The sequence below is a fragment of the Martinezella sp. CNPSo 3959 genome, assembly GCF_057784355.1.
The window spans coordinates 115,344-171,043 of record NZ_JBXSOV010000012.1; the positions used below are offsets into that span (position 1 = coordinate 115,344).

A 55,700-nucleotide genomic window follows, 5' to 3' on the forward strand; every position below is an offset into this window, starting at 1 on the left:
GATCGTGGTCTTTGCGCAGGAGCTGATTCCCGGCCGTGTCGGGCTGATCGGCGGCATCTTCTTCGGCTTCGCCTTCGGCGCGGGTGGATTGGGGGCCGCGGCTCTCGGAGATTTTGCCGACACGCATGGCATCCCCTTCGTCTATACGCTCTGCTCGTATCTGCCGTTGTTGGGATTATTCACGATCTTCCTGCCACGAATTCCACGACATTGATCGAAGTGGGCGGGCAAGCAGCCCGCCTCTTTTCTGAAGCACTTATGCGCAAGCCGCTTGTCAGGCGTAGCGGCTGACGGCGAGATCGGTGGCGTCGATATCAGGCTTGCGGCCACTGACGAGATCGCTGATGACGCGCGCCGAGCCCGAACTCATGGTCCATCCAAGCGTGCCGTGGCCGGTATTGAGGTAAAGCCCCTTGATCTTCGTCGGTCCGATGACCGGAGTCCCATCCGGCGTCATCGGTCGCAGGCCCGACCAGAAGGAGGCCTTTGCGACATCGCCGCCGGGGAAGAGATCGGTGACGGAATGCTCGAGCGTCCGGCGGCGGGCAAGCCCGAGATCGTTGGTATAGCCGGAGATTTCCGCCATGCCGCCGACGCGGATGCGATCGCCAAGCCGGGTGATGGCGATCTTGTAGGTTTCGTCCATGACGGTCGATTCCGGTGCCCGCGAGGCATCGGTGATCGGGATCGTCAGCGAGTAACCCTTGACCGGATAGACGGACAGGCTGATGCCGAGCGGCTTCAGCAAAAGCGGCGAATAGCTGCCGAGCGCGACAACGATCGCATCGGCATCCACACGTCCAAGATTCGTCATCACGCCACGTACCTGGCTGCCTTCGACGTCGAGCCCCTTGATCGTCGTGCCATATTGGAACTTCACGCCGAGCTCGATCGCCTTCGCCGCAAGCGCATTGGTGAATTTAAAGCAGTCGCCGGTCTCGTCCTTCGGCGTCAGCAGGCCACCGACGATCTTGCCGCGAACGTGCCTGAGCGCCGGTTCGACGCCGACGCAGCCATCGGGATCGAGCACCTCATAGGGGATGCCGTCGGCTGCCAGGGCCTTGACGTCCTTGGCCGATGCATCGAGCTGCGCTTGCGTGCGGAAAAGCTGCAGCGTGCCCTGCATGCGTTCGTCATAGGCAATGCCCGTCTCTTCACGAAGCGCAGCCAGCGAAATGCGGCTGTAATCGGCAAGGCGCAGCATCCGGCTTTTGTTGATCGCATAGCGCTCCGACGTGCAGTTGGAGAGCATCTTGACCAGCCATGAGAGCATTGCGCCATCGACCTTCGGGCGCAGGATGAGGGGCGCATGGTGCATGAACAGCCACTTGATCGCCTTCATCGGAATGCCGGGGGCCGCCCAGGGCGAGCAGTAGCCGAAGGAGACTTCGCCGGCATTGGCAAAACTCGTCTCCAGCGCCGGTCCCTGCTGCCGGTCGATGACCGTGACTTCATGGCCGGCCTTGGCAAGCTGATAGGCTGACGTCACGCCGATGATGCCGGCACCCAGAACGACGACTTTCATGATGTCCTCAGAGACTTTAGAGATGGGAAGGTCAGCGATATTGACGGTGGAAGCGATGGCCGAGACTGGTCAGGATTTCGTAGGAAATCAAGCCGGCGTCGCGCGCAAGATCATCCACGGTCTGATGATCTCCAAGAACTTCCACCATGCTACCGAAAGAGAGCGCGCCTTCAGGTAAGGCGCTGATATCGATTGTCGTGCTGTCCATCGACACGCGGCCGACGATCGGCAGGCGGACGCCGTTGTAATAGACCGCGCCGCGATCGCTGAGGCTGCGCGGCAAGCCATCGGCATAGCCGGCGGCGATCGTCGCGAGTCGGGTCCGGCCCTTCGTCACATGCACGCCGCCATAGCCGACCCGAGCGCCTTCCAAAACGGTTCGCGTCTGCACGACTGCGACATCGAGCCGAACGACGGCCTCCATGGGGTTGGCAACGCCACCGGTCGGAGCGCCGCCATAAAGGGCAATCCCCGGGCGCGCCAATACGCCGTGGAAATCTCCGCCGAGGAAGATGCCGCCGGAATTTGCGAAGGAGACCTGATATTGCGCGAATTCCGCTGCAACGCGACGCATTTCGGCGAGCTGATCGGCATTTTGTTCGCTGTCGGCCTCATCTGCGGAGGCAAGATGGCTCATGATGAACAGGATATCGATGTCGTCGGATGACTGCAGGTGCGCCGCGACCGCGCCACGATCTTCCGGCGGAATGCCAAGGCGCGACATGCCGGTATCGAATTGCAGAACTGCCGTCAGCCGGCGCTGCAGGGATCGCGCAGTGTCGGACCACTGCCGCAACTGATCGAGCGAATTGATGACAGGCACGATGCCGCCATCGGCGCAGGTAGCCTCGTTGCCGGGCAACAGGCCGTTCAGTACAAAAATCGTCGCATCGCCAGAGAGTTGCGGCCGCAGCCGCAATGCCTCGATGAAATGGGCTACGAAGAAATGCCGGCACCCGCGTCCATAGAGCGCTTTCGAGACTTGATTGGCACCGAGTCCATAGGAATCGGCCTTGACGACGGCAGCTGTTTTCGCCGGCGCGACGATGGTGGATAACTTGTCGTAATTCCGGCATAGCGCGGCCAGATCGATCGTCAGATAGCCACATGCTCCACTATCCATCGCCAACTTTGGCGTCCGAGAATCCACAATACCGCCGTCCATGTCCGCTCTCGCTTCTTTCAAGGCAGATTATTGAAAGGATCGTGAAATTGCCTATCAAATAGTGATTGATAATTGTGTAGTTGCATCAATATTGAAACGATCTGCGAATTTTTGAAAGAATCCACATGGCTGCTCTCGACGCTATCGATCGCAATATTCTCCGTCTGCTTCGGCTCGATGCCCGCGTCAGCAACGCCAAGCTGGCAAGTGAGGTGGGACTATCGCCATCGGCCTGCCTGCGGCGCATCAAATTGATGGAGCAGGCGGGGGTAATCCGCGGTTATACGGCGCTGGTGGACACCTCCCAGGCGGAGGCATCGATCGCCGTTATCATCAACATCACGCTCGAGCGGCAGACGGAAGAGCATCTCGATCGCTTCGAGGCGGCGGTGCGCAAACATCCCGAGATCAAGGAATGCTTTTTGATGACGGGCGGCTCCGACTATCTGCTGCGTGTCGAGGTCGCCAATCCTGGCGACTTCGAACGTATCCATAAGGATATTCTGTCGACCATGCCGGGAGTGCTGCGAATCCATTCGAGCTTCTCGATCCGCAACGTGCTTGCGACGCGGCCGAAGGGGCTGCGTTGAATCGACCGAAACTGCTTCGGCACCGGGCGCGGCGTTACTCCGCCGTGTCGTGGGCTTGATCCCAGCCGATGCCTGCGGCGGCATCTACCTCGCAGATCAAGCCGCTCGGCTCGTAACGGACTTGGACCTTGCCGCTCAATTCAGCTGCCAGCAGGCTTTCGATCAAGCGGGAGCCGAAGCCCTTGCGGGTCGGAGGCTTTACGATTGGCCCTCCTGATTCCTGCCAACGCAGCTTGAGCCGGTCGGTCTCACCCGTTTCCACGGACCAGGTGATCGCAACGCGGCCATCCGCCACTGAAAGCGCACCGTATTTGGCGGCATTCGTCGCAAGCTCATGCAGTGCGAGCGATATGGAAACAACGGCCCGCGGCGCAAGCTGGATGGCAGGGCCGGAGATTTCGAACCGGTCTTTCGGATAGGGCGACAATGCCTGGGCTATGATTTCAGTCAATTCGGCCTGCTCCCATTTGCCATGGATCAGCAAATCGTGAGCGCGCGCCATTGAGGAGAGCCTTGCCTCGAAGGTCTCGACGGATGCCTTGTCGACGTCATCTCTTCCCAATGTCTGGCGTGCAATGGCCATGACGGTTGCGAGCACATTCTTGACACGATGATTGAGCTCGCCCACCAGCACCGTCTGAAGGCGCTCGGCCTCCTTCTTGGCGCTGATGTCATGAGCAGTCTTCGACGCCCCCACGATCCTGCCATAGACGTCATAGATCGGCGAAACGCTGAGGAGAACATCAACAAGCTCGCCGTTCTTGTTGCGTCGCTTGGTTTCGTAAGGCTCTACCTTTTGGCCCGAACGGATCCGCGCCAGAATCGCCGGCTCTTCGTTACTGCGGTCCTCCGGAACGAGCATCATCACTGACTGGCCGATGGCCTCTTCGGCTGATTGTCCATAAAGCCTTTCCGCACCGCTATTCCAGCTTGTGATGATCATGTTGAGATCGATGCTGAGGATGGCGTCGTCCGATGAGGCGACGATAGCCGCCAGCTGCCGCTCTACCTCCTGTGCACGCTTGCGTTCACTGATGTCGGTGACGATCGCGGCGGTCCGCTGGATGCGTCCTGAGCTGTCTTTCAAACCGGAAACGGAGTTTGCAACCCAGACGAGGCTACCATCCTTGCGAACATAGCGCTTTTCGATCTCGAAGCTTTCGCCCGTCGTCATCATTGCCTCGAACAGGCGGATAGTCTCATGCAAATCGTCCGGATAGGTAATGTCGTACGTCCGCAGGCCGAGGAGCTCGCTTTCGGAGTAGCCGACAATCTTGCAGAAACGCTCGTTCACCCGGACGAAACGGCCATCGAGTTCGCACTGGGCAAACCCTGTCGTCGATTGCGAGATGACGGCGCGAAACAGCTCTTCACTTTCACGCGCCGCCTGCTCGGTACGAACTCGTTCCGTCGTTTCGTTGACGATGCAGAAGACACCGAGCGCCCGGCCGTCCGCATCACGGACGGGCGAATAGGAAATGTCGAAATAAACCGTTTCGGGATATCCGTAGCGCTCGATGTAGAAGGGCCGGTCCTTGGCGACGACTGCCATGCCATCATGAAGAACGGAGCGAAGAAGCGGTTCGAGGTCGCTCCAGAGTTCGGCCCAGTTTTCTCGCGCAGGCCGGCCGAGTGCGCGAGGATGTTTGTCGCCTATCGTCGGCGCATAGGCGTCATTGTAAAGTGCAATAAAGTCCTCGCCCCAGAACATAACGATCTGAGCTTGGGCGGGGAGCATGATATCGACAGCAGCTGTAAGGCATGCGGGCCATTCCGACCTAGGCCCAAGACTAGTGGCTGCCCAATCGAAGCCGGAGATAAGGTCAGCCATTTCGTTCGTTTGTCTAGCCAGTTCGGGCACGATGTTCAGAATGCATCCTCTCGTTAGCGACTGCAGTTCGCAAGAACTTCCGGGTCTCCCCGATGCTTGCGAATTCATAGCATATTCTCCCTCAAAAAGTGCAGGGAGAAAACTGCTGATTTCGATGTATTTTAAGTGAGATAAGTGAATGTCCGCTGCGAATATCTGGGGTATTCAAAGGGAGCGCCATAAGCTCCCGTCTTGGCTAGGCGCCAATTTGACGCTCGCTTCGAGTTGGCTACCAGAAATTCGGGAGATCGGATCATTTTCGCGCTCTTTCTGGGAGTTGTCTCAGGCTGCCCGCAGCAGCATGCCGAAGAGGTCGCGCGGATCGTCTGGATCGGCGATGATATCGAGCTTTTGGAAATAGTCCGTGCCGGCCAGCTTTTCGCGGACATAGCGCAGAGCGGAAAAATCCTCGATCGCGAAGCCGACGCTATCGAAGAGCGTGATCTGCCTGTCACTGCTACGGCCCGGTGCCCGGCCGCTGACGACCTGCCAGAGTTCGGTGACCGGATAGTCCGCGCCCATCTGCTGGATTTCGCCCTCGATGCGGGTCTGCGGCGGATATTCGACAAAAGTGTCGGAGCGCAGCAGGATGTCGCGGTGGAGCTCTGTCTTGCCGGGGCAATCACCACCGATGGCATTGATGTGGACGCCGGCGCCGACCATGTTGTCTGTCAGAATGGTCGCGAATTGCTTGTCGGCCGTGCACGTCGTGATGATATCGGCGCCTTCGATGGCAGCCTGAGCCGAGGTGCAGGGCACCAGACGCAGGCCTGTTCTGGCGAGATTGCGGACGGTCTTTTCGGTTGCTCTCGGATCAATGTCGTAGAGGCGAACTTCCTCGATGCCGAGGACCGCCTTCATTGCCAGCGCCTGGAATTCCGCCTGTGCGCCATTGCCGATCAAGGTAAGGCGCCGCGAATTGGCCGGTGCCAGATGTTTGGCCGCCATCGCCGAGGTGGCAGCGGTGCGCAGCGCCGTCAGCAGCGTCATTTCCGTCAGAAGCACCGGATATCCGGTCGAGACTTCTGCAAGCAGGCCGAAGGCAGTCACGGTTTGCAGTCCCTGCGCCATGTTCTTCGGATGGCCGTTGACATATTTGAAGCTGTAGACGGCGCCATCCGAGGTGGGCATCAATTCGATGACGCCATCATGCGAATGGGAAGCGACGCGGGGCGTCTTGTCGAAGAGGTCCCAGCGGCGGAAATCCGCTTCGATAGCGTCCGTGAGTTCGATGAGCACGGTTTCGATGCCGATGTGATGGACGAGCCGCATCATGTTCTCGACGCTGACGAAGGGAATGAAAGCTTTTTCCGATGGGAGCGGGGCGGACATTCTCGTATCCTCGATGAAAATCATTTCCCTAGGGTACCAAGCGGATCGATTGACTGAAATCGCAAAACTGTGTCAGTTCTGGTATGAGTTTATACAAATTGCCCAGGATTTTTGACGGATTAGACAAAGTCAGGATCATATGATGACGCTTGCCAAATATATTCCCGATGATCTCGACCGGCGTATCATCGCTCATCTGCGTGCCGACGGGCGGGCTTCGCTCTCCAAACTGTCTGATGTTCTGGGCGTCGCGCGTGGCACGGTGCAGAATAGGCTGGACCGGCTGATAGAGACCGGCACGCTGCTCGGCTTCACCGTAAGGGTCCGGGAAGACTATGAGGAGCAGACCGTGCATGCCGTCATGATGATCGAAGTCGTGGGGAAATCGACGACACAGGTCATCCGCAAGCTGCGCGGCCTGCCGGAAATCTATTCGCTGCATACGACGAACGGCAATTGGGATCTCGTCGCCAATATCCGCGCGACCAGCCTGTCCGACTTCGACCGTGTCTTGCGCGAGGTGCGGATGATCGATGGTGTTGCGAACAGCGAGACCAGCCTGTTGCTGAGCAGTCTATGATAGCTCGCGTTCAAAGCCACTGATCGCGGGGGGGGGGACGGTCTAGGTAGGCTCATTTGTGGAGTGCTTACTCCAGGCATCGTAATTTGCCGGACTCCATCGGGACTTAGCGAACCTCGTACACCCTTCAGCGCTATTTCAGAGTCCGTGAATGTCCATGTTCCATATACAACTAACGCTCGGATGGTTTGCCGCTTTGGCTCTCCAGTCGATAGCGATGTCCCGGATAAACCAGCCGCGCCGTGGACACGATGCCGCGCGCCGACCATGTGCGCCTCCAGATCGTCAGGCAGGGTTCGGTCTTCAGGATCGTCAGCAGCTTGCATTCCCAGGCTTGCGGCATGACGGCTTCGACGACATGTTCTGAGCCGCTGAGCGGGGCAACGGCCGAAAGGTAGGCATTCGGTGTCATGTCGGTAAAATCCTGTTGCAGGTAATCGGGCGCGGCCTCCGGATGGACATGCCGGTCCTCGATCTGGACCGGCACTCCGTTCTCGCTATGCACGATCAGCGAATGGAAAACCGGCGATCCGATGCCGAGTTCCAGCGCATCGGCTACGTCAGGCGAGGCGGCCTCCTGGGCCAGCACGATCACGGTTGCCTGATGAGAGTGGCCGCGTTCGGCGATTTCCTCGGCGATGTTGCGGACCTCGAACAGTGCCGATGCGCCCTTGCGCTCGGCGACGAAGGAGCCGACGCCCTGGATGCGGACGAGTTCGCCTTCATTGGCAAGTTCCCGCAGCGCACGATTGGCCGTCATCTTACTGACGCCAAGCTCGACCACCAATTCGTTTTCGGAGGGAACGCGATATTTCGGCGGCCACTCACCGCTATGAATGCGGTCGAGTATCATCTGCTTGACGCCGGCATAGAGAGGTGCGGTATCATTTTCCGCCAGTTCGCGTTTCATCTCGCCGGAACGCTTCATTGCCTATTCCCTTTGCATCGCGTGAATCTGCCTCGAAAACAACTTTCCCACTTGCATATCATAAATTATCTCATATGGTACCCTATACAACCTCGCAATCAATCCTAAAAATTAATAGGGAAAGCGGGCAAGCCGGCGAAGATCGGTAGGAAGTGCTGCAAAGCCTGTTTCAACCTCAGAGGAGCTCAATACGATGAAATTCAGTGCAATTCTCTTGTCAGGCGTCGTAGCTGCCGCCGCTTTCGCCGCACCTGCATTCGCCAAGGACTGGAAGACGGCAACGATCACACTGGAAGGTGCCTACGCGCCGTGGAACATGACGAACGCCGACGGCACGCTCGGCGGGTTCGAGCCGGAGCTTGCCAAGGTTCTGTGCGAACGCGCCAAGATCGATTGCAAACTCGTCGCTTCCGACTGGGACGGCATGATCCCGGCGTTGAACGCCGGCAAGTTCGACGTCATCATGGATGCGCTGTCGATCACCGATGAACGCAAGCAGGTCATCGGCTTCACCATCCCTTACGCTGCTACGCCCGCCGCTTTTGCGACCGCCAAGGATAGCCCGCTTGCGAATGCCGCCGGCACCGGCACCACGATCAAGATGACTCCCGGCCAGACCGGCGTCAAAGAAATCGACGTGTTGAAGGAAGCCTTCAAGGGCAAGACGATCGGCATCCAGGCTGCAACCGTTTATGCCAAGTTCGTCTATGACAATTTCGGCTCGATCGCTACGATCCGCGAATACAAGACCGGCGCCGACCGCGATCTCGATCTGCAGAACGGCCGTATCGATCTCGGCTTCGATGACGCCGTCTACTTCGCGAACGCCTTTGCCAGCGCCAATGATTCGCTCGCCTTCACCGGCCCGGAAATCGCCGGCTCCATCTGGGGCGAAGGCGAAGGCCTCGGCATCCGCCAGGCCGATACCGATCTGCGCGACAAGTTCAATGAGGCGATCAAGTCTGCGCTTGCCGACGGTACCATCAAGACCCTGTCGATGAAGTGGTTCAAGGTCGACGTCAGCCCGAATTGATGAGCGCGGCCCTTGGGTCGTTTTCATCGGTCTCCGGCTTTGCGGCCGGAGACCATATGATATCCTGACGCCTGAAACTGCCACGGACGGGGATTGGATCTATGGCAAGCTTGCAATTGCTGGGCTTCGGCTCGAACGGGTGGGGCGCGCTGCTGCTTGTTGCCGCCTTGATGACGCTTGCCGTCACGGCAACCGCCTTGGCCATCGGCGCCGTTCTGGGCGCGGTCATAGCCTTCGCGAAACTCTCCGGAAGCCTGGTGCTGAAGACGCTCGGCAATATCTACACGACAGTCTTTCGCGGCGTTCCCGAGCTTCTGATCATCTATCTGATCTATTTCGGCGGCTCGTCAGCGGTAACGTCCATCGGCAAATGGCTCGGCTATGACGGCTTTCTCGGCCTGCCGTCCTTTGCCGCGGGTGCTCTTGCCGTCGGCATCATTTCCGGCGCCTATCAGGCCGAGGTTTTCCGCGGCGCCTATCTTGCCATTTCCAAGGGCGAGCTTGAGGCCGCGTCTGCTATAGGCATGCATCGCGGTCTGCGCCTGCGCCGCATCATCATTCCGCAGGTCTTCCGCTTTGCCATTCCCGGGCTCGGCAATGTGTGGCAGCTCAGCCTCAAGGATTCCGCTTTGATTTCGGTGACCGGCCTTGCGGAGCTGATGCGTACCAGCCAGGTCGCAGCCGGCTCTACCCGTCAATATTTCCTCTTCTTCATCGCCGGCGGCATTCTCTATCTGGTCCTGACCAGCCTGTCGGACCGCATCTTCAACAAGGCCGAACGTCACGCCAATCGCAGCATGCCGGCTGCGACGATTGGCCAGGCTTGAGGAGGACGGCATGGATTTCGGTTTTCTTTCGAGCACGATGGTCACGCTGCTGAAGGCGGTACCGATGACGCTGCTGCTCTTCTCCCTGTCGATCCTCTGTGGCGGCCTTCTCGCTCTCGTCATCGTCGCCATGCGCGTCAGCGGCAATCCGATCCTGTCCGGCTTTGCCAAGGGCTATATTTTCGTGTTTCGCGGCTCGCCGCTGCTGATCCAGATGTTCCTGGTCTTCTATGGCTTGGCGCAATTCTCGATCATCCGCTATTCGTTCCTCTGGCCGTTCCTGCGCGAGCCCGTCGTTTGCGCGATCCTGTCGCTGGCGCTTTGCACTGCCGGCTATTCGGCCGAGATCTTTCGCGGCGGCATCCGTGCCGTTTCGCCGCAGGAGATCGAGGCGGCACGTTCGATCGGAATGTCCGGCTTCCTGCTCGTGCGCCGCATCATCGCGCCGATCGCCTTTAGGCATGCGCTGCCGGCCTATTCGACCGAGATCGTGCTGATGATGAAGTCGACGGCGCTCGCGAGCCTCGTCACGGTCTGGGAGGTCACAGGCGTTGCCCAGCGGCTGATTTCGCAGACCTATCGCACGATGGAAGTCTTTATCTGTGCGGCGATCATCTACCTCGTGCTGAATTTCATCATTCTGCAGGCTATGGCCTTGCTGGAATATTCTCTGTCCCGCCATCGCCGCGCGATACCGCCGGCGCTGAAGGCCTAAAGCTTACTGGAGCAGGCAAATCATGCCAGGTGTCACCCGACTTTCCGTCCGCAACATCCGCAAGAGCTTCGGTACGCACGAGGTCTTGCGCGGCATTTCCCTCGATGCTCAGGATGGCGATGTAATTTCGCTGCTCGGCGCTTCCGGCTCGGGCAAATCGACTTTCCTTCGCTGCATCAACCTCCTCGAAATCGCCACGGATGGCGAGATCTGGGTGGATGGCGAGCAGATCCGCATGATCCACAAGAATGGCAAGAGCTACCCAGCGAGCCATAAGCAGGTGGATCATATCCGCTCCGAACTCGGCATGGTCTTCCAGAGCTTCAATCTCTGGTCCCACATGACGATCCTGCAGAATGTCATCGAGGGGCCGGTGCATGTCCTGAAGCGTCCTCGCGCTGAATGCATTGCCGAGGCCGAAGTGCTGCTGGAGAAGGTCGGCATTGCCGACAAGCGTCATGCCTATCCCGCGCATCTCTCCGGCGGCCAGCAGCAGCGCGCGGCGATTGCCCGCGCGCTTGCCATGAAACCGAAGCTCATGCTGTTCGACGAGCCGACCTCGGCGCTCGATCCCGAGCTTGTCGGCGAAGTGCTGCGCGTCATGCGCTCGCTTGCTGAAGAAGGCACGACGATGCTGGTTGTCACCCACGAAATGAGCTTCGCTCGCAATGTCTCCAACCGCGTCGTCTTCATGAAGGAAGGGCTTGTCGAAAGCACCGGCACGCCGGATGAGATGTTCGGCGGCGGCGCCTCGCCGGCCTTCCGCCAGTTCATCGGTCATTTCGGAAACGGACAATGACCGTCACCATCGATGGACCGCTATCCTGGCGCGACATCGCCCGCGTCGGCGGCGGTGAACGCCTATCTCTCTCCGATGCTGCCTGGAAACGCGTTGCTCAGGCAAGCCGCATCGTCGAGCGTATCGTGGAAACGGGCGTGCGCGCTTATGGCGTCAACACTGGCGTCGGTGCACTCTCCGACACGGTTGTTGATCGTGATTCACAGAGCCGGCTGTCGCGCAACATCATTCTCAGCCACGCCTGCGGCGTCGGTCCGCTTCTGCCAGCCCGCGAGGTGCGCTCGATCATATCAGCGCAGATCGCCAATTTCGCCCACGGCCATTCCGGCGTGCGGCCAGAGATCGTCAGGCATCTGGCCGCGTTTCTCGAACATGACTGCATTCCGGAAGTCCCGTCCAAAGGCTCAGCCGGCTATCTCACGCACAATGCCCATACGGCACTCGTCCTGATCGGCGAGGGGAGGGCTGTCGTGAAGGGCAAGTCGATGAGTGGTGCCGAGGCGCTCGCGGTAATCGGTCTGAACCCCTTGGTGCTTGGTGCCAAAGAGGGCTTAAGCCTCGTCAATGGGACGGCCTGCGCCACGGGATTGTCGGCGCTTGCCGTCTCCCGTGCCGAGCACCTGCTCGATTGGGCCGATGCCATCGCCGCGCTGACCTTGGAAGCCGTTGGCTGCCAGATGGCGGCTTTTGATGAGAAGGTACTGGCGCTGCGCCCATCGGCTGGCATCGCCAAGGTCGGGCGCAGCTTGCGCAACCGCCTGCATGGCAGCGGTCTCGTTGCGGCTGCCCTCGGCCGGCGGACGCAGGATGCGCTGAGTCTGAGATCGGTCCCCCACGCCCATGGCGCGGCCTGGGATGTCTTCGAACAGACGGCTGCTATCGTCGATCAGGAACTCGCCTCGGTAACGGATAATCCGGCTGTTTCAGGCACGCCGGAGCAGCCGGTTGTCTCTTCCGAGGCGCATGCTGTGGCGCCCGCTCTTGGGCAGGCAGCCGATAGTCTGGCGATTGCGATCGCCCAAATTGCTGCGATGAGCGAGCGGCGGACGGATCGGCTTGTCAATCCGCTGGTCAGCGGCCTGCCGCCGTTTCTTGCTAGCGACGCCGGCAGCCACTCCGGTTTCATGATCGCGCAATACACGGCCGCGGCGCTGAGCAACGACAACCGGCGGCTCGCCGCACCAGCATCGCTCGATGGCGGCCTGACCTCCGGCCTGCAGGAAGACTTCATGGCTCATCCGACCGCGGCGGCCAACAAGCTGCTCGCTATCCTCGACAATGCCGAATATATCCTGGCCATCGAGCTGATGGCGGCGGCGCAGGCACATGATTTCCTCGTTTCGAAGGGTGCCAGAGCGCCGGGAACGGAGCGTATCCACGCAGCTGTCCGTTCATGCGTGCCCGTTTATGGCGACGATCGTCCCTTGAATGCGGATATGGAAGCCTTGCGGGCCATGATCGCCAAGACCGCGCCGCCTGCGGAAAACCAAACTGGAGCATGAAATGATTGCGGAATTCGACGTTGCCGTCGTCGGCCTCGGCGCGATGGGAAGTGCAGCCTTGTCTTTCGCCGTGGCACGCGGTGCAAAGGCGATCGGGATCGAGGCGCATTTTCCCGCCCATGCGCTCAGCTCCTCGCATGGCGACAGCCGCCTGATCCGCCTCGGCTACTTCGAAGATCCGTCCTATGTTCCCTTGCTGAAGCGTGCCTATCAAAACTGGCGCTCGCTGGAGGCAAGGCTGCGAGCCGAAATCCTGACGGTGACAGGTGTCCTGCAGATCGGCACGCCCGACAGCAAGATCGTGAGCGGCACGCGCGCTTCCTGCGACATGCACGGCCTGGCGCATGAGATACTCGATCGCGACGCCATGAAACGTCGCTTTCCGGCCTTCGCATTGGACGACGGGGAGGTCGGCGTGCTCGATCCTCAGGGCGGCTATGTCAGGCCTGAAGCGGCGATCATGGGCTATTTGAAGCTTGCGGCGGAGGATGGTGCGGTTCTGCATTTCGGAGAGCGCGTCATCGCAATCGAGCCAGACGATACGAGCGTGACCGTCATTTCCACAACCGGGCGATATCGTGCCCGCAAGGTGATCGTCGCAACCGGCGCTTGGATTGCCGAGCTTGTGCCGCAGCTAAAGGCGCATGCCCAGCCCATCCGCCAGGTGGTTGCCTGGTATCAGCCGAGGGATGGCTTCGTTGCCGAGCCGCAGCGCATGCCATGCTTCCTGCGCGATGAAGGAGCGGAAGGTTCCTATTTCGGCTTCCCTGCCATCGGTGTCGATGGTGTGAAGATCGGCCGCCATGCGCATTTCCACGAGCCGATCGACCCGACCCTTCCCAATCCGCCGGTCAATGATATCGACACCGATCTGCTCGACAGCTTCGCCCGCAAGCGCTTGCCGGAGGCAGCGTCGTTTCGTGTGCGGGCAACGACCTGCCGCTACACGATGCTGCCGAGCGAGGATTTTCTCATCGATAGGGTGCCTGGACAGCCGAATGTGGTTGTCTCGTCGGCCTGTTCCGGCCATGGCTTCAAGTTTACGAGCGTCGTCGGCGAAATCCTTGCGGATTTGGCGCTGGAAGGCGGAAGCACATTGCCGACCGCCCTGTTTTCCTTCGAGAAGCATTTTCGCGGTCTGGGAGCATAGGCCACCAATCGCGCGGGCAATTCAACCGATCGTCATTCGGCGCAGCACGTCCGATCTGAAATAGAAATGCTGGACGAGCGCGCCGAATATATGAAGGACGACGACGATCCAGAGCAGGGACTTGATTGGTCCGCCATGAACGAATGCCGCCGTATCGATTCCCAGATAGTAGGCGGCCATACCCGATAACGGCATTGCAAAGATCAGCACATAGAGCAGGACATGTATCAGCTGCGCGAGGTAGTGCAGGAAGGCAGGCTGGCCATCCGGCGTAGCGGGAACGTCGGACGAAAATCTGACTGCAAGGCGCAGGACGGCGAGCAACAGGACAGCAATGCCGGCATAGGCGTGAATATTGGCGCTGGAGATGTCGGCTGGCGTCGGCACCTGGCCGTGGCGAATAAGACGCCGCCATGCATTCATCCCATCCGGAAACAAGAGATTGAAGAAGATCAGCAGCGCCATGAGCCAATGAAGGACGCGTTGCGGAATGGAATAGGCGGATCTTGCAGACATCGTGCCTCCTTAGATTGGAATTATTCTAAAGGTAGGGCATGATTCTAACGGGAACCTGAACGTGCCGATCCCATAGGCTTTCATTGCCTATTCACATCAAGCCGGGGTTCGATCTCTTTTTTGCCTCTAGGCTCGGGCAGCGAAGCCAGCTGCTACGATCCCGCATAAGGATAGGCGGCGGCCTCGTTCATGAAGCCGCCGCTCGGATTGCTTTACTTGCCGGCGTCCTTGGCTGCCTTTTCGATCACGGCGGCCACCTTTTCCGGCTGCGAAGCGAAGACGGCGTGGCTTGCCTTGATTTCGGTCACGTCGCTACCGGCGCGCTTTGCCATGTCGCGCTCCAGCTCGGGATTGATGGAACGGTCGTTGGTCGCGACGACGGCCCAGCTCTTCTTCGCCTTCCAGGCAGGGTCGCCGACCTTGGCGGTGAAGGCGGCTTTCGAGGCAAAGACCTGAGATTTTGCCATGAAATCGGCCTCGTCCTTCGGCAGGTCGGCTGCAAAGTCGGCGGCGAAAGTAGCAGGATCGAGATAAAGATATTGGCCGTCCTTGGTTTCGCGGATGTTCATGCTGCCTGCAGGCTTCGAGCTTGCAAGGCTGATCAGGCTTTCGCCCTTGTCCGGCTGAAATGCGGCGACATAGACGAGGCCTGCGACATCCGGGCGATTGCCCGCTTCCGTGATGACCATGCCGCCATAGCTGTGACCGACGAGCAGACTCGGTCCGTTCTGGAGGTCGAGCACGCGATTGGTGGCGGCAACATCATCGGCAAGCGAGGTGATCGGTTCCTGCACGACGGTGACGTTGAAGCCGTCCTTTTCAAGGATGTCGGCGGTCTTGCGCCACCCCGAGCCGTCGGCCAGCGCGCCGTGGACGATGACGATATTCTTGATCTCGGCGGCCTGCACCGCGAAGGCAAAAGTGGTTGCAGCAAAGCTAAGGGCGGCGATGGAGAGAAAACGGGTCTTCATGGTTGTAACTCCTGTCAGTTGAGGTTCATGCTTGGGGTGAAGGGGAATTTCAGCCGAAGGTGAAGGCGTAGGCCTGCACCCCGGGATCGAGGAAGCGGATTTCGAAGTTGCGCGCAGTGACGTCACCGGACTGGCGGACGAGCTGGTAGAGCTTGGTTGCGGTCACGGTGCCGTTGCCGTTGGCATCGATATCGGAGCCGTGGTCGGCGCCGGGCGCCTTTCCGTCCACGGTCACCTGGAAGCGGACCGGTTTTCCGTCTGCCGACGGTCCGAGGACGAGGTGCAGATCGCGGGCACTGAAGCGATAGCTGATGCCGCCGCCTGCCTTGTCCAGCGACGCCTGCTCAGACCCGACTGTCCAGGTGCCGGTTAGTCCCCATTGGTTGAGGCCGGGATTGGCAACCGAATAGTCGGCGGCGGTGTCCGCCTTCAGACCTTCAGGCGAGACGAAACCCGTCGCCTGGCCGTAGCCGACATAAGTCTCGCCGGAGCGGATGTGGCCAAGGTCGGGGCTTGCTTCCGCACCCTTCGCATTGGGGACGACCGGGCTGCTTTGAGCCATATCACTGCCGGCTTCCCGTAGGAGGTCCTGAATTGCCTGCTCGGTCTGGCGATAATTGCCTTCGCCGAAGTGCTGGTAGCGGATCTGCCCCTTGGCGTCGATCAGATAATGGGCAGGCCAGTAATTGTTCTCGAAGGCGCGCCAGATGCGGTAATCATTATCGATCGCGACGGGATAGCCGATCTTGAAGTCGGCGATCGCCTTCTTGACGTTGTCGATGTTCTTTTCGAAGGCGAATTCCGGAGCGTGGACGCCGATGACGACGAGACCCTGATCCTTATATTTTTCCGCCCAGGCACGAACATAGGGGATAGTGCGGATGCAGTTGATGCAGGAATAGGTCCAGAAGTCGACGAGGACGACCTTGCCGCGAAGCCCGGCCGTCGTCAGCGGCTCAGAGTTCAGCCAGGTGACGGCCCCGTCGAGCGAGGGGGCGGGGCCTTCGATCGGAAGACTGCTGTGGAACGGACGTGCCGCGTCGGTGACAACCTTCATGGCGCCGTTGCTGGCAACCTCGGCCTCCGGGACGGAGGTCTTGGGGTGCAGCTTCTCGAGCAAAGCCTGTTCGAAGGAGCCGGTGCTTGCATAGGAGAGGCGGGCGAGCAGGCCGGTATCGAGGCCGAGCGCGATGGCGGCAACGCCGGCGAGAACCGCTGCGCCTGCGACCTGGCGGATGCGTTCGCTGACGCCGAGGGACTGCTTCATGCGGGCAAAGATCTTGCCACCGGCAAAGAGGGCAATGGCAAGCGAGGTTGCGGCGCCGGCGCCATAGGCAAGCAGCAGGAATGTCGTCTGCAGATTGGCGCCCTTCAAGGCCGCGCCTGTCAGGACCAGCCCGAGGATCGGACCGGCGCAGGGAGCCCAGAGCAGGCCGGTCGCAATGCCGAGGACGAAGGAGCTTCTGATACTCGAGGTCGCGCGACCGTTGCCGGCAGCGTTCAGGAGGTTGTTGCCGAGATCGACCGCCGGCCGGGAGAGCGCGCTGGCGATGCGCGGTGAAATCAGGCTCAGGCCGAAGAGGCCGAGCAGAACGATCGCTGCGAGGCGTCCATATTCATTGGCGCGGATCGCCCAGGCACCGCCGACTGCGGCAAGGGTCGCGACAACTGCAAAGGTGAGCGCCATGCCAGCCAGCATAGGCAGCGTGCTCCTGACGAAGGGCTGTCCGGCGCGGGCAAAGACGAAGGGGAGGATAGGCAGGATGCACGGACTGAGGATCGTCAGCGCACCGCCGAGATAGGCTATGATGAGAAGCGTCATCGTCTTGTTCCTTTAGAAGCGATTGACCGGCTGCGAACGGCGAGGCGCCGTGCTCAGCAATGACGCTATCTGCCGTCGGCGACGTATCTCGAATGTGTCTGATTGGGCGGCAGAATGTACCGAAACGTCGATGTCTCCGGCTGCGATACATTGCGATACAAACTGGATGATGCGGCCTGATTATGCAGTGAACCCGGCCGCTTGCCGAGGCGTTGCAGCCAAGGGCCGCGAATTGTATCAGACTGTATCCTGGCGGCCGGAAGCTACATAGACTTTCAAAACGAGGCCATCGACGACACATCGGCGATACAAGCGGTTGGCTTTCTTGTGGTCACGATCCAATTCACAGGAGAGACAGATGTCTGAGGAAATCAACCACACCCGCCGCCGCTTCTTCGGCATGGCCGCCATCGCCGTTGCCGCCGCTGAATTCGGTCTGCCTGCAATCGCCGGTGCCCAAGAAACAAAGGCTTCCGCATTGACCGTGCCCGCCGTTAAGGCCGGCACCCACACCTCTTTCGACGCGCTGAAGCAGATCAATGCGGGCGTGCTCAATGTCGGTTACGCCGAAGCCGGTCCGGCCGATGGTCCTGTCGTCCTGCTGTTGCATGGCTGGCCCTATGACATCTACAGCTTCGTCGATGTCGCACCGTTGCTTGCTGGTGCCGGCTATCGCGTCATCATTCCCTATCTGCGCGGCTATGGCACCACCACCTTCCTTTCGAAGGACACGCTGCGCAACGGCCAGCAGGCAGCGCTCGCCGCCGACATGATCGACCTTCTCGATGCGCTGAAGATCGGTAAGGTCGTCGTTGCCGGTTACGACTGGGGCGGCCGCACCGCCGATATCATGGCGGCACTCTGGCCGGAACGCTGCAAGGCGCTGGTTTCGGTCAGCGGCTATCTCATCGGCAGCCAGGAGGTCAACCGCAAGCCGCTGCCGCCGAAGGCGGAGCTTGCCTGGTGGTACCAGTTCTATTTCGCCACCGAGCGCGGCCGTCTCGGCTACCAGGAAAATCGCCACGATTTCGCAAAGCTGATCTGGCACACTGCCTCGCCGCAATGGGCCTTTGACGACGCCACTTTCGATCGGTCGGCTGCCGCATTCGACAATACCGACCATGTCGATATCGTCATCCACAATTACCGCTGGCGTCTCGGTCTCCTCGAAGGTGAGGCAAAGTTCGATGCGTATGAAAAGAAGCTCGCCGCCGGGCCAGTGATTTCGATCCCGACCATCACCATGGAGGGCGACGCCAACGGCGCGCCGCATCCGGAGCCGTCGGCCTATCGCAGCAAGTTCTCGGGCAAGTACGAGCACCGCACCATCACAGGCGGCATTGGGCACAATCTGCCTCAGGAAGCCCCGCAGGCTTTCGCCCAGGCTGTGATAGATGTTGATCGTTTCTAGTTCGGCGATAGTGTGCGGGAGGGCGCCGGCGCAAGCTGGCGCCCTAGCAGTTCGCGTCACAGAGGATGAATATTCGTAGCTCGATGCTTACGATAACGAGTGGGAAATCGAAATGGATCATGTCGACCATATCCTGATCGTGGATGACGATCGGGAAATCCGTGAGCTGGTATCGAGCTATCTGAAGAAGAATGGCTTGCGGGCAACAACGGCCGCCGATGGCCGGCAGATGCGCAGCTTTCTCGAGGCCAATTCGGTCGACCTGATCGTGCTCGACGTGATGATGCCAGGCGACGACGGCCTCGTGCTGTGTCGCGAGCTTCGCGCCGGCAAGCACAAGGCGACGCCTATTCTCATGCTGACGGCGCGTAGCGACGAGATGGACCGCATTCTCGGCCTGGAGATGGGCGCGGACGATTATCTGGCCAAGCCTTTTGCCGCCCGCGAGCTGCTTGCACGCATCAAGGCGGTTTTGCGCCGCACCCGCATGCTGCCGCCCAACCTGCAGATCAGCGAAGTCGGCCAATTGCTGGTGTTCGGCGAGTGGCAGCTCGATACGGTCGGCCGCCATTTGCTCGACAAGGACGGCACGGAGATCACGCTCAGCGGCGCCGAATACCGCCTGCTGCGAGTCTTCATCGACCACCCGCAGCGAGTGCTCAATCGAGACCAATTGCTGAACCTGACGCAAGGCCGCGACGCCGATCTCTTCGATCGCTCCATCGACCTGCTTGTCAGCCGTCTCCGCCAGCGGTTGGGGGATGATGCGCGGGAGCCGATGTATATCAAGACGGTTCGCAGCGAAGGCTATGTCTTCTCCGTGCCGGTGGAAATTGCGGAGCTGCGCCCATGACTGTGGTCGAGCTTTCAGGTCACCGGTCATGGTGGCCTAGCACCCTGCGTGCACGCATTTCGCTGATCCTGCTGGCGGGGCTCGCGATCGCCTACGGCCTGTCTTTCAGTGTGCTCTATATCGAGCGCTACATGTCGGCAAAGGCCGTCATGCTCGGCACGCTGGAAAACGACGTTGCGACCTCGATCGCGGTGCTCGACCGGTTGCCGGCCGATGAGAGAGCGAATTTCGTCGATTGGCTCAGCCGCGGCAATTACAACTTCGAATTAGGCAATGGCCTGCCCGGCGTGCCTGATACGTCTGCGCATGGCGCTGAGATCGCCGCCAAGATAGAGGATGCGGTCGGCCATCGCTTTCCGATCCACATGGAAGCAATACCGGGGCCGATCTCGCGGCTGCAGGCGCATCTCAAGCTGAGCGATGGTAGCCCGCTGACCATCGATGTTACGCCAAAAGGTGTCATGCCGATGGCGGCCTGGCTGCCTTATGTATTCGTCGTCCAGATGCTGTTGATCGTCCTTTGTATCTGGTTTGCCGTCCGGCAGGCCACGCGTCCGCTCGCCGAGTTTGCCGCTGCGGCCGATGCGCTCGATCCCAACAACAAGAGTCCGGCCTTGAGCGACAGAGGGCCGAGCGAAGTGGCGCACGCCGCAAGAGCCTTCAATGCCATGCGGGATCGAATTGCGCATTATCTCGAAGAGCGCGTGCAGATCCTCGCGGCGATCTCGCACGATCTGCAGACGCCGATCACCCGCATGCGCCTGCGCGCCGATATCGCCGATGATTCGCCCGAGAAGACCAAGCTCTTGCAGGATCTCGGTGAGATCGAGCGTCTGGTGCAGGATGGGATCGCCTATGCGCGCAGCGCCCATGGCAATGGCGAGAAGAGCGCACGCATAGATCTGGCCTCCTTCATCGAAAGCATCAGCTACGACTATCAGGATACCGGCAAATCCGTAGAGATTCTCGGTCTCATTCACGGAACTGCGACGACGAAGCCGCATGCGCTACGCCGCATCCTCACCAACTTCATCGACAACGCCCTGAAATTCGCCGGTGCGGCGGAAATCGCCGTGGAGCGCCGGGACACGGGCCAGATTGCGATTACCGTCCTCGATCGCGGTCCCGGCATTCCGCAGGACCAGATAGAGGCGGCCATGCAGCCCTTCTTCCGGCTGGAGCAGTCGCGCAACCGCAACACCGGCGGCACAGGGCTTGGTCTGGCGATTGCCCAGCAACTCGCCCAGACGCTCGGGGGCTCCGTCAGGCTCTATAACCGCGAAGGCGGTGGCCTGGCGGCCGAAGTCGTTATTTCCTGATTGGCCCCCAAAAGATTTTCGGGCGATTTGTAAGCATTTGTATCCGGCCCGTTTGGCTCTACGCTTTGTAACACTTCCGGCGATTCCGGAAACATGCCGGATACGTCGATCCATCAAAAACAACTCCGTCAACAGACGTTGCCCTCACAACATAGCAGACGGGCAACGCAGCAACGGAGTGTTCCATGACCAAGATCGACAAGGTTCTTTACACCGCCAAGACCCACACCATCGGCGGCCGCGACGGCTCCGCCCGCAGCGATGATAGCCAGCTCGACGTCAAGCTTTCGCCTCCCGGCAGCGCCCATGCCGGCACCAATCCCGAACAGCTCTTTGCAGCCGGCTGGTCGGCCTGCTTCATCGGCGCAATGGGCCTTGCCGCGGGCAAGCGCAAGGTCAAGCTCCCAGCCGACCTCGCCGTCGATGCCGAAGTGGATCTGGGCATGACGGAAGGCGCTTACTTCCTGCAGGCGCGCCTGACCGTCAGCATGCCCGGCATCGAGCCCGAGCTGGCACGCGCGCTGGTCGAGGAAGCCCACCAGACCTGCCCTTATTCGAAGGCGACTCGCGGCAACATCAATGTCGAGCTGAAGCTCGCCTGAGAATCACCCAAGCGTTGATCTAGCGCGCCGCTCCGGAAGGTGCGGCGCGCCGAATCGTTAATTTTTCCGCGTCGAATAATCAGCACGGCAGTCTCTGCTTTGCGCCTGGAGAATCTCATGAGACCAATCATTCTTCTCCTTGCAGGAGCTGCGATTTTCGCCGCTCCATGCGTCTACGATCCCGGCTCGAACGAGCCTTCGGCGCTTGCGAGCATCGCCGTTTTATGGGGCGGTTCGGGCTCCAATGGAGCCCCGTATTAACCATTTGTTAACCATATCGACGGTACACAGGATCAACGATTTATTCACATAGATGACCAAAGTGCTAACAGACGCTCGTTCGATCCGTATCAAGGGCCGCTCATTTCTTGCGGTCATGCTTTCGCCGGATCTTCCGCTGGACCAGTGGTTGATCAGGCTTGACGACCTCGCAGCCCGTTCGGCCGGCTTCTTTCTGGGGCGGCCGGTCGTGCTCGACATCACCGACCTGCCGATCGACAAGGCGCAGCTCAAGGAGCTGATATCAGAGCTTTCGGCCCGCAATGTCAGCATCATGGGCATCGAGGGCGGTCGCCCGTCGATCGCCGGCCCCGGCATGCCGCCGATCCTGAAGGGTGGGCGTCCAGCTGCCGATTTCGAAGTCTCCGAGGCCGAGCCGGTCGTGGAGCGTCGCAACAGCGAGCCCAAGGCGCCGCCGCCGGAAGTCCGGCCGGTCACGCAGTCGCTGATCATCCGCGAGCCGGTGCGTTCGGGGCAGTCGGTGATCTTTCCGGAAGGCGATGTCACGGTCATCGGTTCGGTGGCGTCGGGCGCGGAAGTCATCGCGGGTGGATCAGTCCACATCTACGGCGCCCTTCGCGGCCGCGCCATGGCGGGATCGATCGGCAATGCCTCGGCGCGAATCTTCTGCCGCAAGCTCGAGGCCGAGCTTTTGGCGATCGATGGCATCTACAAGATGGCGGAAGACATATCACCTGGCCTCAGGGGACAAGCCGTCCAGCTTTGGCTGGATGGTGAAACGATCATGGCCGAAAAACTAATCTGAGCCGAAGCCGGCCAAAACAGGAGAGCAAGATGGGCAAGGTAATCGTCGTCACATCAGGCAAGGGCGGAGTTGGAAAGACGACTTCGACGGCCGCATTGGGGGCGGCTCTCGCACAGAGAAACGAAAAGGTCGTCGTGGTCGATTTCGACGTCGGCCTGCGCAATCTCGATCTGGTCATGGGCGCGGAACGCCGCGTGGTCTATGATCTCGTCAACGTCATTCACGGCGATGCCAAGCTGCCACAGGCGCTGATCCGCGACAAGCGGCTGGAGACGCTCTTCCTCCTGCCGGCTTCTCAGACCCGCGACAAGGACAATCTGACGCCCGAGGGTGTCGAGCGCGTCATCAACGAGCTCAAGAACTATTTCGATTGGGTCATCTGCGACAGCCCGGCCGGTATCGAGCGCGGCGCCACCCTTGCCATGCGCCATGCCGACGTCGCCGTCGTCGTCACCAACCCGGAAGTCTCCTCTGTGCGCGATTCCGACCGCATCATCGGCCTGCTCGACTCCAAGACGCTGAAGGCCGAGCGCGGCGAGCGCATGGAAAAGCATCTGCTGCTGACCCGCTTCGACGCCGGCCGCGCCGAACGCGGCGACATGCTGAAGGTCGATGACGTTTTGGAAATCCTCTCCATTCCGCTGCTCGGCATCATTCCGGAAAGCACCGACGTTCTGCGCGCCTCCAACCTCGGCTCGCCGGTCACGCTTGCCGATGCGCGCTGTGCCCCGTCGCTTGCCTATTTCGACGCCGCACGCCGTCTTGCCGGCGAGCAGGTGCCGATCACCATCCCCGGCGAAAAGCGGGGTATCTTCGGCAAGATCTTCGCAAGGAGGGCCGCATGAGCATTTTCGGATTGTTCCGCAAGCAGAGATCTGCACCGATGGCGCGCGAGCGTCTGCAGATCCTTCTTGCCCACGAACGCGCCTCTGTGGGCTCGGATCTCGTATCCGTGCTGAGGGAGGAAATCCTCGCCGTCATCGCCAAGCATGTACAGGTCGATCGCGACAAGGTGCAGGTTAAGATGGATCGCGACAAGGATGTCTCTATGCTGGAGATCGACGTCGAGATCCCGCGTGATGCGACCTTGAAGGCTGCCTGACGAGGGATCAACGCCCGTCAAATGTGCGAATTCTGTCACATGGCTCTCTCGTGTGGCAGAATTGCTAAAATTTTTGCAGCCGGCTCTTGCAAAGGGTGCGATTCGCGATTATCTGCGGGTCATCACCTGTATCGATGGCCTGCCGTGTTGACATTTCTGTGTCGAGCCGGCGTTTGCTGTCCGGGTTAAAAAGCAAGGGCGCTCCCCAGAAATGGGTAGAGCGCCCTTTGCTTTTGTCGTGCTCGCGGCGCTTTTCTTGTTCCATGCGATATGCCAGTTTGCGGCGATGACACGGGGAGGCGGCTGGCTTGGGCGGATTGAATTATCGATGGAAGGCGGTCGTGAGATGGCTGCTCGCCGGCATCCTGGCTGCGGCCTGCGCCGTCTCCGCTCGCGCGGCGGACGGGACGATCTTTCTGACATTCGATGATGGGCCCTTGCCTGGAACGAAGAACATTCTTTCCGTGCTAAGTCAGGAAAATGTCCCCGCCGCCATGTTCATGGTCGGCCAGCATGTCGAAACCATTCCCGCCGGGCGCGATCTCCTGGCAGAGGCCAAGGCCATGCCGATGGTAACCCTCGGCAATCACAGCTACAGCCACGCCAATAATCGTTACCGACGATACTATTCCAACACCCAGGCCGTGGTTGCCGACATGCTTCATGCCAATGAAGTGCTCGGTCTGACGCCGATCGTGAATGCGCGACTGCCCGGCAGGGACGTCTTCCGGCTTCCGACCGTATCGAGGGAGGATCTATCCATCAATGTCGCCCAATGGGAACGCGAATGGCTGGATTACGAACTCGTCGCCGAAGCTGGCTTTTATCTCTTCGGCTGGGATTTCGAGTGGGTACACAGCGACGACGGCAAGCCGGTTCAATCGGTGGACCATCTTGTCAATGAGATCGATCATCTTTTCCAGTACGGTCGTTTCACGCAGCGGGGCAAAATGATCCTGCTCATGCATGACGAGATGTTTCAGGACCAGTTCAACGGCCGCGAAAATCTGCAGTCGCTGATCCGCAAGCTCAGGGATCGTGGCTACGCTTTCGGCGACATCCGGAATTACGCGCCCTCGAAACAGTAAAAACCATAACTCCGGCTAGCCTTGTCGTGCCGCGGCCCCGGCTGCGACCGTCAGGATGAAGTCGTCGAGTTCCTGTTCCAGGCTTTCGATCGGCAGACCGACAAACCGTCCTTCCAGGCTGATGCTGACGACGCCATGCACGGCCCCGAACAGCGTTCTCGCGCGGATGGCGCGCGCCGTCTCCGACATGTTCGGCTGCAACTCCGCGAGCGGCTCGGCAATGACGCCCATCAGGAACATATGCTCTTCCAGGTGCCATTCGGGGCTAGGGCGGTCATCCGGGGGCCGATGGTCGAACAGCGCCTTCCATAGATTGCGATGGGTGACCGCAAAGCGCAGATAACCGCGCGCGAGATTGCGCAGCCGGTCCGCTGGCGTGTGATCCCGAACCTCCGTCAGCGCCAGCGATGCCTCAAGCGCCTTCAGCGTTGCCGAATTGACGTGAATGACAAGATCGTCGAGATCGGCGAAGACCGTATAGAGGCCGCCAAGGGCGCAGCCTACATCCTGCGTGACATCGCGCGCCCTCAGGTTTGAGAGCCCGTCGGCAGCGATGCGATTGCGCGCCGCCTCGATCAGCCTGAGCTTCAGGTCCTCGCGCTTTTCCAGGGTTTTTCTCGCCATTAACTATTCCAATTCGATTTTTTGAACGTTGTTCAAAATTATTCTTGAACAACGTTCATGGTTCTGGCATACATTGTTTCGTGAACATCGTTCATAAACGGGAGACGACAAATGTTCAATTCAATTCTGACGCTCATTCGCGGTCGGGCCTATGATGCGGAACAGGCGTTCATCGATCGCAATGCGGTACCCTTGCTGGCGCAGCAGATCCGCGAGGCGGCCAGTGCCATCCAGTCCGCACGGCGGGCCGTGGCAATTGCCGTCGCGCAGAATGAGCAGGAAAAGAACCGGCACGCAGCGATCATCGGCCGCATTGCGGACCTGGAAACGCGCGCCGTCGCTGCCCTGCAGAAGGGAAGTGACGAACTTGCGCGGGAGGCGGCCGAGGCGATCGCCCAGCTCGAAGTCGAACGGGATGCTTCTGAGAAAGCCCAGGCGCAATTCACTCAGACGATCGGCAAACTCAAGGCAACCGTTCGCACATCGGAAGCGCGGCTGCAGGAACTGCAACGCGGCGAGCGCCTGGCGCGCGCCACCGAGCAGACGCAGAAGCTCAATGCCGCCTGCGACGACAATTCCGGCCTGGCAACGCTCGATGACGCCGAGGAGACGCTCGCCCGTCTCGAGGCCTATCAGAGCCGCTGCGAGATCGCAGCCTCGGCCATGAAGGAAATGGATGCCGCGAGCCGGCAGGCCCATATCATCGAAAAGCTCGCCAATGCCGGCTGCGGCGCACCGCTCGGCCCTTCCGCCGACGACGTGCTTGCCCGCCTGCGCCAACGCTTGAATTCAGCAGCCTGAAACGAAGACATCAAACAAATCAGATAATTGAGAGGATACGATCATGAACGACAGCTTCCAGAAACATTCCCAGGCTTGGGTCAGCTTCTCCTACATTTCTTTTGCCGCCGCCGCCTTTATGCTCCTCGTCGGCCTCTACATGATGCCGATCGATCTCTGGGGCAAAGGCTATCTCGCCATGGGCATCCTGATGCTGGTGCAGACGGCGGTCAACGTCACCAAGACCGTTCGTGACAACAGCGAGGCTGACAAGCTGATCCGCAAGGTAGAAGATGCCCGCACGGAAAAGCTTCTGGTTAAGTTCAATCGTGACGGTCAGGACTAATCTTTATTAACGACGCCACAGAGTTGTATCCGCGCTCAACCTTTGCGTAACAACTCTATGGCGTCCTGTTGGCCGAATGAGGGATACGCCATGCAAACGCACCTGATGAGATCGAGGAAGTTCGCGCCGCTGTTCTGGACGCAATTCCTGACTGCATTCAATGATAATTTCTTAAAGCAGACCCTGGTTTTCGTCATTCTCGCGCAGATGGCGACAAAGGGTGCCGCCCTAGTCACACTTGCCGGCGGCATCTTCATCGTGCCGTTCCTGCTCCTGTCGGCGATTGCCGGTGAGCTTGCCGACAAATACGATAAGGCCAGGATGGCGGAGCTTTTGAAGCGCTGCGAGCTCCTGGTGGCGGCCATCTCGGTGGTCGGCATCGCTTTCTCCTCCATCTGGATCCTGATGCTCGCGCTCTTCGGCTTCGGCGTCATTTCCTCGCTCTTCGGGCCGATCAAATACGGCATCCTACCGGATCACCTGGCAAACCGGGACCTCCCCAAAGCCAACGCCTGGATCGAGGGCGGCACCTTCATCGCCATCCTCACCGGCACCATGATTGCGGCCGTCGCCTTCCGCGAGGGCGAGAATGTCTGGATCTTCGGGCCGATGATGATGGGGCTTTCCATCCTCTGCTGGTTTGCCGCCCGCATGATTCCTGCGACCGGCTCCAAGGCACCCGATCTCGTCGTCGACACCAATGTCGTGCGCTCCAGCTACAGGCTGGTCAACGAGCTTCGCGCCGATAGCCGCATCTGGCGGGCGTCGCTGATGAACTGCTGGTTCTGGTTCGTGGGCGCCTTCATCATGTCGATGCTGCCGGTCATGGTCACCGATATTCTCGGCGGCTCGGAAATTGTCGTTCCCGCTTATCTCGCGATCTTCGCTATATCTGTTGCCATCGGCTCTGCCATTGCGGGGTGGATGGCTGCCGGCCGCATTGTGCTTTTGCCGGCGCCCATCGGCATGCTGATCGTCGCCCTCTTCGGCCTCGATCTCGGCTGGAACCTATGGGGTTTGCAGTCGACCAGCCATGCCGAAACCATTCTTGCCTTCTTCGCCGGACCGAAAACGATCCGTGTCGCCATCGATCTGGCCGGTATGGCGATCGGCGGTGCTTTCCTGGCCGTTCCAACCTTCTCTGCCATGCAGAGCTGGGCCAATGAGGATCGCCGCGCCCGCGTCATTGGCGCATCGAATGTGCTCTCCGCGCTCTTTATTGCTGTGGGCTTGGCGCTTGTGGCCGTGCTTCAAGCCGTGGGTCTGTCGATCCCGGTCATCATTCTCAGCATCTCCGTGCTCAATATCGCGATTGCCTGGCTCATGCTGAAAATGCTGCCGACCAACGCCTTCCGCGATCTAATCTCCATCATCTTCCGCGCCTTCATGCGGCTTGAAGTGGAAGGTCTTGAAAACATACGCAAGGCAGGCCCCGCGCCGATCATCGCGCTCAACCATGTCAGTCTGCTGGACGGTGCCCTTGCGCTTGCCATCACCGAGGAAGAGCCTGTCTTCGCCATCGACTATGCCTTCGCCAAGAAGTGGTGGATGCGGCCGCTTTTGAAGATGTGCAAGTTCCTGCCGCTCGACCCGACCAAGCCGATGGCGACGCGCTCGCTGATCAAGGTCATCCAGGATGGCAGCCCGGTCGGCATCTTCCCCGAGGGGCGCCTGACCGTCACCGGCACGCTGATGAAGGTCTATGACGGTGCTGCCATGGTCGCCGACAAGACCGGCGCGATGATTGTTCCCGTTCGTATCGACGGTCTGGAAAAGAGCTACGCCTCCTACCTGACGTCGAGCCACGTTCGCCGCCGTCTCTTCCCCAAGGTCAAGGTGACGATCCTCGAGCCGGTCAAGCTCGATGTTCCCGCCGAGCTCAAGGGCAGGAAGCGCCGTATCGCCGCTGGTGCTGCGCTCTACCAGATCATGTCGACGCTGATGTTCCGCACCGCCGATACCGACAACACAGTGCTTGGCCGTGTCATCGAAAGCGCCCATGAATATGGCGGCAAGAAACTTGCCGTCGAGGATCCAATCGCCGGCAAGCTCTCCTATGCCAAGCTGCTGACCGGTGCCGCGGTGCTGGGCGCGAAGTTCAAGAAGATGTTCCCGAACGAGAAGACGCTCGGCGTCATGCTGCCGAACGCCAACGGCACGGCTGCGACCGTGCTCGGTGTGATGTCGGCGGGCAAGGTTCCGGCCATGCTGAACTTCACGGCGGGGGCGGCCAACATCCTGTCTGCCTGCCGGACGGCGGAGGTCAAGCATGTGCTCTGCTCGCGCGCCTTCATCACGCAGGCCAAACTCGGCCCGGTGGTCGAGGAGCTCGAAAAGCATGTGGCCTTTGTCTGGTTGGATGAACTGCGCACGCAGATCACCTTCTTCGACAAGATCGTCGGCCTCATGCGCAAGTATCGGCCGTTGGTGAGGCGCAATGCCGACGATCCGGCCGTCATCCTCTTCACCTCCGGTTCGGAAGGGGCGCCGAAGGGCGTGGTGCTGACGCACCGCAATGTCCTCTCGAATGCCGCCCAGGCCGCCTCGCGCATCGACTTCCACCCCGGCGACAAGGTGTTCAACGTCCTGCCGATGTTCCACTCCTTCGGCCTGACGGCAGGCACGATCCTGCCGCTGGTCTCGGGCGTGCCGGTGTTTTTCTATCCCTCGCCGCTGCACTATCGTATCGTGCCGGAGCTGATCTACGTCTCCAACGCCACCATCGTCTTCGGCACGGATACGTTCCTGAACGGCTATGCCCGCACCGCCCATCCTTACGACCTGAGGTCGATCCGCTACATCTTCTCGGGCGCCGAGCCCGTGAAGGCATCGACCCGCGAGGTCTATATGGAGAAGTTCGGCCTGCGCATCCTGGAAGGCTATGGCGTGACCGAGGCAGCGCCGGTGATCTCGCTGAACACGCCGATGTATAACCGCACCGGAACGGTCGGCAAAATCATGCCGGGCATGGAATGGAAGCTCGAGCCGGTTCCCGGCATCGATGAGGGCGGCCGCCTTCTCATCCGTGGCGCCAACGTCATGGCCGGCTACCTGCGCGCCGACAATCCCGGCGTTCTCGAGCCGCTGCCGGAGGGTTGGCACGATACCGGCGACATCGTCACCATCGATGAGGATGGTTTCGTCAAGATCCGCGGCCGAGCCAAGCGCTTCGCCAAGATCGGCGGCGAAATGATCTCGCTTGCCGCGGTGGAGACGCTTGCCGCACAGCTCTGGCCTGGTGCCCTCAGCGTCGTCTCGTCCGTACCCGATGCCAAGAAGGGCGAGCGCCTCGTGCTCCTGACCGATGCGCCGGGTGCGACTAGAAGCGATTTCCTGGCCTTCGCCAAATCGAAGGGTGCCACAGAAATGATGGTTCCGGCCGAAGTGACCGTCGGCAAGGTGCCGGTTCTCGGTTCCGGCAAGGTCGATTTCGTCACGGCACGCGCGATGGCTTTGGAAGCTCAAGCGCAGTCACAGGCAGCGTAGGCTCCCATCTCGAAATAGTGGAGCGGCCGATGGTTTCAGCCTTCGGCCGCTTTTTTGTCGCCGGCGGCTCATGGCAGAGTGCGCCGTTTCAGGCGGCGATGGGAAGGATGATCTGAAACGTCGTGCCGTCCTTGCTGCTCTCAAGCAATTCGATGCTGCCTCCGTGGGAAGCGAGCATCGCTCTGACGATGCCAAGCCCCATGCCCGTGCCGCCATCGTCCCGGCGCGTCGAGAAGAAGGGTTCGAAGATGCGATCCCGATTGCCATTGGCAATGCCGCGACCATTGTCGCGAATTTGGATCGATATCCCCCGCCCTTCGCCGCTTGCCTTAATTGCAAGCTTTGTCGCGCCGTTCTGAACGGCATTTTCCGCCAGATTGGCGAAAATAATGCCGGCTGCCTCGCCGGGTAATGCCAGCATCTCGTCGGCGCTGCTTTCGTCGATAATCGCCAATTGGCGAAATTGCATCTCCAACTGGGCGATGACATCGCGCAGGCTGCTGGAGCCCTGTTGGGATGGAAGCTCGGCCTTTGCCAGCTCCCGTAGTCGCGACAATAGCCGATCCAGCCGTTCGGTGTCGGCGATGATGTTTCCGAGGAAGTGGCTGCGCTGCTCGTGGCTCATCGGATTTTGGTCGTCATCATCACGTAGCAGTTCCGCCGCTCCCTTGATCGAGGTGAGGGGCGATTTCAGCTCGTGCGAGACATGGGTGGCAAAGGAGCGCACATAATCGGAATGATCGACCAGCTTGCCGGCGAGATCGAGAAAGCTCTGTGAAAGGGTCGCGACCTCACGCGTGCCGTAGATTTCGAGCGGCCGGATCGCGGAGCGTCCGCCGCGGGCGATCTCTTCGGTTCGGGCAATAAGAGCATTGATCGGCGTAGTCAGGGTGCGCGTCAGCACATAGGCGACGATGAGGGTGAGGATCAGAACGGCGGCAAGTGTCGCAATCTCCGCTGGCGCCATGGCGCCGGAGGCGGCGCGCACGACCCGAAACCAGATGATCGTGAGCATCGGCAGCATCATCACGGTCAGAAGCACCGCGTAGACGATGAGGGCGAGCGGCGGCCGCCATTTCGACTTCACCCGCGGCGTACGCATCAAGCGTTTCCTTCTGTAGCCGATGTAAGTTTGAAGCCGATGCCGTGCACCGTGGCGATGATGCCCTTGCCGCCAACGGCCGAAAGCTTGGCGCGGAGATTGCGGATATGGCTGTCTATGGTGCGGTCGGCGACCTGCATGTCAGTGCCATACGCCGCTTCCATCAGCTGATCGCGGCTGAAGACGATCCCGGGACGCGACAGCAGTGTATCGAGGATCGAGAATTCGAGCGCCGTCAAGGTGAGCGGTATATCGGCGAAACTGGCGGTGCGGCCACCGCGATTGAGCCGCAGAGATCCTAAGGACACCGAGCCATTGGTCACATCCGGCTCCGACCCATGGCCGCTTCGCTTCAAGATAGTGCGGACCCGGGCAACCAGCTCGCGCGGGCTGAAGGGTTTGGTGACATAATCGTCGCCGCCGATTTCCAGGCCGAGGATCCTGTCGATTTCTTCGTCGCGCGCCGACAAGAAGAGGATCGGAAGGTTCGATGCCTTGCGAATGCGGCGGCAGACTTCCAGCCCATCCATGTCGGGCATGCCGACATCGAGGACGATCAGATCGAGACCGCCTTTGTGAAAGGCCATCATGGCCTCGGTGCCGTTGCGCGCGGTGGTCGTCTTCATGCCGGCGCGGTCGAGCGCGAAGCAGATCACGTCGCGAATATTCGGTTCGTCGTCGGCGACGAGGATGCGCGGTGCCATGTAGTGCCTGTTCTGGTTATTCTGCTCTGTGTCTTCGTTTCGGCCTCATCTGACAAGGGTCGCATCATTTTTGAGGTAAGCATCGAGGCTGGCATCGCGATAGGTCCAGCTTCGCCAATCGTGCGAGCGTCTGACATGCTGCCATAACAGTACTTCGCGCACCTTGCGAGCATTCACGTCGGCAGGCAGCGATACCAGATAGGCGTCGAGCGCCGGAATGGCGGCAGGGCCGAGCGTCGAGAGATAATCGAGATCGAGAACGACGCCTTCGCCCGATATCTCGCGGCTATGGGCAACGTTGAAGCGGGCGATGAAGGCGGGAATGCCGGCGAATGCGGCAGCATAGAGTGTGAGAACCAGCATCGCGGAGCTTAACGCGATCAGCCACTCGTTGGAGCGACGAAGCAGGATGCGCAGGAGGATGAGGAAGAGACCGACTGCGACCAAGCCCATCCAGACGCCGGCCGCAACGCGCAGCTCCGTCAGCGAATAGACTTCGACATAGAGATCGAGCCGCAGAATGGAGGAGAGGCAGAGCATGATGTTCTGCGCGATCCAGAGATGCACCAGGCCGCGAAGCAGGGAACTTCTGTCGCCCGGCCCGCCGCGCCGCATGGCGGCAAGCACGAAGACGGCGGCAAGGATTGCTGTCAGTATCAGCGGATAGGCGCCGCGATGGGCGTATTCGGCATGGCTCATGCCATCGGGCAGGCTGGCGCCACCCCAGAGATAGGTGAGATCGAGCAGCGTCTGCACGGCAAACAGTGCGTTGAAGACCAGCAGCGAGCGCAGCAATGCGGCATGGCCGAACAGTCCATCTTCAATCCTGGTGGTGACCGCGGCGACCCCTTCGCGATGGTGACGGCGGCGCCTCAGGCGTGGATGAAGCAGCGTGGAGAGGAAGATTGCGACGACGAGCCAGAAACCGATGCGCCACATGCTCAGCAGTTGCAGCAGGAAAGTGAGGTCGATGCTGCGCAGCGTCTTTTCGATCAGCGGATTGGCCATAGCGAAAAGAGCAAGAAAGCCGGCGGCAAACGCGAGCGGCATGATCCAGCCGCGCAGATGATGTCGGACACCGTCCGGCGCTGGCTTCTGTAGCCGCTGCAGCCAGCGATAGCTCGCCTGGCGGAAGGGCCGCAGCGGCAGATCCAGCAGGAAACGGAGCAGCGCCAATGGTAAGCGCGTCGATTGCCGCGGGAGCAATCTGCCGACACCCAGCGATATCAAGCAAAGCCCAATCAGGCTGGTGATGATGCCCATCCAGGATGCGGTCTCGACAAGCGGCGCCGACGCAACAAGGCAAAGGATCGCAAAGGCAGCAATCTTTGGAATCGATTGCCTTCTTCTGGGGGAAATCATCAGGCCGGCGGCGACGGCATTGGCGAAGAGAAAGAGATTAACACCCGGCGCCTCGTCGAAGAGAAGAATGTCGGCCAGGGCGATAAGGGAAATGAATGTGAGGAGTTTGCGATAGGGACTGCTTGTAGCGTTTGCGGGGAGGGCAAGTGCATCGGATAGGCTCATCGGTATCGGCTCCGTGAGGGATGTTCGGCCAAGGCGAAGGGTATGATCCTGGCTTCCTGAACCGGCGGATCGGCTGGCGGCTGACGATCGTCCTCCAGCCACCAGCCTTCCTTGAGAAGACTGCGTGGTAGGCGGGCGGGTGGAATTGCGATTGTCTCGGGCGTGTTGTTCATGGCGCGACGATGGCGTCCGCCTTTGCAGAATTTGTGCAGAAGCTGAGGAGCTCTTCAGGAAAATTCGGCAAGTCGGAACGTTCAGATCATCGCGCTTGTATGAGATCTGAAAAGAGTTGCCGCCGACGAGGCCATACTGGACGAGGCAAATTTAGCGTTGCGTGAAATATGTCTCAAAATGAGGCAGTCACCTGTGGAGTTTAATCCTGTGTTTCCCAGCTTCCAGTCCGCCTATGGATTGCCGGTGTGAAAATCGATTTCTTGACCCGGCTGTCGTACTCACCCCTGACGACAGCCGGGAATCTCGGAAGCGGCCTTCAGCCGCGACCGGGATTCTCGTCAGAAAAAGGAAGGCACCACATTTGCGATGAGACGCAGACAGACCTGAAGATGGGGTAGGGCTGATCGAAAGACCGGCTAATATGGATGCCAAATTACTGCATCATCGCCTTGCCGCATGCGCGCTTTGATTGTAGCTTTCCCTGACGGTCGTTGAGCGAAGGGTGGAGATTGCATGGTCATCACGCAGGGCAATTCATCCTCGTCACCCCATCGCGAAACCCTGCAGGCGCTCGGCTTTGATCCCGGACTCCGCCGCAAGTTTGAAGCCGGTATCGAATCCGGCCTGCTGCGCGATCTGCATGTCGTGCTTGCCGCACGTTCCGGGCGTGTATGCTTGGAATATTATGGCGTTGGTCCTGACGAAAATTGGGGAGATCCGCTCGGGGATGTCGCCTTCGATGCAGATACGCTGCACGATCTTCGTTCGATCACCAAGAGCATTGCCGGCCTTATTTATGGCATTGCGCTCGATAGGGGATTGGTGCCGCCACCGGATGCATCCCTCTATGAGCAGTTCCCGGAATATGGCGATCTCGCCCAAGATCCTGCTCGCGCCAAGATCGCCATTGCCCACGCGCTGACGATGACGCTGGGGATGGAGTGGGACGAGGATCGTCCCTATACCGATCCGCTGAACAGCGAAATTGCGATGGAGAATGCGCCGGAGCGATATCGTTTTGTTTTGGAGCGTCCGATTGTCGCCGATCCCGGGACGCGTTGGATTTATTCCGGCGGCAGCGTCGCGCTTGTAGGCGCGATCATCGAGCGCGGCACGGGCAGGCGTCTGCCCGATTTCGCGCGAGAGGTTCTTTTTGAGCCGCTGGGGATTGCCAAATTCCATTGGAACGCCGGACGTGACGGTGTGGCGTCGCCGGCATCCGGGTTGCGCCTGACTGCCCCCGATTTGCTGAAGATCGGCATGCTTTTCCTCCAGAAGGGCGTGTGGAACGGCCAAAGGATCGTCTCGGAGGACTGGATCGTGCAATCCCTCGCGCCGGCGATTTCGACCGGGGATGGCTTGAGCTATGGCAGATTGTGGTTCTCAGGCGATGCGCCGGTGCCGGCGTTTGACGGTCAGCGGTCGTGGTATGCGGGCTTCGGCAATGGCGGGCAAAGGCTCTGGCTGATGCCCGATGCGGATATCGCCGCTGTCATCTATTCCGGCAAGTATAATTCCTGGGATGCCTGGATTACGCCCACCCGCGTCTGGCGCGAGATCATCCTTGCCAATCTGCTGAAAGCATGAAGATGGCGCCTTCAAAAGCCGAGTTTCCCACACTCGTCACCGAGCGGCTGCGGCTGCGCGAAGCAAGCATGAACGACCGCGATGATTTCCATGCGCTGATTTCAATTCCGGAGGTCACACGGTTCTCGAATTGGGTGGATGCGCCGAAAATAGCGCAGATCGAGCGCTCTTTACGATGGATGATCAAAATCTTTCCCAAGGGAACGGGTTGTTCATGGATCATCGAGGATCGGGTTTCCGGTCGTTTGCTCGGTGCCATCCGTTTCAACAGTATCGACCGGCGCGCCAAATGTGCCGAGTTGGGATATGAATTGCATCCCTCGGCCTGGGGCAAAGGGTTGATGAGCGAAGCGGCACGCGCCGTCGTCCGATGCGGCTTCGACGCTTTTTCTCTCAATCGCATCGAAGCCTGGACATTGCCGGGAAACACCGCATCCGACCGGGTTCTGGAAAAGGCGGGCTTTCAATATGAGGGCACGCTGCGGCAGAAGGCGAGATTCAAAGAGGCCTTCCACGATTTTCGTATGTTCGGCTGCCTGGCTGGCGACCGGTAAAACTAGCCTCTAGTCGGTCTCCTGGCCGGTTTCGTCAGTCGGTCTTGCATTATCAATCAATCCGCCTCAGCCAGCCTCGATAATGAACGACGGGGCCGATGAGCGGCAGGGCAATCGGAACATCGAAGTGGAAGCGGTCGTCCTCCGCCCATTCATGAGCGACGCTTTGGGGCGCCAGAAAGAGCGGTAGTGGAATGCGCAGGAACGACCAGTGCCGCATCTCCATGCTGAGACCGTTGCCACGGATGGGAAGATCGAATGCAAATCGGAAGGGGCCGAAGCGTTCGACGAGGCGGCCATTCTCTTTGCTCAAATGGCTGAGGAAGCGCCGGCCGGAAAAATCCCGGGTCCATTCTTCGATGCCGTTGTTTTCCTCGAAGGACACATGCACCGCGTGCTTTCCGGCTGCGGGAAAGCCGAATATTTTTGCGACCAGCCGGGCAAGGGGCGAGCGCCCGCGGGTGACGACAGCCTCTCCTTTGGCGCCGCCGTCGCCGAAGACATGGTGCATCGCACGTACCGGCTCGGAAAGATGCGCGAAAGCAGGACCCATGACACGCTGATAGAGCGGCGTATAGGGTGCTTCCGTCGTTTCCTCGGTGATTGCCAGATCGCGAAACAAGCTCCGGAAATCCTCAAGCGACAGGAGCCGGCCGGCGTGACGGGCGCCGGGCGAAAGGCGGCCGCCGCGCAAGGCACGCGCCAGCAATTGCGCGGGAAGCGTTGGAATTTCCACGCCGTCGCCATTTTCGGCAATCAGGGTCCAGCGGCGAGCCTTCATGGCGCCGTGCTTCATGCCCTTGATCTCGATCGTCACAGCCGAGCGCGCCGTGCCGAGCTTCGCTGTCAGACCCTGCAGCGGCAGCAGGAAGCGGCTGATCTTCCTGAGCGATGTCAGCCAACCCCAGGCAACCGGCCAGGACAGCAGCCAGAGTGCCAAAGTCTGAAAGACGAATTCCGGCCCCGCCCGGAAGATGACACTGGGCCGCTCGGCAAAGCTTTCGACCAGCAGGTCGTGATCCGGCACGTCGGCCAGTGCCACCAACCGGTGCAGAGGGCGGCGGCCGGCAATGGCATAAATTTCGCGCTTCAGCATGTGCCAGCCCATCGCGTCTTGCCAGCGTCGGCCGCGCCAGAGCCGCACCGGCCTGCCGACATAACTCAGGATCGCCGATGCGACCGAGGCGCCTGCGGTCGCGCGGTTGGAGGCGCTGATCGACATTTCTATCGAACGAACCTCCTCCATGTCCTTTGCAAGGTCCGCCGCCACAGCGCCGGAGAGCGCCGGCACGCTCGATGCACCCGAGATGATGGTGACGCCGGCAGCCTTTGCCCGTTCATCGAGGCAGCTGATCGCGCCGACGAAATAGCGCGCGTCGGCGAGATCGATGTAATGGATGCCGGCCTCTATGCAGGCTCGCGGAACTCTGTCATCGCTTTGCTGGAAGGGACCAGCCGCGTCGATCAGCAGAAAGGGCCTGTGCTCGCTGAGGATCGCGGAGATATCGCCATTTCGATCGGCTTGCAGGGCAATTGCATGGGGTAGTCGAGCGGCGAGCGCTTTCGCGGCTTCGAGATTGCGTCCGGCGACCAGCACCTCGAAACCGTCGCTGGCAAGGCGCCGCGACAGTCGCGCGCCGAACTCGCCATAACCGCCGAGAACGAGGATTCTTTTCAAAGGATGCGGCTCGCCTGCTCTGGCGTCGGCAGCCAGCACGTTTCCCGTTTGCCGAAGATGCGGTAGCGATTGCGGGCAAGCCAGAGGTAGATCGGATCGCGCAGCATGCGAGGTACGATGCGCAGCACGGAGATCGCCTTCCAGGGCCAGCCGAGGCCGGCATAAATGGCCAGTACCGCGTCGCTGTCGCGCAGTACCTTTGCGCCGTCGACGATGATGAGGCTGTCGGGATCGGCGGGATCCATGCCGCAGCGGCGATAGAGCGCGATACCGGTTTCATTCTGCATGGAGGCAAGACGAAAACGGCCGAGGCGATCATGACGCAGCACGAACTGAGCGTTAGCGGTACACAGGACGCACATGGCGTCAAAGACGATGATCGGCCCTTGATGGTCGCTGATGGTGCTTTTGTTCATGCTGGCGGCGTCTTTTTCCGTAAACCGGTCTCGCCACAGCTTTGACCAGTTGAATTGCCGCCGTCAATTGCACGTTTCTGTGGGCTGCCATGTCAAACCGGCAAACGACCGGGAGCTTTGCATCACAGGGCTAGATTGCGGAAGGATCGAAAAAAGCAGGCCGATCGATCTGTCGGTTGGCATGCGGCCCGATCTGCTAAGACCGGGCCGCGCACATCGCGGAAGAGTAGCTTAGCGATAACGCCAGCCACCATGCCACCACTCGCGATGCACCCAATAGCGGTGTCCATCCCAATAACCACGGCCGGGATAGAAGATACCATAGGCCGGAACCGCTGGCACGACGACCACGGGCCGTCCATCCGGGCGGCAGTAGCCGTAGGGGTTGCGATGCCAGCCCATGCCGCATCCGTCGCGAGCCTCGGCTGGCGAGATGGCCGCAAAGCAGGCGGTCGCGGCAAAGGCCAGCAAAATGATCTTTTTCATCATGTCCTCATTCGTCCTTGAAGAGCTTCAAGCTGTTATCCCTTCAGCACTTAAACGGCTGCGAGCGGCAAATCCGTCGCCGCGTCTTGATAATTTTGCATTCGGAGGAGAAGGGACGGGCACTTGCTGCCTACGAGCCGGCAAACAATGCGGAAGCACTGTGTCTGCCGGTGGATCAGGATCGAATTTCAAGGCTCCGAGATGCCAGGCGAGCCTGCGCTGGACACGATTTTGCAGCAGGAACCGCTTTCTTGCCAATGATGGGCGCACGCCGGATCAAAGCGCGCAGTACGGCGAGAATTGCCCTGTATCGCTCCCCAGGACACAAGCGGCCATTGGAGTCATAGGCAAACAGAAGACGGCGCCGAGCAAATGCGTGTGCCAGCCAAAAGGCGAAGGCGATGCCGACGCCCCAGCCCATCAGCGTGTCGCTTGCCCAATGCGCGCCGACCCATTGGCGCGACAGGCAGATCAGGATGCCGAGTGGCATGAAGACGGGGCGAAGGCGGGGAAAGACGAGCGCCAGCGACATCGCCATGGCGCCGGCCGTTGCCGAATGTCCGGAAGGAAAGGAGGCGAAGTCGGCGTGGAAGGCAAAGGGCCGGAAAGAGAAGGCGCCGTTCGTATCCAGGAGTTCCGGCCTGGCACGACCGACAATGTTCTTGGCGAGCGAATCGACAATGCCGCCGCCGGCGACCGCCAGGAAGATGAAGGCAGCGGCCGTGGCGATGAGATCAGCACCCGTTCGCATGGATTTCCGCAGTTTGTGCGCAGGCGCGAGGATCGCAAAAATCAGCAGCGCTCCGCTGAATGAGAGCACCAGAAGCCCGGTGCCGAGGCTGCTGATCCACCTCGCCGTCCCTCGCAACTGCGCGGGAAAAGACTTCATCCAGATACCCAAGGGATAATCGGCCGTCCACATGACGAGCAATGACAGCGCGAGGAAAATGGCGATGATAACGATCGGGCGCTCGAGAAAAGCACGATTTGCAGGGGGCTTGATGGTCGGGGTGTTGAAGAAGCAGCGAAGACCGCCAGCCATTCGTCTGCGACCGGTGTCGGCGCAACGCTCCAGCATTTCTTTTATGGGCTCTCGGCCTCGCTGCGATGCCTGCATAAAGCCGACTTTCCATTACTGTCGAGACAGCCGCTCGTGGAGCTGGGCTTACTAATCGCCTTCCGCTCCGTTTTCCTTTGGAAAAAGCTGCTACAGCAACACGCTGACAGTCGCCTGAAAGGTAGCGGTTGGTGGGTCAGATCTCGATTGTGTGGGCGCGAAACCAAAATTCAAGGCGTCGGCCAGGCGGCGTCGATTGTTGGATTGTGCAGTCATGGGCTGAAGAGACGGTGGTGCCGAAAAAGGCTGTACCGTCAGCAAGGTAGTCGTTGAATTTCGCTATCCGGGACGCAAGTCGCCGGGAGGATTGCTTCAATGGCCATTTTTAGCGACAATTGGGTTAGCGTTCGGTGGGAGGAGCCAGATGCACGACTATTCCGCACATGCGGATCAGGTTTACGCGTCGGCGCAATCGGCGGCGGCGAGTTCTTCGGTTGTTGCCTCCTGGCGACGGTGCATGGTCATGCATCGCCTTGCGCCGGAGGAGAAGCGTCTGCCGATGCGCTTGACCAGCCAGGAATTTCAAACGGCGCTGGAGCGATCGGAACGGCTGGTTGCCGAATCTGCCATTGAGTTGGATCGCCTGTTTCTCGCGGTCGGCAAGGCCGGCTGTTGCCTGCTGCTGACTGATCGCAACGGTATCGCGTTGGAACGCCGCGGTGCTGCCGGCGACGATAAGGAGTTCCACGATCTCGGCCTATGGACCGGTTCCGTCTGGACGGAGGCAAGTATCGGTACCAATGGCATCGGGACGGCGCTTGCCGACGAGCGGGCCGTTGCGATCTTCCGCGACCAGCACTTTTTCTGCTCCAATATCAATCTCAGCTGCACCACGGCGCCGATCCGCGATCATCGCGGCCAGCTTGCCGGGGCGCTCGACATTTCCAGCTGCCGCGACGATGTGAGCGACGGGACACTGGCGATCCTGTCGCAGACCGTGCGCGATGCGGCAGTGCGCATCGAGCTCAATCTTTTCCGCAGCGCCTTTGCCGGTGCCCGCTTCATCATGGTGCCGACGGATATCGCATCCACGTCGGCGCTGCTGGCGGTCGACCGTAACGACCTCGTGCTCGGTGCGACCCGCGCGGCCCGCCTTGCATTGAAGCTCGACGATCATCGCATTGCTGCGGGCATTCCGGCCTCCGATGTTCTTCGCGAGCAGCAAGGGGCCGCGGGCGAGGATCTGATTGAGGCAGAGCGCGCCGCCTTGCTCAGGGCTCTTTCACGCGCCAATGGCAATGTCTCCCAGGCAGCGGCGGCGCTCGGCATGAGCCGCTCGACGCTGCATCGGAAGATGAACCGGCTCAATCTGCACTGAAGCACCGTCAACGCGCATTCGATCCGGCGGATGTCGCAGAGTTGCGACACTGTGCGCTGCAGCATGGCAAGCCACCTCTATCGCTGGCCGCGATGTGCTCGCAGACTTCTCCCATCGGTTCGCTCATCGAACCTGCCGACCAAGGGAGGATGGCATGCTGCATCAAAAGATCGTGGAATCTCCGTTCAAGCTGAAATATGGCAACTATATTGGTGGCCAATGGCGCGAGCCGATCGCTGGCAAGTATTTCGACAATCTCACGCCGATCACCGGCGGCAAGATCTGCGAGATACCGCGCTCGGACGAGAAGGATATCAACGCCGCGCTCGATGCCGCCCATGCGGCAAAGGACAAATGGGGGCGGACGTCGACCACCGAGCGCTCCAATATCCTGATGAAGATCGCCCAGCGCATGGAAGACAAGCTGGAAGTGCTGGCGCAGGCCGAAAGCTGGGACAATGGCAAGCCGATCCGCGAGACCATGGCGGCCGATATTCCGCTCGCCATCGACCACTTCCGTTACTTCGCCTCCTGCATTCGCGCCCAGGAAGGCTCGATCGGGGAGATCGACCACGACACTGTCGCCTATCACTTCCATGAGCCGCTCGGCGTCGTCGGCCAGATCATTCCCTGGAATTTTCCGATCCTGATGGCGGCCTGGAAGCTTGCGCCGGCGCTTGCCGCCGGCAATTGCGTCGTCATCAAGCCGGCCGAACAGACACCGGCTTCGCTTTTGGTCTGGGCTGAGCTGGTTGGCGATCTCCTGCCGCCCGGTGTGCTCAACATCGTCAACGGCTTCGGTCTGGAGGCCGGCAAGCCGCTGGCAACCAGCCCGCGCATCGCCAAGATCGCCTTTACCGGCGAGACGACGACAGGCCGGCTGATCATGCAATATGCCAGCCAGAACCTCATCCCCGTTACCCTTGAACTTGGCGGCAAGTCGCCGAACATCTTCTTTGCCGATGTCGCGGCCGAAGACGACGATTTCTTCGACAAGGCGCTCGAAGGCTTTGCAATGTTCGCGCTTAACCAAGGCGAAGTCTGTACATGCCCCAGCCGAGCGCTCATCCAGGAATCGGTCTACGACCGCTTCATGGAGAGGGCAGTCAAGCGCGTGGAAGCCATCAAGCAGGGCAATCCGCTGGATGCCGCAACCATGATCGGCGCCCAGGCATCGAGCGAGCAGATGGAGAAGATCCTCTCCTATCTCGATATCGGCAAACAGGAAGGCGCCGAAGTGCTGACGGGCGGCGTGCGCGCCGATCTCGGCGGCGAGCTGTCGAGCGGCTACTACATCAAGCCGACCATCTTCAAGGGGCATAACAAGATGCGGGTCTTCCAGGAGGAAATCTTCGGCCCGGTCGTATCGGTCACCACCTTCAAGGACGAGAAGGAAGCACTCGAAATCGCCAACGATACGCTCTATGGCCTCGGCGCCGGCGTGTGGACCCGCGACGGCAATCGCGCCTATCGCTTCGGCCGGGAGATCCAGGCTGGTCGCGTCTGGACGAATTGCTATCACGCCTATCCGGCGCACGCCGCTTTCGGCGGCTACAAGCAATCGGGCATCGGTCGTGAGACGCACAAGATGATGCTCGATCATTACCAGCAGACCAAGAACATGCTGGTCAGCTACAGCCCGAAGGCGCTCGGTTTCTTCTGAGTTCTCCCAACCAAGCGAGCAAGGCTCCCGGCTGCGGCCGGGAGCCTTCCAGCATTTTCAGGGGGTGATGGAGGATCATGATGGACGACAGTGGATCGGAGCCGCGGGTGCTGGCGACCGACAAGGCGCTCGAGCTTATCCGCGAGATACAGCAGGACCATCCCGATATCCTGTTTCATCAGTCGGGTGGCTGCTGCGACGGCTCTTCGCCGATGTGCTATCCGGCAGGCGAATTCATGATCGGCGACAATGACGTCAAGCTCGGCGAGATCGGTGGCGTGCCCGTCTATATCAGCGGCAGCCAGTTCGAGGCTTGGAAGCACACACAGCTCATCATCGACGTCGTGCCGGGGCGCGGCGGCATGTTCTCGCTCGATAATGGGCGGGAGAAGCGATTTCTGACGCGGTCGCGCCTGTTCGGCGGTGGCGAAGCCTGCTCAGTGCCATTCTTGGCCGCGAGCGTCTGAAGTATCATTGATCCTATCGATACGGCAGCGCCGGCATCCGGAAATCGTCGCACGGCCAGTTTCGTGATGGCCGTCGCGTCGATAATAACTCTTATGGCGGCATACAACTTATAGAGAATGTTTTGTGGTGAGGCATATCCTGGGTTATTTAAACCTTAACTAACTTCCGGTAGTAATTGAACAATCGACTATCGCATGAGGCATAGAGCTTTGCGTCGGGCTTCCATGAGGGAGAGGTTGTGGCGCTTGAGGATAAGCGATGACATCGATTTCAAATGTGTCTTCGGCTGCTTTGGCCATTCTCCAGCAATTGAATAAGAGCACGACAATATCGGAGCAGCCTCCATCCGCCGCCGATAGCCTCATTGCGGTGGCGACCGGCCAAGTGAATAACGTGACCGTTTCCAAGCAGCCCACTCAGGCCCAGACGAAAGTTTCGGAAGCCATGTTCAGCATGAGCAAGGACAGCATCGCCAAGCAGAAGCTTGATCTTATCGAGCGGACAGGCCGGGCTCTTGGGGTCGAACGAAGCGACTATCCCTCCATGGACGAGTTTGTTGCAGCGATGAAAAAGGTCTATGGCGAGATCAAGGTGCAGCCTGGTGGCATGGGAGTGCTTCATGCGCTTGAAAAACAGCTCGGCCTCGACAAACTTGGGCTGACGATCGAAGACGTTATCGAGAGCGCTCAAGATGGCGACAGCAACGACAAGGTCACGAAAGCCCTCGAAAGACGGGCGAAGAAAGAAAAAGAAAAGGACGATGAGAGCGGAACCGGAGCGGATCAAGCTATCCAGATCGATGCGGCTGCTGCCAATCTCTACGGCCTGCTTTCGTTCAACTGACCCGGTGTGTCAGTCGCGGAATCGAGTTCTGGCGGTGCCGTCAGACGACTTTTGACGAGATCGGCTGCAGCATCCGCTGCAGTTTCCAAGTAGCTCGGATCGCGATGAAGCAGCACCACGGCAAATGAACCGTCGAGGAGCAGCATGATCTGGCGCGCGAGCGGCAGGGCATCATTGCCGGCTCCGGCTTCCATGAAGGTTGAAGCAAGCCAATCCTCGACGCGCTTCTTGTGGGCGCGGGCAGCCACCAGAGCCGGATGGCCGGGAAGGTTGATGAGCTCGACCGAGGTGCGCAGGAACCCGCAGCCCTTCCATTTGGCGCTACGCGCCGATTGTGCCAGATGACGAAAAATGCCGGCAACCTTCTGGGCTGTATCGCCTTTCGTTTCCTCGAACCAGCGTTTGAAGAGGACGAGGTTCGGCTCGTCGCGCGCCTGCAGATAGGCGGCGATCAGGTCGTCCTTGCTGCGGAAATGATAGTAGAGGGTACGCTTGGTGATGCCTGCCTTTTCGGCAATGGCATCGACACTGATCGCGCGGATCCCATCGCGATGGAAAAGTTTTCCAGCCGCCTGAAGAATGCGTTCGCGCGTCGGCTGCGAGCTGTCTTTCATGACTCAATGTATACCGGGTAGTGAATATACACAATGCGGCGGTGGCCTCATCCTCCGTCCCATGAACGAGCAACACATTCCATCATCCTCGGGGCCGCGCAGCACGCAGATTTCCTTTTCATGTGCCGACGGCGTCGTTCTCGGCGGTCATCTCTGGCTGGCGGAGACGGCTAAGCCCGAAGGCAGCGTGGTCATCAACCCGGCCACGGGCGTGCTTGCGCGCTACTATCACCGCTACGCGCAATTTCTGGCTCGGCATGGGTTCGATGTCCTGACCTATGATTATCGCGGTATCGGGCTATCGCGGCCGCAACGGCTGCGTGGATCCCGCTATCGCTGGCGGGATTGGGGTGAGCGGGATTTCGATGCCGCACTTCAATGGATGGCTGGCCATCGTCGCAGCGACCCGTTGATGGTGGTCGGCCATAGCGTCGGCGGTTTCCTGCCGGGACTGGCCGAACATGCTCCCATGATGGACAGGATGCTGACAGTCGGCGCCCAATATGCCTGGTGGGGCGATTACATGCCGCACCGCCGCGCCGCCCTGTGTTTCAAATGGCATGTCGCCATGCCCGCAATCACTGCGCTCTATGGCTATTTTCCCGGTCGCCGGCTTGGCTGGCTGGAGGATCTGCCGAAGGGCGTAGCAAATGAGTGGAGCTTTCGTGGCCCCCGGTTCGAGCGCAGCCATCCAGCGGCAGAGAGGGAGGATGCTCTTCGGCGAATGGCCGCGGTCCGGGCGCCGATCCTCGCGATTGCGGTTTCGGATGATGAACTCGGCACGGTGCCGGCGGTTCGCCGCACGCTGAACTATTATACGGGTGCGCAATCCATCCTGGTGCATCTGCATCCTATTGACCTTGGCCGCGACAGGATCGGTCATTTCGGCCTGTTTCACGATAGCTACAAGGAGAGCTTCTGGGTCGACACGCTGTCGTGGCTTCGCGAGGGCCGCAATCCCTGGTCGGTCTCGGCGTGAAACCGGAAGGTTAGGCCCGCCTCAGGGCTGTCGCTTTGCGCGGCTGCCGGTATTGCATAGGCTGATCGTCTCGGATAGACGCCCTTTTGGGATCATGATTGAGATGGAAGCCAGGTATTTGTCGGCTCCGGAATATTTGAAAAAAACGTGAAGTGGAGTTTGGAATGACCGGCCAAAATGACGAATATGTCTATGACGAAGTGACCGGCGAGTGGCGGCCCGCCGCAGAGATGGCTGCCGCAGCTGCCGCAACAGGCCTCATCGTACGTGATGCAAGCGGCAACGTGCTTGCCGACGGCGACTCGGTTACCCTCATCAAGGATCTGAAAGTAAAAGGCGCCAACCAGACCTTGAAGCAGGGCACGGTTATCAAGTCCATTCGACTGACCGACAATCCTGAAGAAGTCGATTGCCGTTACGACGGGATCAAGGGTTTGGTTCTCCGCACCGAGTTCATACGCAAGCGTTAGACTATAGTGCGGGACGAATTGTTCCTCCCGTGCCACGCGGTTGCAAAATTGAACGATATCGCGCCGATTATCCGGATTCCCGAATTGTAAAATTGTAAATTGGTGCTTATCTCCCTTGCTTGATGCACTTACATAATATCGAAAGTTATGTACCGGCTGCAGGCCGGCTGGGGGATTATGCATGCATCTCGAAGACTATGCCGCACTCGGCCGCTCGGAGTTGCGCGTCAGTCCGCTTGCGCTTGGAACCATGACTTTCGATACGGGGGGCGCCTGGCCATCCCGTGAAAACCAGCCTGCTGCAGTTCTGGCGCGCTATCTCGAACTCGGTGGCAACTACCTCGATACCGGCAATGGAGCGGTCAAAGCGGGCGGCCAGACGGTTGTCGGCACCTATATCGCTCAGAACTCGATCAGACGTGGCGACCTTGTCATTGCTGGCAAATTCAATGTCGAGTGGGATGGTGAAACACCTGGCCGCAAGGCTGTGATAGCCGGTTTCGAACAGGCCCTTCGACGGCTGCGCACCGATTATCTCGACCTCTATTGGCTTGATAATTGGGACATCCAGGCGCCCCTGGAAGACATACTGGCGGCGCTCTACGATCTCGTTCAGTCCGGAAAATTGCGTTACTTCGGCATTTCCGATGCCCCTGCCTGGAAGGTGGCGCATGCGCACCTCCTGGCGCAATCCAACGGCTGGGCTCGGTTCATCGGTCTGCAGATCGAATATTCGCTTGCAGCAAGGCTGTTTGAAAACGAACTCATTCCGCTGGCAACAGGATTGGGGCTTGGCGTCGTCTCGCATTCGCCCTTGAGTGGCGGTCTCATCAGCGGCAAATATAAGCCTGCCAATAATGCGGGCATGAGACGGGGGCATGCGGCGCAATTGGCGCAAAGGCCCGACGAGCAGGATCTTGAAATCGTGGACGCCTTATTCCGCGTCGCCGACGAGCTCGGTACGACGACCGCGCGCGTCGCTCTTGCCTGGGCAATGGGACGCCTTGGCGTATCTTCGACGATTATCGGCGTTCATACGCTGGAACAACTCAATGAGGATATCGGCGCACTCGACGTCCAGCTCTCGCCCGAGCAGACGGCGACGCTGGATGCGCTTACGATTCCCAATCCCGTCATGACCCTGCCGCTGCCGTTGCACAACGCCGCTCCCCTGTGCTGTGTCGATTGAGCTGCAGCCTGCAAGCGATGCGTTGCGCCGGTGTCCGATGCTTCCAATTGCGCTCGCAAGCATGGCACCGAAGCAAGAGGACGATTCGATGTGCGGAGGAATTACCGCTAGAAGCGTTGCCGATTGCCACACGATCATTGTTCAATTTCACGAGTGCATGTTTGAGACGTAATCGTAATGAAATCGCATTACTTCAAATGTTGGCGCTGTGCTTACTTTCGATAGTACTTAAAGTAATTTCATTAATATTGACGCCTTACGGTAGCGGTTCGATAGCGCAGCCGATGGTTACCGATGTCAGAAGCAGGAAGACCGACCCATATTCCGGCCCTTGATGGATGGCGTGGACTCGCCGTCTTTCTGGTATTGATGGGCCATTTCGGCGGCGACAAGTACCTGCCCGGTCTTGGATCCGCCGGTGTGGATCTATTTTTCGTGCTCTCCGGACGCCTTATGGCCGAGATCCTTTTCGTCAGGGAGATGCCTTTGGGCACTTTCTTCCTTCGGCGTTTCAGCCGCGTCTATCCAACTTTGTTTATATTTGTTTTGGTGAATACGGCGATCTTCTCGTCAACGTCGCTTGTGCCCGACCTTGCGGCTGTCCTCGCCGCGCTTTCTTTCACGTTGAACTACTTCATAATTACCAGTCACACCTTCGTCTCGATATTCGATCACATTTGGTCATTATGCGTCGAAGAGCACAGCTACCTCCTGCTTGGGCTGCTAGCCTTTTCATTGCGTGATGCCGGTAACAGGTTCGTGGGATTTTCCCTCTTGTTGCTTGGTCTTACCGCACTTGCCACCGGCATTTTGCAATATGATGTTTACGGACAAAATCCATTTATCGTCTTTTGGTCGAGCCAGGTGGCGGCAGCGCCAATTTTGATCTCAGCCGCGTTGTTCCTGCTGATGGGACAGCGAAGCCGCGAATTACCCCTGGAATGGCTGGTACCTTTGATATTTTTCTGCGGCTTGGCTGCGCGCTTGTTCGCCGATGTCGCCTGGCTATTTTTCGGCGTTAAAACCCTGTTGCTGGCGATCAGCGTGTGTTCGATCGAGAGCGCTGCGCGCTTTTCCAGGATTTTATTTGAAGGCTCCGTTATCCGGCAACTTGGGCGGATGTCGTTCTCAATATATCTATGGCAGCAGCCGTTTTACGTGCTGGCTCGGCAAGGTCGCTTGGCCGAACTGCCTGCGCTGGTCATAGCCATATGCCTCGGGTTGCTTAGCTACTATCTGATCGAGCAGCCCGCACGCACGGGATTGAATGCCTGGTTCGAAAGAAGCAAACGGCAAAATGCCGTTTCTGAAGGCGGTTGAAAAAAGGGCGCGATCACCTTTGATCGCGCCCGATATTTTCAGCATCAAGCGATGTCGAAGCGGTCGGCGTTCATGACCTTGGTCCATGCCGCAACGAAGTCCTGCACGAACTTCTTCTCGGCATCTGACTGGCCGTAGACTTCGGCGATCGCGCGCAGCTGCGAGTTGGAGCCGAAAACGAGATCGACGCGCGTCGCGGTCCACTTCACGTCGCCGGTTGTGCGGTCGCGGCCTTCGAAGACGTCCTTGGCATCCGAAACCGCCTTCCACTCCGTGCCCATGTCGAGCAGGTTCACGAAGAAGTCGTTGGTCAGGGTTTCCGGACGCTTAGTGAAGACGCCGTGTTGGCTCTGGCCGACATTGGCATTCAGCACACGCAGGCCGCCGATGAGGGCGGTCATTTCGGGTGCCGTCAGCGTCAGAAGCTGTGCCTTGTCGATCAGCAGCTCTTCCGAAGAGACCGTGTAGGCCTGCCGCTGATAGTTGCGGAAGCCGTCGACGATCGGCTCGAGAACGGCGAAGGCCTCGACATCGGTCTGCTCCTGCGTCGCATCGGTGCGGCCCGGAGCGAAGGGTACGACCACGTCATGGCCGGCCTTCTTCGCAGCCTGTTCGATAGCGACCGAGCCGCCGAGAACGATCAGATCGGCAATCGATACCGTCTTGCCGCCGGTCTGGGCATCGTTGAACTTCTTCTGGATGCCTTCGAGCGTTGCCAGAACGGAAGCGAGCTGTGCCGGCTGGTTAGCCTCCCAGTCCTTCTGTGGAGCAAGACGGATGCGAGCGCCGTTTGCACCGCCGCGCTTGTCTGAGCCGCGGAAGGTCGAAGCCGAGGCCCAGGCGGTCGAAACCAGCTGCGGGATGGTGAGACCCGATGCAGCAATCTCGGCCTTGAGGGCGGCGACATCGCTTGGCTCGATCGATGCGGGGCCGGCAGCCGGGATCGGATCCTGCCAGATGAGCTCTTCGCTCGGCACTTCCGGACCGAGATAGCGCACGCGCGGGCCCATATCGCGATGGGTCAGCTTGAACCATGCGCGGGCAAAGGCATCGGCGAACTCATCCGGATTTTCGAAAAAGCGGCGGGAAATCTTCTCATAAGCCGGATCGAAGCGCAGGGCGAGGTCGGTGGTCAGCATGGCAGGAGCGTGACGCTTGGACTTGTCGTGCGCGTCCGGGATAGAGCCGGCGCCGGCGCCATGCTTCGGCACCCACTGATGCGCGCCCGCCGGGCTCTTCGTCAGTTCCCATTCATAGCCGAACAGGTTCCAGAAGAAGTTGTTGCTCCACTTGGTCGGCGTCGAGGTCCAGGTGACTTCGAGACCGCTGCCGATCGTGTCGCCGCCCTTGCCAGTGCCGAAGCTGCTCTTCCAGCCGAGGCCCTGTTCTTCGATGCCGGCTGCTTCCGGCTCGGGGCCGACATGGGCTGCGTCGCCGGCACCATGCGTCTTGCCGAAGGTGTGGCCGCCGGCAATGAGGGCGACAGTTTCTTCGTCGTTCATTGCCATGCGGGCGAAGGTTTCGCGGATGTCGCGAGCGGCTGCAAGCGGATCCGGATTGCCGTTTGGTCCCTCAGGATTGACGTAGATGAGACCCATCTGCACGGCTGCGAGCGGGTTTTCCAGATCGCGATCGCCGCTGTAGCGCTTGTCGCCGAGCCAGGTGTCTTCCGCGCCCCAGTAAATGTCTTCTTCCGGCTCCCAGACATCTTCGCGACCGCCGCCGAAGCCGAAGGTCTTGAAGCCCATGGATTCCAGCGCGACATTACCGGTCAGGACCAGCAGGTCGGCCCAGGAGATGCTGTTGCCGTATTTTTGCTTGATCGGCCAAAGGAGACGGCGAGCCTTGTCGAGGTTGACGTTATCCGGCCAGCTGTTGAGCGGAGCGAAGCGCTGCGTGCCGGAGGAGGCGCCGCCGCGGCCGTCGCCCGTGCGGTAGGTGCCGGCGCTATGCCAGGCCATGCGGATGAAGAGCGGACCGTAGTGACCGAAGTCGGCCGGCCACCAGTCCTGCGAATCCGTCATAAGGGCGGTGAGGTCCTTCTTCAGGGCCTCCAGATCGAGCTTCTTGAACTCTTCGGCATAGTTGAATGCCTTGCCCATCGGGCTGGACAGCGCGGAGTTCTGATGAAGGATCTTGAGGTTCAGCTGATTCGGCCACCAGTCCCGGTTCGAACGTGCGGAAACGCTCGTGTTTCCATGCGGAAACGGACATTTGCCGGCAGTCTCGACTTTTGTATCCATGATACTCTCCCTTACGATGATTTGATTTGTGACGACCGGAGTAGGAGCTTTGCCAGCCCGCCGGGAAATGGCCCGGTTCCAAAACTGGTATGGCAGCGACATGTCAGACGCATGAATCTCTCGTCATTCTGGCCTCGCGTGAAACGGAGACGTGGAAGCAGGCAAAGCTTGGGTCCCCTGCCTTCCGACCGGTCCGTGCATCGATGAACTGAACGCAGTCAATGCTCTCAATATGAGCTTCGTATGACAGGCGGCCGCATCTCATCTTTGCTGCGGCACTATAGCCAAGGCTTTCCATTAATTTAAGTTGGATTTCCTGATTGGCGCGATAAGATGGGCTTATGGCAAACTTCACGCTCAAACAGCTTCGCTATTTCGAAGCGCTGGCTCGGCTCGGCCACTTCGGACGTGCCGCCGATCTATGCTCGATCTCTCAGCCCGCCTTGTCGATGCAGATCAAGGAGCTGGAGGAGCAGCTCGGCACGAACCTCTTCGAAAGAAGCGCGAGACAGGTCCGGCTGACCAATTTCGGGGAGGCCTTCGCGATCCGCGTCCGCGACATCCTGCGCTCCGTCGACGAGCTGGGAGATCTTGCTCGTGCGTCGCGCGATCAGCCGGTGGGCCGGTTGCGCATCGGCATCATCCCCACGGTCGCGCCCTATCTGCTGCCGAGCATCATCGGCAATCTCTCCCGCATCTATGACGGTCTGGATATCCATGTGCGCGAGACTTTGACGTCGAAGCTGGTCGAAGAGCTGGAGGAGGGGAGGCTGGATACGGCGATCGTTGCTCTGCCGGTCTCCGAGACATCTTTGACGGAAGTGCCGCTGTTTGCGGAAAACTTCGTGTTGGTGCGACCGAGCGAGGACGAGGGCAAGCCGGTGCCCAACCGCGAGGCGCTTCGCGAAATGCGGCTGCTGTTGTTGGAAGAGGGGCATTGTTTCCGCGATCAAGCTCTTTCCTTCTGCAACATCCATTCAGCCTTGCCGCGCGAACTGATGGACGGCAGCTCGCTGTCGACGCTGGTGCAGATGGTCAGCGCCGGCATCGGCGTCACTTTGATACCGGAGATGGCTGTGGCGGTGGAAACCCGCTCGGCCTCGGTGTCGACGGTGCGCTTCCAAAGCCCGCAGCCGTCGCGCACCATCGGCATGATCTGGCGCAGGACGAGCCCTCTCGCCAAGCAGCTCCTGCAGATTTCCGAAGTGGTACGCGAGGCGGCCGACGCCATGCGCGAACAACATGATTCGATCGGACGCGCGCAGGATCTGGAGTTTGATGGGCGAGAGCGGGCGACCCATAGGGGAATAGCGTAACCCCTTGGCATGGGGTCGTGCGCGCGGATGGAAGCTGACGCAATCCCTCATATCGGGACGGATAGATCCTGTTAACCGTGTTTCCTTACGAAAATTTATGGATAACAAGTCATGTTTCAGGAGATCTGACTTCTCCTTGAAAGGCATGTGCAATGTTGCATTCCGAAACTTCCGGCTCCTCTTTTCGTAAAACTTGTCTGCGCCTGACATTGCTTGCTCCCATCGCGGCTATGGCGATGCTGCCCGTCGCTAGCCATGCCCAGGAACAGACACTGCTTAACGGCCAGAATATTGGTACAGTGGGTGGCGCTGTCGCCGGAGGTCTCGTCGGCAACAAGCTCGGCGGTAAGAAGCACAAGACACTCGGGACGATCGCCGGCGTCGTCGGCGGTGCGGTTGCTGGCAGAATGGTCGGCAACATGGTCGACAACCGGAATTCGCAATATGGTCAACCGATGCAACAGGCAATGCCGATCCAAGCTGATCAAGGGATTGATCCGCAAGCTACGGGCAGCATTGCCAACGACGGCACCCCTGGCTTGTTAACTGGTCGGAACATCGGCGCCGTCGGCGGTGCCATTGCAGGCGGCATCGCCGGCAATAAGCTTTCCGGCAAGAAACACAAGACCTCCGGAACAATTGCCGGCGCTGTGGGCGGCGGCCTGCTCGGTGGGGTCGTTGGCAACATGGTCGGCGGTCAGTAAAACGTCATCGCCACGCGCCGATGACGGCCAGGGGCGCTACAGAGACATCGTCGAGTAACCTTCGGCGTTTCGCTGGATTGCTTGAAAGCACGAGTGCCGAAATGGGTGGGCGAGGGGCGAGGCCCTCGTCCCGCCCAACGTCGCGTGATCTTGATATTCTGACCGATGCGCCTGATCGGCTGAAAATATCGTTCCGAACACCGAAAGGTCACGTTCGGTTACGCTGGAGGCAGGGTTTTGGATGGCCGCGCCAATGCGGACGGCGATCTGCTTTCAAGATCACCTTTGACGGATTGTCCGGTGGCGACCGTCGCACGAATCCACAAAATCGCAAGCGATCAATCCCACCACTATTGAAGGCTGTCTCTGGATATCCACACCCGCGTTCTCATCTGTCACCAATCTTTCCACAGAAGGTGATATTTCAAACGATTGAAAATATTTTAATCGTTTAAATAGTTTAATGCCTTGATTTACAAAGAAACTCCTCCATGTCATGCCAGTAACGCATGGCAATGGAGGTCGTGATGCAAGAGTTTGAAAACGTAAGAAATGAAATTCCTACGTATGTGATTGATCGCCTCGAGAATGAATGGCGGGTAATGCAGACTCAGAATGTGCAGCTGGAATCCGGGCTGGGGACTGAAACGCCTGCAAATACAGCGCCTGCAACGGGCGATAGTCTCGGATCCTTCGACAAGTAGTATTTATAAAGGCAGGAATCGCACCACGCCGCGGGTCTAGAGCAATTCCGCTTTCTTCGAATCGCGAAAACGCTCTATCTTTTTGTTTTTACGCCGTTCCGGACGCAAAACCGCTTCGCACTTTTGCTGGAACTGCTCTAGCGGCGCTATTGAAAGCATCGCATTCCGCTTTTTTCCATGACATCTCGAAAACGGATCAGCCCCGGCTTGTTGCCAGGGCTGCTGTTTATCGTGGCGTTGCCAGCTCCGCCTTGCGATCCAGATAGGAACCGGTTCAGGCGTCGAGATAACGCTCGGTCAGACGTGCCCACATAGCGGCGCCGACGGTGAGGCTTTCATCGGCGAAATCATACTTGGCGCTGTGGAGGATGGGCGAGTTCACGCCGTTGCCGAGGCGCAGGAAGCTGCCGGGCTTATGCTCCAGGTAATGCGAGAAATCCTCGCTGCCGGGGATAAGGCCGCAGGTGGTGACCTTCTCAGCGCCGACAAGTTCCTCGGCGACCATCCGCGCGAATTCCGTTTCCTTCTCCGAGTTGACGACGACCGGATGGCCATAGACGTAGTCGATCTCGACACTTGCGCCATAACCTTCTGCAATGGACGCCGTCAGCTTGCGGATGCGCGCCTCAAGCAGTTCGCGCACCTTCGGATCGAAGGAGCGAACCGTGAGCAGCATCTTCGCACTTTCGGGAATGACGTTCGATACTTCGCCGGCATGGATGGCGCCAACCGTCACGACTGCTGTCTGCGTCGGGTCGACGCTGCGGGCAACGATCGTCTGCAGACTGACGACGAGGTTGCAGGCGACGACGACGGGATCGACGGTCAGATGGGGACGCGAGGCATGGCCGCCTTTGCCTACGATGGTAATCTCAACTGTGTCGGCGGCCGCCATCAGCGGGCCGGAGCGCAGCAGCCAGGTGCCTTCCGCAGCACCCGGATGATTGTGCAGCCCGTAAATGACGTCGAAGGGAAAGCGTTCGAACAGGCCATCCTTGATCATCGCGGGAGCGCCGCTGACAGCGCCCGCCTCCTCAGCCGGTTGGAAGATCAGGTTCACGGTGCCGCTGAAGCGGCGGGTGCGGGCGAGATATTCGGCGGCTCCCAGCAATATGGTGGTGTGGCCGTCGTGGCCGCAGGCATGCATCTTGCCCGGCGTCTTGCTGGCATAGGGCTTGCCAGTCTGCTCGATGATCGGCAGGGCGTCCATGTCGGCGCGGATCGCGATGCTCTTCTTGCCAGCTCCAACAGTCATGCGCGCAACGACGCCGTGGCCGCCGACATTACGGGTAACCTCGTAACCCCAGGCTTCCAGCTTTTCAGCGACGAAGCGCGCGGTTTCAGCTTCTTCGAAAGAAAGTTCGGGATTGGCGTGCAGATGCTGGCGGATGCCGGCCAGCTCGGCCTTCATCGGCTCGAAATCCGAGAGGCGGGCGAAATCGTTGTCGAGGGTCATGGCTATTCCAATGGTTCGCTTTGAGCCGCCTTTCGCCATAGAGCGTGCGGGCATCACTGATGATATGTATATCGCGCTAGATGAAGCGCGACAGGAAGCTTCTGGTGCGGGGATGCTGCGGATTGCCGATCACATCCTCCGGTTTGCCCTGTTCGACGATCTTGCCGCCATCCATGAAGACGACACGGTCGGCTGCCTCACGGGCAAAGCCGATCTCGTGGGTGACGACGATCATCGTGAGGCCTTGTTTGGCAAGGTCGCGCATGGTGGCAAGCACTTCGCCGACCAATTCCGGATCGAGCGCCGAGGTCGGTTCGTCGAAGAGCATCAGCTTCGGCTTGATCGCCAGCGCTCTCGCAATCGCCACGCGCTGCTGCTGCCCACCGGAGAGTTGCCGGGGGTAGTTGTGAGCCTTGGCCGACAAGCCAACGCGGTCGAGCAGAGCCAGCGCATTTTCTGTTGCCTGCTTGCGGCTTTCGCCATGAATGCCGATCGGCGCCTCGATGACATTCTGCAGCGCTGTCATATGCGGATAGAGGTTGAACTGCTGGAACACCATGCCGATCTTGCGCCGCTGCAGCGCGATCGCATGGTTTGACAATTTGACCAGCCGGCCCTTGTTCAACCGATATCCGATCTGTTCGCCATCCACTTCGATCGAACCGCGATTGATCGATTCCAGATGGTTGATGCAGCGCAGGAAAGTGGACTTGCCGGAACCGGAGGGGCCGAGGATGACGACCACTTCGCCGGGCGTCACGTCGAGATCGATGCCCTTCAGCACTTCGAGATGTTCGAAGGACTTGTGCACGTTGCGCGCCTGCACCAGGGGGCTGATGTTGACGACTGAGTTCATGGGAGCGGTCATTCGCCTGCCTCCTGTGCCGGCACGAGCGCTGGCGTGCTCTCCGTTACCGCCTTGGCCCCACCGGAGCGGCGATCGGCGCGGCTGTAATAGCGCTCGATATAGCTCTGGCCGATGTTCAGCACCGAAGTAATCAGCAGATACCAGATGACGGCGACCAGCAGCATCGGGATGACTTCGAAGGTGCGGTTATAAATCGACTGCACGGAATAAAGCAGATCG

The 55,700-nt window shown here is 59.8% G+C and carries 56 protein-coding genes and 1 pseudogene (2 of these 57 cut by a window edge); 35 read left to right on the forward strand and 22 right to left on the reverse strand.

Annotated features, from left to right (window positions below):
• A protein-coding gene (locus AC13RE_RS22210) for an MFS transporter (protein WP_488564583.1) crosses the window boundary here: on the forward strand, positions 1-214 show its 3' portion. The gene continues 983 nt to the left of window position 1, outside the view; the window shows 214 of its 1,197 coding nt (coding positions 984-1,197); its start codon lies beyond the left edge, outside the window; its stop codon occupies positions 212-214.
• A 60-nt stretch (positions 215-274) separates the two neighbouring features.
• Here the strand turns inward: AC13RE_RS22210 and AC13RE_RS22215 are convergent, their stop codons facing one another.
• Together AC13RE_RS22215 and alr are read right to left on the reverse strand one after the other, a co-directional pair.
• Positions 275-1,525, reverse strand: a complete 1,251-nt coding sequence (locus AC13RE_RS22215) for a D-amino acid dehydrogenase (protein ID WP_488564538.1) — start codon at positions 1,523-1,525, stop codon at positions 275-277.
• A gap of 31 nt (positions 1,526-1,556) precedes the next feature.
• Entirely contained in the window at positions 1,557-2,690 is a 1,134-nt protein-coding gene (alr, locus tag AC13RE_RS22220) for an alanine racemase (RefSeq protein ID WP_488564539.1), read from the reverse strand.
• Between the two features lie 125 nt (positions 2,691-2,815).
• On the opposite strand from alr, the gene AC13RE_RS22225 reads away from it, so the two are divergent.
• Complete coding sequence (locus AC13RE_RS22225) at positions 2,816-3,280, forward strand: Lrp/AsnC family transcriptional regulator (RefSeq protein ID WP_015343397.1); 465 nt, start codon at positions 2,816-2,818, stop codon at positions 3,278-3,280.
• Positions 3,281-3,314: 34 nt separating this feature from the next.
• Here the strand turns inward: AC13RE_RS22225 and AC13RE_RS22230 are convergent, their stop codons facing one another.
• Positions 3,315-5,111 carry a PAS domain S-box protein gene (locus AC13RE_RS22230; RefSeq protein ID WP_488564540.1) on the reverse strand — a complete coding sequence of 599 codons (1,797 nt, stop codon included), beginning with the start codon at positions 5,109-5,111 and terminating at the stop codon, positions 3,315-3,317.
• A 321-nt stretch (positions 5,112-5,432) separates the two neighbouring features.
• Complete coding sequence (ocd, locus tag AC13RE_RS22235) at positions 5,433-6,482, reverse strand: ornithine cyclodeaminase (protein ID WP_488564541.1); 1,050 nt, start codon at positions 6,480-6,482, stop codon at positions 5,433-5,435.
• Positions 6,483-6,624: 142 nt separating this feature from the next.
• Between ocd and AC13RE_RS22240 the strand changes: the two genes are divergently transcribed.
• Positions 6,625-7,062 carry an Lrp/AsnC family transcriptional regulator gene (locus tag AC13RE_RS22240; RefSeq protein ID WP_015343394.1) on the forward strand — a complete coding sequence of 146 codons (438 nt, stop codon included), beginning with the start codon at positions 6,625-6,627 and terminating at the stop codon, positions 7,060-7,062.
• 172 nt (positions 7,063-7,234) lie between these two features.
• Here AC13RE_RS22240 and hutC read toward each other — a convergent pair whose 3' ends face one another.
• Positions 7,235-7,990 (reverse strand): histidine utilization transcriptional repressor HutC, encoded by a 756-nt coding sequence (gene hutC / locus AC13RE_RS22245; protein WP_132719361.1) that lies wholly within the window; start codon positions 7,988-7,990, stop codon positions 7,235-7,237.
• 193 nt (positions 7,991-8,183) lie between these two features.
• On the opposite strand from hutC, the gene AC13RE_RS22250 reads away from it, so the two are divergent.
• From AC13RE_RS22250 to solA, 6 genes are all read left to right on the forward strand, one after another.
• Positions 8,184-9,023, forward strand: coding sequence for a transporter substrate-binding domain-containing protein (locus AC13RE_RS22250; RefSeq protein ID WP_183711550.1), 840 nt, complete (start codon positions 8,184-8,186; stop codon positions 9,021-9,023).
• A gap of 101 nt (positions 9,024-9,124) precedes the next feature.
• Positions 9,125-9,850, forward strand: a complete 726-nt coding sequence (locus tag AC13RE_RS22255) for an ABC transporter permease subunit (protein WP_132719363.1) — start codon at positions 9,125-9,127, stop codon at positions 9,848-9,850.
• A 10-nt stretch (positions 9,851-9,860) separates the two neighbouring features.
• Positions 9,861-10,565, forward strand: coding sequence for an ABC transporter permease (locus AC13RE_RS22260; protein WP_488564542.1), 705 nt, complete (start codon positions 9,861-9,863; stop codon positions 10,563-10,565).
• Positions 10,566-10,587: 22 nt separating this feature from the next.
• Complete coding sequence (locus tag AC13RE_RS22265) at positions 10,588-11,364, forward strand: ABC transporter ATP-binding protein (protein WP_092706976.1); 777 nt, start codon at positions 10,588-10,590, stop codon at positions 11,362-11,364.
• Complete coding sequence (locus AC13RE_RS22270) at positions 11,361-12,866, forward strand: HAL/PAL/TAL family ammonia-lyase (RefSeq protein WP_488564543.1); 1,506 nt, start codon at positions 11,361-11,363, stop codon at positions 12,864-12,866. Before AC13RE_RS22265 ends, AC13RE_RS22270 begins: the two co-directional genes overlap by 4 nt.
• 1 nt (position 12,867) lies before the next feature.
• Positions 12,868-14,016: an N-methyl-L-tryptophan oxidase gene (solA, locus tag AC13RE_RS22275; protein WP_488564544.1), complete on the forward strand. Its 1,149-nt coding sequence runs from the start codon at positions 12,868-12,870 to the stop codon at positions 14,014-14,016.
• Positions 14,017-14,037: 21 nt separating this feature from the next.
• On the opposite strand, the gene AC13RE_RS22280 is transcribed toward solA, so the two are convergent.
• From AC13RE_RS22280 to AC13RE_RS22290, 3 genes are all read right to left on the reverse strand, one after another.
• Positions 14,038-14,532, reverse strand: a complete 495-nt coding sequence (locus AC13RE_RS22280) for a cytochrome b (protein ID WP_488564545.1) — start codon at positions 14,530-14,532, stop codon at positions 14,038-14,040.
• A gap of 212 nt (positions 14,533-14,744) precedes the next feature.
• On the reverse strand, positions 14,745-15,503 hold the full coding sequence (locus tag AC13RE_RS22285) for an alpha/beta fold hydrolase (protein WP_488564546.1): 759 nt from the start codon (positions 15,501-15,503) through the stop codon (positions 14,745-14,747).
• 49 nt (positions 15,504-15,552) lie between these two features.
• Positions 15,553-17,325 (reverse strand): cytochrome c biogenesis protein DipZ, encoded by a 1,773-nt coding sequence (locus AC13RE_RS22290; RefSeq protein ID WP_488564547.1) that lies wholly within the window; start codon positions 17,323-17,325, stop codon positions 15,553-15,555.
• A 358-nt stretch (positions 17,326-17,683) separates the two neighbouring features.
• On the opposite strand from AC13RE_RS22290, the gene AC13RE_RS22295 reads away from it, so the two are divergent.
• From AC13RE_RS22295 to minE, 8 genes are all read left to right on the forward strand, one after another.
• On the forward strand, positions 17,684-18,736 hold the full coding sequence (locus tag AC13RE_RS22295) for an alpha/beta fold hydrolase (RefSeq protein WP_488564548.1): 1,053 nt from the start codon (positions 17,684-17,686) through the stop codon (positions 18,734-18,736).
• A 112-nt stretch (positions 18,737-18,848) separates the two neighbouring features.
• Positions 18,849-19,589, forward strand: a complete 741-nt coding sequence (locus tag AC13RE_RS22300; protein ID WP_132719378.1) for a response regulator — start codon at positions 18,849-18,851, stop codon at positions 19,587-19,589.
• Positions 19,586-20,908, forward strand: coding sequence for an ATP-binding protein (locus AC13RE_RS22305; RefSeq protein ID WP_488564549.1), 1,323 nt, complete (start codon positions 19,586-19,588; stop codon positions 20,906-20,908). Before AC13RE_RS22300 ends, AC13RE_RS22305 begins: the two co-directional genes overlap by 4 nt.
• Before the next feature lie 185 nt (positions 20,909-21,093).
• Positions 21,094-21,510 (forward strand): organic hydroperoxide resistance protein, encoded by a 417-nt coding sequence (locus AC13RE_RS22310; RefSeq protein ID WP_488564550.1) that lies wholly within the window; start codon positions 21,094-21,096, stop codon positions 21,508-21,510.
• A gap of 117 nt (positions 21,511-21,627) precedes the next feature.
• On the forward strand, positions 21,628-21,771 hold the full coding sequence (locus tag AC13RE_RS22315; protein ID WP_165915268.1) for a hypothetical protein: 144 nt from the start codon (positions 21,628-21,630) through the stop codon (positions 21,769-21,771).
• Between the two features lie 52 nt (positions 21,772-21,823).
• A complete protein-coding gene (gene minC / locus AC13RE_RS22320) occupies positions 21,824-22,555 on the forward strand; it encodes a septum site-determining protein MinC (protein WP_488564551.1) in 732 nt (243 codons plus the stop codon).
• A gap of 29 nt (positions 22,556-22,584) precedes the next feature.
• Positions 22,585-23,400 carry a septum site-determining protein MinD gene (gene minD / locus AC13RE_RS22325; RefSeq protein WP_095437032.1) on the forward strand — a complete coding sequence of 272 codons (816 nt, stop codon included), beginning with the start codon at positions 22,585-22,587 and terminating at the stop codon, positions 23,398-23,400.
• A complete protein-coding gene (minE, locus tag AC13RE_RS22330) occupies positions 23,397-23,657 on the forward strand; it encodes a cell division topological specificity factor MinE (protein WP_015343376.1) in 261 nt (86 codons plus the stop codon). The genes minD and minE overlap by 4 nt, the downstream gene beginning before the upstream one ends.
• Positions 23,658-23,721: 64 nt before the next feature.
• Here minE and AC13RE_RS22335 read toward each other — a convergent pair whose 3' ends face one another.
• On the reverse strand, positions 23,722-23,922 hold the full coding sequence (locus AC13RE_RS22335) for a hypothetical protein (RefSeq protein ID WP_488564552.1): 201 nt from the start codon (positions 23,920-23,922) through the stop codon (positions 23,722-23,724).
• Positions 23,923-23,998: 76 nt separating this feature from the next.
• Between AC13RE_RS22335 and AC13RE_RS22340 the strand changes: the two genes are divergently transcribed.
• Positions 23,999-24,745 carry a polysaccharide deacetylase family protein gene (locus AC13RE_RS22340; protein ID WP_488564553.1) on the forward strand — a complete coding sequence of 249 codons (747 nt, stop codon included), beginning with the start codon at positions 23,999-24,001 and terminating at the stop codon, positions 24,743-24,745.
• Between the two features lie 15 nt (positions 24,746-24,760).
• Here AC13RE_RS22340 and AC13RE_RS22345 read toward each other — a convergent pair whose 3' ends face one another.
• A complete protein-coding gene (locus AC13RE_RS22345; RefSeq protein WP_488564554.1) occupies positions 24,761-25,369 on the reverse strand; it encodes a TetR/AcrR family transcriptional regulator in 609 nt (202 codons plus the stop codon).
• A gap of 111 nt (positions 25,370-25,480) precedes the next feature.
• Here AC13RE_RS22345 and AC13RE_RS22350 point away from each other — a divergent pair, with 111 nt between their 5' ends.
• The 3 genes from AC13RE_RS22350 to AC13RE_RS22360 all read left to right on the forward strand — a co-directional run bounded on the left by AC13RE_RS22350 (position 25,481) and on the right by AC13RE_RS22360 (position 29,981).
• Positions 25,481-26,170, forward strand: a complete 690-nt coding sequence (locus AC13RE_RS22350; protein WP_488564555.1) for a PspA/IM30 family protein — start codon at positions 25,481-25,483, stop codon at positions 26,168-26,170.
• Between the two features lie 43 nt (positions 26,171-26,213).
• A complete protein-coding gene (locus tag AC13RE_RS22355; RefSeq protein ID WP_112335778.1) occupies positions 26,214-26,495 on the forward strand; it encodes a YiaA/YiaB family inner membrane protein in 282 nt (93 codons plus the stop codon).
• A gap of 90 nt (positions 26,496-26,585) precedes the next feature.
• Positions 26,586-29,981, forward strand: coding sequence for an acyl-[ACP]--phospholipid O-acyltransferase (locus tag AC13RE_RS22360; protein ID WP_488564556.1), 3,396 nt, complete (start codon positions 26,586-26,588; stop codon positions 29,979-29,981).
• A gap of 88 nt (positions 29,982-30,069) precedes the next feature.
• Here the strand turns inward: AC13RE_RS22360 and AC13RE_RS22365 are convergent, their stop codons facing one another.
• From AC13RE_RS22365 to AC13RE_RS22375, 3 genes are read right to left on the reverse strand one after another with little or no spacing between them, the layout of a single operon-like run.
• Positions 30,070-31,083 (reverse strand): sensor histidine kinase, encoded by a 1,014-nt coding sequence (locus AC13RE_RS22365; RefSeq protein WP_488564557.1) that lies wholly within the window; start codon positions 31,081-31,083, stop codon positions 30,070-30,072.
• Positions 31,083-31,787: a response regulator gene (locus AC13RE_RS22370; RefSeq protein ID WP_488564558.1), complete on the reverse strand. Its 705-nt coding sequence runs from the start codon at positions 31,785-31,787 to the stop codon at positions 31,083-31,085. Before AC13RE_RS22370 ends, AC13RE_RS22365 begins: the two co-directional genes overlap by 1 nt.
• 45 nt (positions 31,788-31,832) lie before the next feature.
• Positions 31,833-33,314 (reverse strand): DUF4153 domain-containing protein, encoded by a 1,482-nt coding sequence (locus AC13RE_RS22375; protein ID WP_488564559.1) that lies wholly within the window; start codon positions 33,312-33,314, stop codon positions 31,833-31,835.
• Positions 33,315-34,001: 687 nt separating this feature from the next.
• Between AC13RE_RS22375 and AC13RE_RS22380 the strand changes: the two genes are divergently transcribed.
• Both AC13RE_RS22380 and AC13RE_RS22385 read left to right on the forward strand, forming a co-directional pair.
• Positions 34,002-35,075: a serine hydrolase domain-containing protein gene (locus AC13RE_RS22380; RefSeq protein ID WP_488564560.1), complete on the forward strand. Its 1,074-nt coding sequence runs from the start codon at positions 34,002-34,004 to the stop codon at positions 35,073-35,075.
• Positions 35,076-35,077: 2 nt separating this feature from the next.
• The gene (locus AC13RE_RS22385) at positions 35,078-35,629 is read left to right on the forward strand and encodes a GNAT family N-acetyltransferase (RefSeq protein WP_488564561.1); all 552 of its coding nucleotides are present in this window, start codon (positions 35,078-35,080) and stop codon (positions 35,627-35,629) included.
• A gap of 52 nt (positions 35,630-35,681) precedes the next feature.
• On the opposite strand, the gene AC13RE_RS22390 is transcribed toward AC13RE_RS22385, so the two are convergent.
• The 4 genes from AC13RE_RS22390 to AC13RE_RS22405 form a co-directional block, all read right to left on the reverse strand.
• Complete coding sequence (locus tag AC13RE_RS22390) at positions 35,682-37,307, reverse strand: saccharopine dehydrogenase family protein (RefSeq protein WP_488564562.1); 1,626 nt, start codon at positions 37,305-37,307, stop codon at positions 35,682-35,684.
• Positions 37,304-37,723 (reverse strand): thiol-disulfide oxidoreductase DCC family protein, encoded by a 420-nt coding sequence (locus AC13RE_RS22395; RefSeq protein ID WP_488564563.1) that lies wholly within the window; start codon positions 37,721-37,723, stop codon positions 37,304-37,306. The genes AC13RE_RS22390 and AC13RE_RS22395 overlap by 4 nt, the downstream gene beginning before the upstream one ends.
• A 231-nt stretch (positions 37,724-37,954) precedes the next feature.
• On the reverse strand, positions 37,955-38,209 hold the full coding sequence (locus AC13RE_RS22400; protein WP_015343363.1) for a GCG_CRPN prefix-to-repeats domain-containing protein: 255 nt from the start codon (positions 38,207-38,209) through the stop codon (positions 37,955-37,957).
• A gap of 175 nt (positions 38,210-38,384) precedes the next feature.
• Positions 38,385-39,251, reverse strand: coding sequence for a phosphatase PAP2 family protein (locus AC13RE_RS22405; RefSeq protein ID WP_488564564.1), 867 nt, complete (start codon positions 39,249-39,251; stop codon positions 38,385-38,387).
• A 439-nt stretch (positions 39,252-39,690) separates the two neighbouring features.
• Here AC13RE_RS22405 and AC13RE_RS22410 point away from each other — a divergent pair, with 439 nt between their 5' ends.
• From AC13RE_RS22410 to AC13RE_RS22425, 4 genes are all read left to right on the forward strand, one after another.
• On the forward strand, positions 39,691-40,644 hold the full coding sequence (locus AC13RE_RS22410; protein ID WP_488564565.1) for a GAF domain-containing protein: 954 nt from the start codon (positions 39,691-39,693) through the stop codon (positions 40,642-40,644).
• 154 nt (positions 40,645-40,798) lie between these two features.
• Positions 40,799-42,307: an aldehyde dehydrogenase gene (gene adh, locus AC13RE_RS22415; RefSeq protein ID WP_132719410.1), complete on the forward strand. Its 1,509-nt coding sequence runs from the start codon at positions 40,799-40,801 to the stop codon at positions 42,305-42,307.
• Between the two features lie 80 nt (positions 42,308-42,387).
• Positions 42,388-42,774, forward strand: a complete 387-nt coding sequence (locus AC13RE_RS22420) for a DUF779 domain-containing protein (protein WP_488564584.1) — start codon at positions 42,388-42,390, stop codon at positions 42,772-42,774.
• A gap of 259 nt (positions 42,775-43,033) precedes the next feature.
• Positions 43,034-43,618: a hypothetical protein gene (locus tag AC13RE_RS22425; RefSeq protein ID WP_488564566.1), complete on the forward strand. Its 585-nt coding sequence runs from the start codon at positions 43,034-43,036 to the stop codon at positions 43,616-43,618.
• Here AC13RE_RS22425 and AC13RE_RS22430 read toward each other — a convergent pair.
• Complete coding sequence (locus AC13RE_RS22430) at positions 43,594-44,232, reverse strand: TetR/AcrR family transcriptional regulator (RefSeq protein ID WP_488564567.1); 639 nt, start codon at positions 44,230-44,232, stop codon at positions 43,594-43,596. The two genes, AC13RE_RS22425 and AC13RE_RS22430, sit on opposite strands and share 25 nt — an antisense overlap.
• 61 nt (positions 44,233-44,293) lie before the next feature.
• Here AC13RE_RS22430 and AC13RE_RS22435 point away from each other — a divergent pair, with 61 nt between their 5' ends.
• The 4 genes from AC13RE_RS22435 (at position 44,294) to AC13RE_RS22450 (ending at position 48,190) form a co-directional block, all read left to right on the forward strand.
• Positions 44,294-45,211 (forward strand): alpha/beta hydrolase family protein, encoded by a 918-nt coding sequence (locus AC13RE_RS22435; RefSeq protein WP_488564568.1) that lies wholly within the window; start codon positions 44,294-44,296, stop codon positions 45,209-45,211.
• Between the two features lie 164 nt (positions 45,212-45,375).
• A complete protein-coding gene (locus tag AC13RE_RS22440; RefSeq protein ID WP_488564569.1) occupies positions 45,376-45,681 on the forward strand; it encodes a zinc ribbon domain-containing protein YjdM in 306 nt (101 codons plus the stop codon).
• Between the two features lie 181 nt (positions 45,682-45,862).
• The gene (locus AC13RE_RS22445; protein WP_488564570.1) at positions 45,863-46,870 is read left to right on the forward strand and encodes an aldo/keto reductase; all 1,008 of its coding nucleotides are present in this window, start codon (positions 45,863-45,865) and stop codon (positions 46,868-46,870) included.
• Positions 46,871-47,164: 294 nt separating this feature from the next.
• Positions 47,165-48,190 carry an acyltransferase family protein gene (locus AC13RE_RS22450; protein ID WP_488564571.1) on the forward strand — a complete coding sequence of 342 codons (1,026 nt, stop codon included), beginning with the start codon at positions 47,165-47,167 and terminating at the stop codon, positions 48,188-48,190.
• Between the two features lie 44 nt (positions 48,191-48,234).
• Here the strand turns inward: AC13RE_RS22450 and katG are convergent, their stop codons facing one another.
• Positions 48,235-50,433, reverse strand: coding sequence for a catalase/peroxidase HPI (gene katG / locus AC13RE_RS22455; RefSeq protein WP_132719425.1), 2,199 nt, complete (start codon positions 50,431-50,433; stop codon positions 48,235-48,237).
• A 341-nt stretch (positions 50,434-50,774) separates the two neighbouring features.
• Here katG and AC13RE_RS22460 point away from each other — a divergent pair, with 341 nt between their 5' ends.
• From AC13RE_RS22460 to AC13RE_RS22475, 4 genes and pseudogenes are all read left to right on the forward strand, one after another.
• Positions 50,775-51,749, forward strand: coding sequence for a LysR substrate-binding domain-containing protein (locus AC13RE_RS22460; RefSeq protein ID WP_488483877.1), 975 nt, complete (start codon positions 50,775-50,777; stop codon positions 51,747-51,749).
• 152 nt (positions 51,750-51,901) lie between these two features.
• Positions 51,902-52,453, forward strand: a complete 552-nt coding sequence (locus AC13RE_RS22465) for a glycine zipper 2TM domain-containing protein (RefSeq protein WP_132719428.1) — start codon at positions 51,902-51,904, stop codon at positions 52,451-52,453.
• 527 nt (positions 52,454-52,980) lie between these two features.
• Entirely contained in the window at positions 52,981-53,157 is a 177-nt protein-coding gene (locus AC13RE_RS22470) for a hypothetical protein (RefSeq protein ID WP_165915269.1), read from the forward strand.
• A gap of 44 nt (positions 53,158-53,201) precedes the next feature.
• Positions 53,202-53,327, forward strand: a pseudogene (locus AC13RE_RS22475) (DUF1402 family protein); the annotation flags it as partial.
• Between the two features lie 104 nt (positions 53,328-53,431).
• Here AC13RE_RS22475 and AC13RE_RS22480 read toward each other — a convergent pair.
• From AC13RE_RS22480 to AC13RE_RS22490, 3 genes are all read right to left on the reverse strand, one after another.
• Positions 53,432-54,613 (reverse strand): M20 aminoacylase family protein, encoded by a 1,182-nt coding sequence (locus tag AC13RE_RS22480; RefSeq protein WP_488564572.1) that lies wholly within the window; start codon positions 54,611-54,613, stop codon positions 53,432-53,434.
• A gap of 76 nt (positions 54,614-54,689) precedes the next feature.
• The gene (locus AC13RE_RS22485; protein WP_488564573.1) at positions 54,690-55,481 is read right to left on the reverse strand and encodes an amino acid ABC transporter ATP-binding protein; all 792 of its coding nucleotides are present in this window, start codon (positions 55,479-55,481) and stop codon (positions 54,690-54,692) included.
• On the reverse strand, positions 55,478-55,700 hold the 3' end of the coding sequence (locus AC13RE_RS22490) for an amino acid ABC transporter permease (protein ID WP_488564574.1). Its footprint extends 722 nt past the window's final position; only the last 223 of its 945 coding nucleotides appear in the window; its start codon lies beyond the right edge, outside the window; its stop codon occupies positions 55,478-55,480. The genes AC13RE_RS22485 and AC13RE_RS22490 overlap by 4 nt, the downstream gene beginning before the upstream one ends.

Coding starts and splice junctions, on each gene's coding strand:
- AC13RE_RS22215 (WP_488564538.1), bottom strand. CDS start 1,525: ATGAAAGTCGTCGTTCTGGGTGCCGGCATCATCGGCGTGACGTCAGCC.
- alr (WP_488564539.1), bottom strand. CDS start 2,690: ATGGACGGCGGTATTGTGGATTCTCGGACGCCAAAGTTGGCGATGGAT.
- AC13RE_RS22225 (WP_015343397.1), top strand. CDS start 2,816: ATGGCTGCTCTCGACGCTATCGATCGCAATATTCTCCGTCTGCTTCGG.
- AC13RE_RS22230 (WP_488564540.1), bottom strand. CDS start 5,111: ATGGCTGACCTTATCTCCGGCTTCGATTGGGCAGCCACTAGTCTTGGG.
- ocd (WP_488564541.1), bottom strand. CDS start 6,482: ATGTCCGCCCCGCTCCCATCGGAAAAAGCTTTCATTCCCTTCGTCAGC.
- AC13RE_RS22240 (WP_015343394.1), top strand. CDS start 6,625: ATGACGCTTGCCAAATATATTCCCGATGATCTCGACCGGCGTATCATC.
- hutC (WP_132719361.1), bottom strand. CDS start 7,990: ATGAAGCGTTCCGGCGAGATGAAACGCGAACTGGCGGAAAATGATACC.
- AC13RE_RS22250 (WP_183711550.1), top strand. CDS start 8,184: ATGAAATTCAGTGCAATTCTCTTGTCAGGCGTCGTAGCTGCCGCCGCT.
- AC13RE_RS22255 (WP_132719363.1), top strand. CDS start 9,125: ATGGCAAGCTTGCAATTGCTGGGCTTCGGCTCGAACGGGTGGGGCGCG.
- AC13RE_RS22260 (WP_488564542.1), top strand. CDS start 9,861: ATGGATTTCGGTTTTCTTTCGAGCACGATGGTCACGCTGCTGAAGGCG.
- AC13RE_RS22265 (WP_092706976.1), top strand. CDS start 10,588: ATGCCAGGTGTCACCCGACTTTCCGTCCGCAACATCCGCAAGAGCTTC.
- AC13RE_RS22270 (WP_488564543.1), top strand. CDS start 11,361: ATGACCGTCACCATCGATGGACCGCTATCCTGGCGCGACATCGCCCGC.
- solA (WP_488564544.1), top strand. CDS start 12,868: ATGATTGCGGAATTCGACGTTGCCGTCGTCGGCCTCGGCGCGATGGGA.
- AC13RE_RS22280 (WP_488564545.1), bottom strand. CDS start 14,532: ATGTCTGCAAGATCCGCCTATTCCATTCCGCAACGCGTCCTTCATTGG.
- AC13RE_RS22285 (WP_488564546.1), bottom strand. CDS start 15,503: ATGAAGACCCGTTTTCTCTCCATCGCCGCCCTTAGCTTTGCTGCAACC.
- AC13RE_RS22290 (WP_488564547.1), bottom strand. CDS start 17,325: ATGACGCTTCTCATCATAGCCTATCTCGGCGGTGCGCTGACGATCCTC.
- AC13RE_RS22295 (WP_488564548.1), top strand. CDS start 17,684: ATGTCTGAGGAAATCAACCACACCCGCCGCCGCTTCTTCGGCATGGCC.
- AC13RE_RS22300 (WP_132719378.1), top strand. CDS start 18,849: ATGGATCATGTCGACCATATCCTGATCGTGGATGACGATCGGGAAATC.
- AC13RE_RS22305 (WP_488564549.1), top strand. CDS start 19,586: ATGACTGTGGTCGAGCTTTCAGGTCACCGGTCATGGTGGCCTAGCACC.
- AC13RE_RS22310 (WP_488564550.1), top strand. CDS start 21,094: ATGACCAAGATCGACAAGGTTCTTTACACCGCCAAGACCCACACCATC.
- AC13RE_RS22315 (WP_165915268.1), top strand. CDS start 21,628: ATGAGACCAATCATTCTTCTCCTTGCAGGAGCTGCGATTTTCGCCGCT.
- minC (WP_488564551.1), top strand. CDS start 21,824: ATGACCAAAGTGCTAACAGACGCTCGTTCGATCCGTATCAAGGGCCGC.
- minD (WP_095437032.1), top strand. CDS start 22,585: ATGGGCAAGGTAATCGTCGTCACATCAGGCAAGGGCGGAGTTGGAAAG.
- minE (WP_015343376.1), top strand. CDS start 23,397: ATGAGCATTTTCGGATTGTTCCGCAAGCAGAGATCTGCACCGATGGCG.
- AC13RE_RS22335 (WP_488564552.1), bottom strand. CDS start 23,922: ATGGAACAAGAAAAGCGCCGCGAGCACGACAAAAGCAAAGGGCGCTCT.
- AC13RE_RS22345 (WP_488564554.1), bottom strand. CDS start 25,369: ATGGCGAGAAAAACCCTGGAAAAGCGCGAGGACCTGAAGCTCAGGCTG.
- AC13RE_RS22350 (WP_488564555.1), top strand. CDS start 25,481: ATGTTCAATTCAATTCTGACGCTCATTCGCGGTCGGGCCTATGATGCG.
- AC13RE_RS22355 (WP_112335778.1), top strand. CDS start 26,214: ATGAACGACAGCTTCCAGAAACATTCCCAGGCTTGGGTCAGCTTCTCC.
- AC13RE_RS22360 (WP_488564556.1), top strand. CDS start 26,586: ATGCAAACGCACCTGATGAGATCGAGGAAGTTCGCGCCGCTGTTCTGG.
- AC13RE_RS22365 (WP_488564557.1), bottom strand. CDS start 31,083: ATGCGTACGCCGCGGGTGAAGTCGAAATGGCGGCCGCCGCTCGCCCTC.
- AC13RE_RS22370 (WP_488564558.1), bottom strand. CDS start 31,787: ATGGCACCGCGCATCCTCGTCGCCGACGACGAACCGAATATTCGCGAC.
- AC13RE_RS22375 (WP_488564559.1), bottom strand. CDS start 33,314: ATGAGCCTATCCGATGCACTTGCCCTCCCCGCAAACGCTACAAGCAGT.
- AC13RE_RS22380 (WP_488564560.1), top strand. CDS start 34,002: ATGGTCATCACGCAGGGCAATTCATCCTCGTCACCCCATCGCGAAACC.
- AC13RE_RS22385 (WP_488564561.1), top strand. CDS start 35,078: ATGGCGCCTTCAAAAGCCGAGTTTCCCACACTCGTCACCGAGCGGCTG.
- AC13RE_RS22395 (WP_488564563.1), bottom strand. CDS start 37,723: ATGAACAAAAGCACCATCAGCGACCATCAAGGGCCGATCATCGTCTTT.
- AC13RE_RS22400 (WP_015343363.1), bottom strand. CDS start 38,209: ATGAAAAAGATCATTTTGCTGGCCTTTGCCGCGACCGCCTGCTTTGCG.
- AC13RE_RS22405 (WP_488564564.1), bottom strand. CDS start 39,251: ATGGCTGGCGGTCTTCGCTGCTTCTTCAACACCCCGACCATCAAGCCC.
- AC13RE_RS22410 (WP_488564565.1), top strand. CDS start 39,691: ATGCACGACTATTCCGCACATGCGGATCAGGTTTACGCGTCGGCGCAA.
- adh (WP_132719410.1), top strand. CDS start 40,799: ATGCTGCATCAAAAGATCGTGGAATCTCCGTTCAAGCTGAAATATGGC.
- AC13RE_RS22420 (WP_488564584.1), top strand. CDS start 42,388: ATGGACGACAGTGGATCGGAGCCGCGGGTGCTGGCGACCGACAAGGCG.
- AC13RE_RS22425 (WP_488564566.1), top strand. CDS start 43,034: ATGACATCGATTTCAAATGTGTCTTCGGCTGCTTTGGCCATTCTCCAG.
- AC13RE_RS22430 (WP_488564567.1), bottom strand. CDS start 44,232: ATGAAAGACAGCTCGCAGCCGACGCGCGAACGCATTCTTCAGGCGGCT.
- AC13RE_RS22435 (WP_488564568.1), top strand. CDS start 44,294: ATGAACGAGCAACACATTCCATCATCCTCGGGGCCGCGCAGCACGCAG.
- AC13RE_RS22440 (WP_488564569.1), top strand. CDS start 45,376: ATGACCGGCCAAAATGACGAATATGTCTATGACGAAGTGACCGGCGAG.
- AC13RE_RS22445 (WP_488564570.1), top strand. CDS start 45,863: ATGCATCTCGAAGACTATGCCGCACTCGGCCGCTCGGAGTTGCGCGTC.
- AC13RE_RS22450 (WP_488564571.1), top strand. CDS start 47,165: ATGTCAGAAGCAGGAAGACCGACCCATATTCCGGCCCTTGATGGATGG.
- katG (WP_132719425.1), bottom strand. CDS start 50,433: ATGGATACAAAAGTCGAGACTGCCGGCAAATGTCCGTTTCCGCATGGA.
- AC13RE_RS22460 (WP_488483877.1), top strand. CDS start 50,775: ATGGCAAACTTCACGCTCAAACAGCTTCGCTATTTCGAAGCGCTGGCT.
- AC13RE_RS22465 (WP_132719428.1), top strand. CDS start 51,902: ATGTTGCATTCCGAAACTTCCGGCTCCTCTTTTCGTAAAACTTGTCTG.
- AC13RE_RS22470 (WP_165915269.1), top strand. CDS start 52,981: ATGCAAGAGTTTGAAAACGTAAGAAATGAAATTCCTACGTATGTGATT.
- AC13RE_RS22480 (WP_488564572.1), bottom strand. CDS start 54,613: ATGACCCTCGACAACGATTTCGCCCGCCTCTCGGATTTCGAGCCGATG.
- AC13RE_RS22485 (WP_488564573.1), bottom strand. CDS start 55,481: ATGACCGCTCCCATGAACTCAGTCGTCAACATCAGCCCCCTGGTGCAG.